This is a genomic window from Cryobacterium sp. TMT2-15-1, assembly GCF_004402345.1.
GTDB lineage: Bacteria > Actinomycetota > Actinomycetes > Actinomycetales > Microbacteriaceae > Cryobacterium > Cryobacterium sandaracinum.
Genome location: NZ_SOGD01000021.1, coordinates 1 through 44,561, shown reverse-complemented (window position 1 = coordinate 44,561; position 44,561 = coordinate 1). Strand labels below are relative to the sequence as shown.

The following is a 44,561-nucleotide window of genomic DNA, read 5'->3' as shown; positions in this document are numbered from 1 at the left end:
GCGGCACCGCACCGAAATATCAGCGGCAGAAGCAACCCTGGCCGCATCGACCCGACGGCCGAGGTCTTCGACCATGCCCAGCACCATCATCGCGTCCGCTTCACCCAAGAGCGAAAAAGACACCGAATCCAGCACGGCCGCGGCCACGTCACGCACCTGCTGCAGCTGCTGCACGAGCGAGAGCACCGCCTGCGGTGAGGCGGTGGGGTGGTACGGAGTGGGGGCCCCAGCCATGCCCTAATAGTATCTGTGTACTAATCTGCAGTCAAGAGATTCCGCACGAATGTAGAAAGTAATTCGGTCGGAGCGGTGCCGTGGTTAGCCCACCACGTGCATCCGTCGGTGCGCCCCGACCTCAGCCTGCAGCGGAAGCGTCCGGACGCTCTCGAAGCGGCGCAACTCCCCGTCGATCGGATCGGTGAAGGTCACCTCGCTCGCCAGGAGCTGCAGCGGGCGGGTGAAATCGTCGAGCGCGACATCCTGAACGACCGGATACACCGGGTCATCGATGATGGGGATCCCCAGGCCCAACATGTGCATCCGCAGCTGATGGGTCTTTCCGGTGCGCGGCGTCAGCCGATAGACGCCCGTGTGCTGCAGAACGGTTTCCAGCTCGATCAGCGACTCGGCATTGGCCGGGTCCTCGGTCACCTCGGCCTGCCAGTGGCCGCGCCTGCTCGTGAGGTGGTTGCGCACGGTGACGGGCAAATCCAGATCCTGCCGCAGCGGGGCCAGCGCCCGGTAGATCTTTTCGACCTCGCCACGTTGGAACATGGATTGATACTCCCCTCGCCAGCGCCGTTCCGTCGCCAGAACCACGAGGCCAGACGTCACCCGATCCAGTCGATGCAACGGCGAGAGCTCGGGAAGTCCCAACTCGGCGCGCAAGCGCACCACCACACTCTGTACAACGTGTCGGCCGCGCGGAATGGTCGAGAGAAAGGCCGGCTTGTCGATCACGACGAGTCGGGCATCCCGATGCACCACGTGGATGGTCCCGGGCACAACTGTCTCATCGGCGAGATCGCGATGAATCCAGACAAAGGTACGCGGGCCATAGGGGTCGCTGCCGACGACCGGCGCACCCGACTGATAGGCGAAGCGTTCCCCGGCCAGAAACCCGGCGACATCGACGAACTCGGCGAGTCGCTCGAGCAACCACGTACCCATGGTCGGCCACGGATGCGGCCCGGCCCGGTCCGCATCCGGCGTGCACACCCAGGCAGCGTCAAGCCCGTGGCGCTGTGGCAACGGGGAGGGCGGTGGCATTCACCGATCGTACGCCGCGGGGCAATCGCTCCACCAACTCGGAGCCACCCGCGGCGAGCCGAAGAGCATGACGGCGAAACCCTACAGGTAGTATGTGAACCGCACCCCAACCACTAGATGTGGTTCTTTCGCCCGACTCAGCGTCCCGCCCGATTGCCGTGGGTACCGACCCCAAGGAGATGGCAGCGCGTGCTGAAAATGGAAAACCCCGGCGCAGGAAACCTCACGACCGAGCATGCTCTGGGCGCGCTCATGGTGGCCAAACGGGACGGGCGCCTGCTCGCCTTCGACAACGCCCGCATCTACGCGGCACTGGCCAAGAGCTTCACCGAAGTCAACGGCGAGCTGACCCCGCTCACGCACCGAACCATCCGTGATCTGGTCGCCCGCGTCGACCGCGAGATCGCCTCGCGCTTCTCGGTCGACGTCAAGATCTACGAAGTGCAGAACATCGTGGAACACGCCCTGCTGGACAGCAAGGAATATGACACCGCCGAGGCCTACATCAACTACCGCATCCAACGGGACTTCGCCCGCAGCAAGGCCACCGACATCAACCACTCGATCATCAAACTGATCAGCAAAGACGAATCGGTCGTCAACGAAAACGCGAACAAGGACAGCGACGTCTTCAACACGCAGCGAGACCTGACCGCCGGCGCGGTGGGCAAGGCCATCGGCCTGAAGATGTTGCCCCCGCACGTCGCCAACGCCCACCAGAAGGGCGACCTGCACTTCCACGACCTCGACTACCACCCCTATGCGCCGATGACGAACTGCTGCCTGATCGACTTCACGACCATGCTGAGCCAGGGCTTCCGAATCGGCAACGCCGACGTCAACCCGCCCCGGTCGATCCAGACGGCGACGGCCCAGATCTCCCAGATCATCGCGAACGTCTCGTCGAGCCAGTACGGCGGATGCTCGGGGAACCGCATCGACGAAGTTCTCGCCCCCTACGCCGAGAAGAACCTCGAAAAGCACCTGGTCGACGCAGGCAAGTGGATCGCGGATGAGTCGCAGCACCGGTCCTACGCCGAGGAGAAGACCCTCAAAGACATCTACGACGCGATGCAGAGCCTCGAGTACGAGATCAACACCCTGTTCACCTCGAACGGGCAGACCCCCTTCACCTCCCTGGGCTTCGGCCTCGGCACCAGCTGGTTCGAGCGGGAAATCCAGAAGGCGATCCTACAGATCCGGATCGAGGGGCTCGGCAGTGAGAAGCGCACGGCGATTTTCCCGAAACTGATTTTCACCATCAAGCGCGGCCTCAACCTGGCACCGACCGACCCGAATTACGACATCAAGCAGCTTGCGCTGGAATGTTCCACCAAACGCATGTACCCCGACATCCTCAACTACGACAAGATCGTCGAACTCACCGGCAGCTTCAAGGTGCCGATGGGCTGCCGCTCGTTCCTGCAGGGCTGGACCGACGGGCAGGGCAACGACGTCTCCGAGGGTCGGATGAATCTCGGAGTCGTGACGCTCAACCTGCCCCGGATCGCCCTCGAGGCCGCCGGTGACAAGGACAAGTTCTGGAGCATTCTCGCCGAACGGGTAAGCACGGCGCGCGACGCCCTGCTCTTCAGAATCGACCGGTGCAAGGAAGCGACCCCGGAGAACGCCCCGATCCTCTACATCTACGGCGCCTTCGGCCAACACCTGAATGCCGGTCAGCCCGTCGACACCCTCTTCAAGAACAAGCGCGCCACCGTTTCCCTCGGCTACATCGGCCTCTACGAGGTGGCCGCGGCCTTTTACGGCGGTGACTGGGAGTCCAATCCCGAAGCGAAGGACTTCACCGTCGAGATCCTGCGCACGCTGCATGGGCGCACCCAGGAATGGAGCGCCGAGTACGGCTACCAGTTCAGCGTGTACTCGACGCCGAGCGAGAGCCTGACCGACCGGTTCTGCCGACTCGACACCGCGAAGTTCGGCGCCGTGGCAAACCTCACCGACAAGGACTACTACACCAACAGCTTCCACTACGACGTTCGCAAGAGCCCGACGCCGTTCGAAAAGCTGGACTTTGAGAAGGTCTACCCGGCGTACTCCTCCGGCGGGTTCATCCACTACTGCGAATACCCGATCCTGCAGCAGAACCCCAAGGCGCTCGAGGCGGTGTGGGACTACTCCTACGATCGCGTCGGCTATCTGGGCACCAACACTCCGATCGACCGGTGCTACGCCTGTGGCTTCTCGGGCGACTTCGACGCCACCGAGCGTGGATTCGAGTGCCCCGAGTGCCACAACGCCGACCCGATGACCTGCGATGTCGTCAAGCGCACCTGTGGCTACCTCGGCAACCCGCAGGCCCGCCCGATGGTGCACGGCCGGCACACCGAGATCACCTCCCGGGTCAAGCACATGCCGGGCGCCACCGGCATCCGTGGGGCGGATGCCGCGGCATCCGTCGCCGAGGATGCGTAACCCCCGGCCCGGCGAGTGGCTGTCGGAGAAACTGAGCCAGCGGTACGTCGGCGACTACAAGCCCTTCGTCTTCGTCGACGGCGAGGGGGTGCGGTGCAGCCTGTACCTGTCCGGTTGCCTGTTCGCCTGTGAGGGCTGTTTCAACGAGGCCACCTGGAGTTTCCGCTACGGGCAGCCGTACACCCCGGAACTCGAGGACCGGATCCTGGCCGACCTTGGCCAGGAGTACGTCCAGGGCCTCACCCTCCTCGGCGGGGAGCCGTTCCTCAACACCGGGGTGTGCCTGGCCCTCCTCGACCGCGTGCGCCGGGAGCTCGGCACGTCGAAGGATGTGTGGTGCTGGACCGGCTACACGTTCGAAGAACTGTTGCGGGAGAGTGCGGACAAGTTGGCCCTTCTCGGCACGATCGACGTTCTGGTCGACGGTCGGTTCGAACTCGCCCAGCGCGACCTCAAGCTGCAGTTCCGGGGTAGCAGCAACCAGCGGATCATCGACGTTCAGGAGTCCCTGGCCAGTGGACAGGTGACGCTGTGGGGCGGGCTCACGGACGCGACCGGCACCTTCGAACAGATCGAGAAACGGAAACTGATCTAGGTCAGAACAGCGGCCAGGGCACCGCGGGCATGTCGCCGCGCGGCGCGGGGAACCGCCCCTCAGTGCGCAACCGGTCGCAGCGTGCAGCGAGTGCGACGATCTCGGCGTCGCTGAGCAACCCGGCGAGGATGTCGCCGAGCTCGCCGGTCAGCTGCGCACTGACCCGGTCGATCCCATCCAGCTCGTCGGCGGTGAGTTCGTCGCCCAGCCAGCCCCAGAGCACGGTGCGCAACTTGTGGTCAACGTGAAAGGTGAGGCCGTGGTCGATGCCATGACGGTGCCCGTTCGGCATCGCGAGGATGTGGTCGCCCTTGCGATCGGCGTTGTTCACGACGATGTCGAACACGGCCATGCGTCGCATCGCGGCCGAGTCCTCATGGATGAGGGTCACCGCACGATTGTGCTCGTCCCGGCCGTCGAAGACGCGACGCCAGCCCGGGGTCGGCGCGGCTTCCCACGGGACGAGGTCGACGGCATCCTGATCGGGATCGGCATGCTGCCACAGCTGCACCATCCCCCGGCCCATCGGGCCACCCCGCAGCCAGGTCCGAGGCACGACGTTCCAGCCGAAGGCCTGTGAGACCAGGTAGGCCGAGGCCTCGCGGTTGGCAAGATTGCCGTCGGGAAAGTCCCACAACGGATTCTCACCGGCGATGGGCTTGTAGACCACCGTGAATCCACCGATGGTTCCGAGGAAGGTCGCGTTCGAGGCCGTCGTGATGCGTCCCGTGAGCTCGAGCTCACCGTTGAGCTCACCGTCGAGCTCACCGTCGAGGGCGGCATCGTGCATCAGGGGCTGCCGGGGAGGGTGCAGGTGTGTCCGTCGGCCTCGATGGGATCGCCGCAGAGCGGGCAGAGGGGGCGGCCGGCCCCCACCACCTCGCGGGTGCGCGTGGCGAAGGCCCGGGCGGTACCGACGGGCATCCGTACCAGAAGCATCTCCGCCGGCTCCTGCATGATCGCGTCGAGCAGATCCTCGTCGGGCACGTCGTCACTGCCCGGATCGACTTCCACGAGCGGGTAGGCCTCAAGCACGACCTGCACGGTCGACGGGTCCCAGCCCAGGCTCATCCCGCCGGTGCGGAATTCCTCCGCGACGGGCTGATCCAGCGGCTCGTTGTCGACGAGTTCGACGGGGGTGGTGCTCGGGATGCTGAACGGGTTGCCCTCATGGCTCATCAGCTGGTCGAGCATCTCGTCGATTTTCTCGGCGAGCAGCGCCGATTGTTGTTTCTCCAGGGCGATGCTCACGATCTGAGCTCCAGTGCGCACCTGCAGGTAGAACGTGCGAGAACCAGGCAGACCGACGGTGCCGATGACGACACGATCCGGCCAGGAAAACTCATGGACGATTGTGGACATGTCGGTATTTTAGGCGACCGTTGGGTGCGGCGCCTGACCGGCCCCGCCACCGACCGGCGCGTCGGCCAGAGGGGCGCTGGCGCCGAGCCAGGCGAGGTCGCCGGCATCCGTGTTGATGGCGTGCACGCTCGGCCGGCTGGTGCCGTAGCGCACGATCGAAACGGATGCCGGACCCACGTTGATGCGCTGGAAGAGGTCGAGGTGCATGCCGAGCGCATCGGCCAGAACGGACTTGATGATGTCGCCGTGGCTGACCGCCACCCACACCGCGCCCGGACCGTGCTCGGCCTCGAACGCCGCATCGTGACGACGGATGGCGGCGACCGACCGGGCCTGCATGGTCGCCATCGACTCTCCGCCGGGAAAGGTGACGGCCGACGGTTGAGACTGCACTGTCGACCAGAGCTTCTCCTTGGCGAGATCGCCGAGGGCCTGGCCCTGCCACTCACCGTAATCGCACTCGGTGATGCCCTCCTCCACCGGCGTCACGAGCGAGCCGGCCTGGTGGTCCAGGATGAACTGAGATGTCTGCCGGCAGCGCTCCAGAGGACTCGACACCACGCCGACCAGCGGCACCACGGCCAGGCGCTTGGCCGTCTGGGCGGCCTGATCCTGCCCGATCTGGTCGAGCCGAACGCCGGCAGCGCGGCCGGCCAGCATTCCGGTGGCATTTGCGGTGGTGCGACCGTGCCGCACGAGGATGACTGTGGCCATGGGTACAGCCTAGACAGGCGGGGTGGGAACGGCGCCCGGCCAGACGATCTGATGCCTCAGGCGGCCGGATGTCACGTCGCGTCCGTCAAGCTGACCGCCGACACCGTCCACGCGGTGCAGTCAGCTGGACTCTCCGTGACTCAGTCGGTCGGGTCGGTGATGAACCCCTCGTCGATCATCCAGGCATAGGCCACATCAGCGGGTTCCTTTCCGTCGACGTCGACCTGACGGTTCATGCCGCGCAGAACCTCGTCGGTGAGCTTGGGTGAAATCCGGGCGAAGATTTCTTCCAGGCCGGGGGTGGCCTCGATCGACTCGGTGAAGAAGACCGGCGCGACGTTGTACGCAGGGAAAAACGCGAGATCGTCGGTCAGAACTGTGAGGTCGAGCGCGTCGAGTCGGCCGTCGGTCGTGAAAACCTCGCCGAAGTTGCAGGCTCCGTCGTCGGTCGCGCTGTAGATCGCACCGGTGTCGTAGATTCCGATGTTGCCATCGGGCACCCCATCAGCGGCGCCACGTTCGAGTCCGTAGTGGGCGAGCATGGGGTTCATGCCGTCCGGGCGGGAGTTGAATTCGGATTCGACGCAGAAAGTGCGATCCTCGACCGGCAACGCGGCGAGTTCGGACATGGTCGTGATGCCGCCGAGCTCGGCGACCGCCTCACTGCGCACAGCCAGGGCGTAGGTGTTATTCATCGGGGCCGGTGCGCCCCAGGTGACGCCGTTCTGGATGTCGATGTCATACACGGCTTGCCACATTTTGTCTTGGTCGGCGATCGACTCATCCTGACCGAGGTAGGTCAGCCACGCGGTTCCGGTGTATTCCCAGAGCACGTCGGCCTGACCAGAAAGAATCAGCTCTCGGGTCGGCTGACTGCCGGGCAGATTACTGAGGTCTGTGACGTCGAATCCCGCGGCGGTCCCGGCGAGCACCGCGATCTTGCCGAGCAGAAGCTGCTCCGTGAAGTTCTTGGACGTGACCGTGAGGTCGACGCCCTCAGCACCCTCGAGCGGGGTGATCGACCCAGGTCCGACCGCGGGAACGTACGAGGTTGCCGGCTTCAGTCCGCAACCGCTCAGAACGACTGCGGACAGGGCGAGGAGACCGGCCGCCACCCCCCAGCGGCCGAGGGACGTGAGGCGGGTGCGAGAAGACGAGCGGTACATCTAGAGTCCCTTCGGGTGAGCGATGTGTTCCACAACGCGGCCTGCCCAGTCGATGAGCAGGGCGAGCAGAGCCACGAGCAGCGCTCCCGTGACGAGCACGGGGGCGAGGCTGAGATTGACGCCCGTAGTGATCAGGATGCCGAGTCCGCCGCCGTTGACGAACGTGGCCAGGGCCGCGGTGCCCACCAGCAGAACGAGAGCGGTGCGCACGCCCGACAGCATGACCGGAACGGCGAGCGGGAGCTCCACCCGAAACAATACGGCGGCGGAGCTCATGCCCATGCCTCGTCCGGCCTCGATGAGGCGGGCGTCGACCTGCTGCAGGCCCACCATGGTGTTGCGCAGCACCGGGAGCGCGGCGTAGAGCACGAGACTCAGCGTCGCGGCCCAGAAGCCGAAGCCGACCCAGAACGCGAGCAGCACGACGACGCCGATCGCGGGGGCCGCCTGACCGAAGTTGGCGATGGCGAGCACCGGTGCGGTCAGAAACCGCAAGGGCTTGCGGGTCAGGGCGATTCCCAAGGGAATCGCGATGACCAACACGATCACCGCGGCGAGCAGGGTGAGCTGGATGTGCTCCACCGTGTAGACCCAGAGCGCGCCGGGAGCGAGGGTGGTGAGCACGATCGGCGACAGGTCGGCCGTCAGCAGCCAGATCACGAGCGCCAGGAACGCGAGCAGGATGCCGACCAGCTGGTAGACCAGACCCCGCCAGGATCGCCACACCGTGCGAGCACGGCTGACCGGTACGCCGGCCGCAGTCGGGTCGCCCGGCGTTTCAACGGCGGAATCGCCGCCGGCAAGGCCCGCCTCTGTATGCGGGGTGCGGGTACTCACTGAACGGACCGTGCGTCAGCGCCGCTGGGATCGGTCTCGATCAGGTCTGCCTCGGCGGCCGACACCTGCGCCTGGAACAGGCCGGTGTTCAGCCCGACGGGGGCCTGGTCTGACTCAAGCACGGCCGCGGACTGTGACCGGGTGATGGCGTCCATCACGGTTTGAACGTCGATGACGCCCTTGAACATGTCGCGGCGGCCCGTGACGAGCACGGCCCCGGCGCTCGAGACGAGCATCGTGTCGAGCGCATCATTGAGCGTGGCCCGCTTGCCGACGACCGGAAGTTTCGGGTCGGGAACGTCGCTGATGACCTCCAGGCGGCCGAGCTGGCGCGCGGAGAGCCACTGAATGGGTCGGCGACGCTCATCGACGATGACCGCGTGGCCGTGGCCGGTCTCGACGACGCGGGCCAGCACATCCGCTGCCCGTTCACCGGGTTGGCCCACGACTGCGTCGCTGAGGCTGACCTCCGCCACCCGGGTCAGGGTGAGCTGTTTGAGGCCGGCGCCGGACCCGATGAAGTTTTCGACGAACTCGTTGGCCGGGTCGCCGAGGATGCGTTCCGGGGTGTCGTACTGCACGAGCTGGGCACCCTCGTTGAAGATGGCGATCCAGTCGCCGAGCTTGACGGCCTCGTCGAAGTCGTGGGTGACGCAGACGATGGTCTTCTGCAATTCTTCCTGGATGTTGAGCAGTTCGTCCTGCAGGCGCAGGCGGGTGATCGGGTCGACGGCGCCGAAGGGCTCGTCCATCAGGAGCACGGGCGGGTCGGCCGCGAGGGCGCGCGCCACGCCGACGCGTTGCTGCTGGCCGCCGGAGAGCTCCTTGGGGTATCGGTCGCGGTAGAGCGCCGGGTCGAGGGAAACAAGCTCGAGGAGCTCGTCGACGCGGGCCGCGATGCGGGCTTTGTCCCAGCCGAGCATCTTCGGCACGATGCCGATGTTGGTGGCGACCGTCATGTGCGGGAAGAGTCCCCCGGCCTGAATGACATAGCCGATACCTCGGCGCAGGGTGTCGCCGTTCATGTCGGTGACGTCGTCACCGTCGACGACGATGCGACCCTCGGTCGGTTCGATGAGCCGGTTGATCATCTTAAGGGTCGTGGTCTTGCCGCAGCCCGAGGGACCGACGAGCATCACGATCTTGCCGGCCGGGATCTCCATGGTGAGACCGTCGACGGCGGGGCGCGCCTGGCCGGGGAACCGCTTGGTGACGTGGTCCAACAGGATGCTTGCACCGGTGATGCCGGTGGGGGTGACGGATTCCTCGGTGCTGCTGGATTCAGCAGGGTTGGATGCAATGAACTCAGACACGGATACCTCGAGGTGTGGTCAGGCGGCCGAGGCCGACGAGAAGGAGATCAAGAATAAGAGCGAGCACGACAACGCCGATGACGCCCGTCAGTACCGACTCGAGGGAGTTGGCGCCGCCGAGGCGGGAGAGGCCGGAGAAGATGAATCCACCCAGGCCCGGGCCGAGGGAATATGCGGCGATCGCGGCGACACCCATGACCATCTGAGCGGAGACCCGAACGCCCGTGAGGATGATCGGCCAGGCGATCGGCAGTTCCACCTGAAGGAGCGTGCGAAACCGGCTCATGCCGATGCCGCGGGCGGATTCCACGATCGATGGAGCAATACCCGACAGGCCCACGACCGCGTTCCGCAAAATGGGCAGCGTGGCGAAGAACGCCACCACGACGACGGCCGGAAGGACACCGAAGCCGAGCGGCGCGATGAGCAGCCCGATGAAGGCAAACGACGGGATGGTCAGGCCGATGGCCGACACCGAGTTGGCGATCCCGGTGAGCGCGGAACTGCGGTAGACGAGCGAAGCCAGCACGACGGCGATGACTGTCGCCAGGATCAGGCACTGAACGACAAGGCTGAAATGCTGCCAACTGCTGAATAGGATCTGCTCATACTGATCCCCTAGAAAGTCCAACACATCAAAACCTCTTCGAGTCGAGAACACACCGATGCACCGCCACCGGCACGGGCGCAACGGGAGGCGCGGATGCCGAACTGGATGGGGACGCAGGCCGTAAGCCTGCGGTGAGGGTTGCTAATTATTCTCGCACGGCCACTCCCCCTATGGCCGCAGCGAGATATTACGGACCGGTGAGCGCCTGACTGGCCGACTGGATGCTCCTCTAGGGTGTGAACACCGTTTACGTCAGGATGCAGCTGAATGAATTTCGATCTCGCAGGCAAGACAGCCCTCGTCACCGGCGCCAGCTCGGGCATCGGCAGTCACTTCGCCCGAGCCTTCGCCGCGAAGGGGACGAGCCTCATTCTGGTGGCCCGCCGAACCGACGAATTGGAGGCTCTCGCATCCGAATTGCGCAAGCAGAACGGGGTCGACGTCCACGTCATTTCGCAGGACCTGAGCGTGCCCGGTGCGGCCGCCGCGGTCGAGCACCAACTCCTCGACCAGCAGATCACCGTCGATGTTCTCGTGAACAACGCCGGCTTCGGAACCAATGCGCGCCTGGTCGACGAAGACCGAGCCCGCCTTCACTCGGAGATCGCTCTGAACGTCAGCACGCTGGTCGACCTGACGGCTGCCTTCCTGCCGGGCATGGTGGCCCGAGACTCGGGCATCATCGTGAACATCGCCAGCACCTCGGCGTACCAGCCCGTGCCCGGGATGGCGGTCTACGCAGCCACGAAGGCGTTCGTCCTGTCGTTCACCGAGGCCGTCTGGGGCGAGACTCACAACACCGGAGTGCGGGTTTTCGCGGTGAGTCCGGGTTCCACCGACACTGAGTTTTTCGACGTCGCCGGTTCGCAGTCACCCGGCAAGCGAGTGCCGGCCTCGAATGTCGTCGACGTTACCCTGGCTGCCATCAGCGCCAGAAAATCGGTGCCGTCCGTGGTTGTCGGTGCGCGCAACAGAGTCACTGCGTCGCTCGTCACGTTCATCCCACGCAGAACGGTGATCACACTTGCCGGTTCGATCTTCCTTCCCCGGGGCTAGCCGATCGGTCTGTGGCTCCCGGAAGGTCAGATCTAGTGCCAGGTCGAGAGCGGATTCGGCCAGAGCACCATCGGCGTGCGGCCCGGTGTCGCCGCCTGGCTCGACCTGACCTCGAAGGAAGGGCACGTGCGCAACAAGCTCGATGGCGACGTGCTCCCGACGCGTCCGAGCCGACCGTCACGGTGCGTGCGCGCACCCAATTCGGCAACATCAGCATCCAGCGCGCGGTGAACTCGGCGCCGAGGAGGTTGTTGCAGCGCCATGCCCGGCCTCGCACCAATTCGACGGAGATTTTGGGTCAGACACCCGTTTTTGAGCCTCAACGCGCTGTTTAGAGCAAAATCTCCGTCGGATTCGTTCAGTACGAGGTGCTGCCGCGCCCCACACCAGGAGGTTGTTGTCCTGCCGCGCCCGAGCAGGCGGCCCGTGGCACCGTGTTCAACCAGTACGGCACATAGTCTTGGATCGGCGGTCCGTCCGAGGCTCGGCGTTCGTAGAGGACCGCCCTCTCGATACTCGTGCGCGAAACATGCGGGAATCTCTCGGCGAGACGATCGACCACCTCTGCGACGGCCCTGAGTGCGTCTTTTCTGCTCGCTTGCCCAGCCGTGTTCGGTTCAGCGCGTCAAATGGAGCACCGTTGCGGGAGGTCCTCTGGGGCGACGGGCCGCGAAATGAGGTAGCCCTGCACGGCGTCACAGCGCAAGTCACGCAGAAGCTGGAGTTGGTCCTGACGTTCGACGCCTTCGGCTGTGACCGAGAGCCCGATGGCATGAGCGGTGTCGATGATCCCGCCCACGAGCAGGGCGTCCGAGGGTGAGGAATCGATGTTGTCGACGAAGGATTTGTCGATCTTGACCGTGGTCAGAGGCAGGCTACGCAGCAGGGCAAGCGAAGAGAAGCCGGTGCCGTAGTCGTCCAGGGCGATGCTGATCCCCGCCTCCCGGAGCTGTTGGAGCTGTCCGATCGCCCGGGGCAGATCGGTGATCGCGGCGCCCTCGGTGATTTCAACCTCGATGAGGTGCGCCGGTATGCGATGCCGGTGGAGTGCCTCAACGAGCTCGGGAACGATGGTGCGGGCCGCCAGTTGGAGTGGAGACACATTCACTGCGACTCGGCGCGGGGTTCCCGCATCCAACCAGAGTCTGGCCTGGGCGCAGACCTCGTTGAGGACCCGTTGCCCGATGCGGTGGATGTCGCCGGACAACTCCATGATCGGAATGAATTCGGCGGGCGAGACGGGGCCAGAATCGGGTCGGTCCAGCGCAGCAGCGCCTCCACCGCCGAACGGTCGCCGCTGGCCAGGTCCATCTGCGGCTGGTAGTGCAAGTTGAAAGCGCGGGTCGCGAAGGCCTGCGGCAGGCGCCGCCGGATGAGCGCATTCCGAACGATGGGCGCGGCCTCGCCGTGCCCATCGAGACGGGCGACCTGGCGTTTTCCGGCCTGCTTGGCCTTGAGCATGGCCCCATCGGCGTGGCGGAGCAACGCGTCAAGCCAGCTCAGTTCCCGTTCTGCTCCGACATCACCGGCCATTGCGATGCCGACGGATGCCGAAACATGCAGCAGATGGCCGTCACAGACGAAAGGCACCGACGCGCCGAGTACGACCTGATCCGCGATGGCGAGAAGCTGCACGTCATCCACGTCGACCAACAACGCCGCAAACTCGTCGCCGCCGATGCGGGCGAGCACATCGGCGGGGCGAACGATGTCGCGCAGCCGGTCTGCGAAGCCGACCAGGATCTCATCTCCGGCCTGGTGACCGAAGGTGTCGTTGATCGCTTTGAAACCGTCAAGGTCGATGTAGAGAACCGCGATGCGGGTCATGTCCACGGTTCCCTCAATCGACGCGGCTCCGCTCTCCTCCAATTGCCGGCGGTTGGGCAGTCCGGTCAGGGAATCGTGGAGTGCGGCGTATCGAAATTCTGTCGACAACCGTTCGAAGATCTGAGACACCGACACGACCCGTGGCCCCTCGTCGGTCAGCACGAGCACGTCACGGTAACGGTTGCCCTCCAGCAGCTCCAGGATGCGCTGCGCCGCATTCGCCAGGCTCATCGCACCGGGCAGGGCGAAGGAATTTTCCGGCACCATCTGGATGGCCGTCGACCGGGCATGCAGGCCGCGACCGTAGCCCAACCGTCCGGTCAGAGTGAATTCCACCTGTTCCCGTGTCAACAGGAAGAAACTGCCGTCTTCCCGCACGACGAGGGAACGAAGTTGTCGGTTCGCACGGAAAACGCGGTCGATTTCGCTGACCGGCGTCGTGGCCGTCACCTGTTGGACGCTGGTAGCCAGGTCTGCCAGGCACACGACCCGCCCCACGCAATTGGGTGGGGCGTCAGGAATGGTGCTCATCCCAAATGATCACCCGACTGCTATCCGGGACCCGACGTAACCCGCCGGAGTTTGCCAGTTGTTCAGCCGCCCGCCGCTCATCATTGCGAGATGAACAGCGGGTCGTTACTTCAGCGGAATCACACTCACAGTTATGGCTGGGCTTCGGTTTTTGCCTGCTGACGAGCCTGAGTGTGCTGGATGACGAACACCATGACGAGGGTGATCGAGGACGTCACGCTGTAGAGAATGTTGTTCCACCAGGAAGGAAAGCCAACCAAGAAGCCCACCATCAGCCACAGCGCCGTGAGGAATGCGACAGCCGACCCCACCGTGGCGAGCGCGGTCGCATCACCCACCCGATGAAGAAGGCGGCTGCCCCACAGGTGCTGCCGCCGCGTTGGACCGCGGCTTTCGCCTCGCGGGTCACTTCTGACGCCGCCGCGGTGAGGTCGGCGACCAGGCGCGCGTCGCGACCTCGAGGCCGACGGCGACCCCGCATCCTGCTTTTCGTTCTGACCAGACATAGGCATCACAGTAACCGAAATGGCGTTCCGCGCAGTCGGGACTAGGGCAGCGGTCCGCGCCGCGACGATAACCCGGCGAAGAGGGCGTGCAACAGCGGGAGCGCGGACACGGCTACGAGCACCGTTCCGAGCACGACATCTTCGGCCCGCAGCAGAATGCCGCCGATCAGCAGAGCGGCGAAGAGGATTGCCGAGACGATCTGACGTGCGGTTCGCTCGATGGCGACCAAGCGACGCTCGATCCGGGGAGTCTGCACCGAGACGGTACCCTCGTCGAATCGCGTCGTGAGGTCGTCGAGCCGCTGGGGAAGCCGCGCGATGATGGCCGCAACCGACGCCACTTGCTTTGCGGCCGCCTGCACCACGTTCCCACCCTCGGCGCGGATCAGCTGGGCGGAATATGGCTCGACGGAATTCCAGATATTGAACGCAGGGTCGAGCGAACTGCACATTCCCGAGGTCAGCGACATCGCGCGCACGATGAGCAGAAAGTTTTCCGGAAGCTGAAACGGCAGCGAGCGAACCACATCACCGAACTCGATGGCGAAGGCGCGGAACTCGCGTGGGTCGACATCCTGCAACTCGGCGAAACCCATCCCACCGAAACGGGCGAACAGCTTCGTCATCGCGCGCTCGAGTTCGGCGGTGTCAGCGGACGGCAGGAGCACACCCACTTCGCGGATGCCGTCCACCATCCCCTTTCCGTCCCGTGACGCGGCGGCGATGAGCAGATTCACCAGGCCCCGACGTAAGACATCGGGCACGTCGCCCATCATCCCGAAGTCGATGAAGGTGAACTTCCAGGCCCGGCCGTGGTTCGTGTCGGGTACACCGGTGGCGAGCGGCGTGACGAAGATGTTCCCGGGGTGCGGGTCGGCGTGGAAATAGCCATTGACGAAGAGCTGGTCGAACATGACCGCCGCGAAGTCTTCGGCAACTTCCGACGGGTCGATTCCGGCTGCCCTCAGCCCGTCGACGTCGTTGATCTTGATCGCGGTCACGTCTTGGAGGGTCAATACGCGCCGGGTAGTGCGCTCCCACACCATTTCGGGAACGCTGACCCGGGGGTCGTCTGTGAAGTTCTGATCGAATCGTTCGGCGCTTGCCGCCTCGTGCAGGTAGTCGATCTCCTCAAGACTCGTGAACGCGAATTCCTCGACCAGGGCGGGCATGTCGACGCGATCCGAGACGAGACGCACGTGGCTGAGCCAGCGGGCGACACGTCGGAGAGCGCCGAGGTCGACATCGACGATCTCGCTGATGCCCGGCCGCTGAATCTTGACGACGACGTCGAGCAGGCCTGTCTCGGCGGCATCCAGTTCCGACAGCCGAGCGCGATGCACCTGACCGAGGGATGCTGCGGCCAGCGGCGTGGGATCGATGTAAGAGAACGCATGCTCGAGCGTCACACCCAGCTCGGCTTCGGCGACGGCTTGGATCGCCGGAAAAGGCACCGGCGGAACCTCGTCCTGCAGACCCTCGAGCTCTTTCGTGATCTCCGGAGGCAGCACGTCGAGGCGCGACGACATGAACTGGCCCACCTTGATCATGAGGCCACCCAGGTCGACCGCGAGCACGTGAAAGCGTTGCGCGATGTGCTGCAGGCGCGCCGATCTGCTTCGTGCTGCGACCCGCGCCAGCCCGACCCGCGGGAGAAGAACTTCGTACCACCACGTCTGCGCCAGATACAGGGCGGCGAACCGCAAAATCCGGCGGGAGCGGGCACGCAAGTTCCCGACGTCGGTCATCTGATCTCCGTGATGCCGACGTGCTGTGGGCACTCGGTCAGTCCTGGGCGAGGATGGCGTACAGCTTGCGACGCGCCTCATCCAGGATGGCGACAGCCTGCTTCACCTGCTCCGGGTTGCCAGAGCGCCCGACCTGCGCGGCGGCCTGAGCCAGGTCGATGCCGGCCTTGGGCAGCGCGGTCGCCCGCCCGGTGCCCCGGGCGTTTTGGGCCTCCCACGGGGCCGGCTGGTCGGCCGTGGCATCCGCTACCCCGCGGCCTTCGTCCGTGAGCGAGTAGGTCTTGCGACCGTTGGACTCCTCCGCGTTGATGAGGCCCTCGTCCGCAAGCAGCTGAAGCGTGGGGTACACCGAGCCGGGGCTCGGCTTCCAGGCGCCACTGCTGCGCTCCTCGATCTCATGAATGATCTGGTAGCCGTGCATCGGCTTCTCAGCGAGCAGCGCAAGTACCGCCGCACGCACGTCCCCGCGTGCCATTCTCGGACCGGCCTTGCGGTCGAACTGTCCGCGCAGCTGCTCCATGGCGTCCCACATCCCGCTGGGCCAGCCCTCACCAGCACCGCCCCGGCGTGCCCCGAACCCGTCACCCATAAATGAACCACTCATGATGTCCTCCTCAGCGCCGAAGCCATCAGGCTCGACGATAGTTAACGATATATCGTTCGAGACCTGACAGCGAAACCAGATTCAATCTTCTTTCCACCGTCTGGGAGGCGCCTGTGCCCACCCTGCCTCGCGGTAATGTTGACCCCAGTGCCGTCGCCCTGAACCGGGACGATGCCCCTGAATCCGAGGAGAACCAGATGTCCGTCGGCCTGCTCGCCGTTGTCGATGACGTACTTACCGCCGCTCTCAAAGCGAGCGCGAAGACCGCAGGCGTCGTGATCGACGATGCGGCCGTCACGCCTCAGTACGTTCAGGGGCTGTCACCGGCGCGCGAGCTTCCCATCGTGTGGCGGATCGCTCTCGGTAGCCTGTTCAACAAGTTCGTCATCATCATCCCGCTCGCACTCCTCCTCTCGGCCTTCGCGCCGTGGGTGTTGCCGTGGCTGCTGATCATCGGCGGCACCTATCTGTGTTTCGAGGGTGCGGAGAAAGTCACCGAGTGGTTCGGAGTTCATCACGGCACTGATGACCCTGAGATGAGGGATGAGCGAAAGCTCGTCTTCGGCGCTATTCGCACCGACCTCATCCTCAGCACGGAGATCATGCTCATCGCACTGGCGGGTCTCGATCCCGACTTTGGGATCTGGATGACGCTCGGCGCCTTGATCGTGATCGGTCTGGGGATGACGGTGCTCGTCTACGGCGCGGTCGCCCTGCTGGTCAAGATCGACGACATCGGGCTGACGCTGATGAAGCACCCGGTACGACGGGTCCGACGCACCGGCGCGCGCATTGTGCGATCGATGCCGGCCGTATTCCGAGTGATCAGCGTCATCGGCACGGTCGCCATGTTGTGGGTGGGAGGCCATCTGGTGATCGTGAACCTGAACGACACGATCTGGAGCGTTCCCTACGACTTTCTGCACGCCGTGACGCAGGCGGTCGAACCTGCGGGACCCATCATTGCCTGGGTCACCGACACTGCGATGTCGCTCGTTTTCGGGCTCATTCTCGGTCTGATCATTGCCGCGGCCCTGTTCGGGATCTCGCGCCTTCGCAAGAAGAGTCGGTCCCACCGCGTACCGGCCTGATTCCGTCGCCGGCTGGCAAGCCGCAAACAGCATGAAACGAGGATGTCCCGGTGCAGTTCTCCCTGTGGGTGGCCCTTGTCGGCGCGGGCACCCTGATCAGCTTCACGCCCGGTGCGGGGGCGATCAACACCATGAGCAACGCGCTCAACGCGGGCTTCCGCCGCTCCATCTGGGGAATCCTGGGCCAGCAGGCCGCGCTTCTCATCCACATCGTGATCGTGGCACTCGGTGTCGGTCTGCTCGTGGCCGGTTCTCCGATCGCCTTTAACGTCATTCGCTACGCGGGTGCCGCCTACCTCGTCTACCTGGGCATCCGTCAGTTTCTGGCCAAGCCGGAACTTGATGGCGAGCGCACCCGAGCCCTGAGCGCTGAGCCCCGTTGGTCGATGTTCCGACGCGGGCTGTGGGTGAACATACTCAACCCCAAAGCGGTCGTGTTCTTCCTCGCGTTCCTACCCCAGTTCATCCGAGTGGACAGACCGATGCCGACTCAGTATCTGATCGTCGCGGCCACCGTCGTTGCGATCGACATTCTGGTGATGTGGTTCTTCTTCGCCGGAACAGCGCGTTCATTCCAGCGATTCACCCGCGATGGTCGCGGCCAACGCGTGTTGAACCGCATTTTCGGCGTACTCTTCGTGGGCGTCGGCGTGCTGCTCGCCGTCATCCACTAAGAATCTGAGGATGCTTCTGCCTCCACCCGAGCTGCGAACTCCTCCATGCCTGTGGCGATGTTCTCCTGTCGCGAGTCGTCATCTTCGGGGTTGTCAGGGGCGTCATACGGCCAAGACATGTACACGTTAGGGTCGATCACGAGGAACGCGGCCAGCGAGCTGCTCGGGATCGCTTCATAATCGCGCACCTGCTCGTCTGACTGGTCCATGCCCATCCATGCGATGCCCGTGTTTTCTGGCAGGACAACCCACCCTTGACCGCGGAACACCTCGGCGAGGTCTGGTGGGACGCTGGCATGCACCTGAGCGAAACCGCGGGTGGTGAGGGCCGGTGCGAGAGTGTTGAGGAGTTCTCGGCACACCTGCGCGGATCCACCGGTGATCAGCAACTCGAAGACGGCGGTGCCGTGGTCGCTGACGATTGCATCGTCGATGTCATCGTCGGTGGAGTCTTCGTCGAGCTGATTCTCGTCGACGTAACTGTCCGGTTCGGTGACAAGAGCGCCGAGAAGCCGACCGTCATCAGTTTCGGCGACGAGGGCGAGAGCCATGGACGCGATTTGGAGTTCGATGGTGTCGTCGAAATAGATCTCAGGCGCGTCATCGACTTCGGCCTGCGGGTGTTCAGTGAACAACGCGACGAAAGCAGAACGATGCCTCTGAGTGAGGCGTCGGACTCGGAAGCTCAGTTTCTCGCTCATGCTTGAGCCTCTCGACGATGTTCTGCGTGATGTGACGCTCCGGTACCGGAACACTCGAATTTATCATGCGATGGGTGACCACGATTGTCGCCCGCTGTGCCTCGTGCAGGCGTTCATAGAAGGCCGGGAAGTCAGTTCTTAGTGACGCAATTTATCCCGGTTCGTCACACACTCTGGCAGAATTCGTCTGTTTTCTCAGGTTGCTTGCGCTGCCTCCGGGCGCCGAATCATGTTAAGTGCCATCCGGGAATGCCGCCGGTCAGCACGTCGCCGGTGTCACCAAGCAGGAGTTGCACAAGGTCGGCTCTGAGACCAAGAGTCAGGCGAAGGCCCTGTACCGGGAGACCCAGACGGAGCTCGCTGACCAGGCCGCATCCCAGCAGAAGCGGGTCGCGTCGGTCATCCGATCGCTCGCCGACGAGTTCGGCGCGATGGCCGGAACATCCGAAACGCAGGGAGTGGCCAGCGACCTTGCCCAACAGGCCGCGACGCGGGCTACCGGTATCGCGGACTGGCTGGACCAGCGCGATCCAGGATCCCTCCTCAGCGAGGTTAAGAATTATGCCCGGCGCAAGCCCGGAACCTTTATCGCCATCGCGGCGGTGGCGGGCGTCCTCGCCGGACGGCTGACGCGCGGAGTGATCGAGGAGCATAAGGACTCTGCCGAAGATTCCACTCCCGAGTCCACGGTCACCCCTGGTTACACCGCGACCAACCCCGATTTCACCGCTGGCTCCGACTACGGTTCCAACGCCGGGTTCCCCTCGACCACCCCCGGCCTCGGTGGGCTGCCCCGATGACTGACCTGCACACTCCCTCCGAACGCAAGGCCGCCGAGACCTCCCTGGGCGACCTGCTCGGTGAGGTCACCCGTGACGTGTCCACACTCGTGCGCCAGGAGGTTGCTCTGGCCAAGGCGGAAGTGCGCCAGTCTGCCACCCGCGCCGGCAAGGGAGCGGGACTGCTCGGGGGTGCGGGGTATGCCGGCGCCGCGCACCGTCGATTCTCTGAAGCACATTCCAGACGCACTCAAACGAAATGAGGAAAACCGATGAGCACCGATTTCACTTCCGGCACGAACACCGATCCGGACATTCTTCGCGCCGAGATCGAAAAGACCCGCCGCGAACTCGGCAGCGACGTCGACGCCTTGGCTGACAAGGTCACGCCCGACAAAATCATGCAACGTCAGACCGAGAAAGTGAAGGGAGCCGTGGGCTCTGTGAAAGACAAACTGATGGGTTCGGCATCCGACGCGGGCGATTCCCTTAATGGAGTGAGCGAAGACGCCTCCGGCCTCGCACACCAGGCCGCCCAGAAGGCGAGGGGAACCCCTTTGGCCATCGGCCTGATCGCCTTCGGTGTCGGCTGGCTGGCGTCGTCGCTGGTTCCGGCGAGCCCCACAGAGAAGCGAATCGCCGGAAATGTTGCTGAAGCAGCTGAGCCTCTCGTTCAGGAGGTGACCGACGCCGCAAAGCAGGTCGGCGAGAACCTCAAGCAGCCGCTCAGCAACGCAGCAGAGGCCGTGAAGGAAACGGCCACCGATGCGGCAGGCACCGTGCAGACCGAGACCACCGACGCTGCCGGCCAGGTGCGCGACGAAGCGAAGCACGCGGGGCAGACCTCGGCCTTATAGCGCCGGTAGATCCCGGCGGCCGGCGACGAGCTACGCGACCCGCTCACGCGGTGCAGCTCCTCGCCGGCCGTTGCCTGCCCTCTTCACTCTCCGGTCAGCAGACCGAGCGCAACGCACGGTTGGGCAAATGATGGGTTTCCGATGGGAAGTTTTTGGGATTAGTCATCGTCCCGGTATTGCGGTTTGCTCTCCGTGCCGCTTGGATGCTGGAGATGAATGGTTCTTATGTCCCGTCTCAGTGATGCGCCGGTTGTCGCGGTCCCCGTTCCCCGCGCCACAGGGGTCATGATCGCGGTGCTCCGCGTTGGTGTTGCACTGATGTGGATCCAGAATGTCGCCTGGAAGATTCCTCCGGACTTCGGCCGATCACAGGAGAACGGGCTGTACTTCTGGGCGAGCCAGGCGGTCGCCCATCCTGTTCTGCCGCCCTACTCCTCACTCGTCGAAGCCGTCATCCTGCCCAATATCGAGGTCTTCGGGTGGTTCACCCTCCTCGTCGAAGGCGGACTCGGGGCTTTTCTGCTCATCGGCCTTGCCACGCGTTTCTGGGCTGTCGTCGGCATCGGCCAGACCCTTGCAATCACGCTTTCAGTACTTTTCGCCCCGAACGAATGGCACTGGTCGTACTATCTCATGGCGCTTGCTCACCTCGCGATCTTCGCGACCGCAGCTGGGCGAAGCTATGGAATCGACGGTGTCCTTCGCCAGCAGTGGGTGCAATCCTCAGGGCGCGCAGCCCGACTGATGATGAGGCTGTCATGAGGCGATCACCAGCCGGCTCGAGCGCCTTCGACCGCGGTAGCGTTCTTCTCGGCCTGGCCTCACTTGTGTTTGCGGGCTTTGTGTTCGGCGCCCAGCTTCCGACCGAATTCGACTTCCTGCACATCGGGGCAACCGGTGCTGTCGTTCTACTTGTGAGTGGCGCACTCGCCATCGCCGGCGGTACCACGCGGCGCCCCGCGCTCTACACTGCCGCCGGTGTTCTGCTGACCGTCGCCGCGCTCGTCCAACTCGCAGGGCTCGCAGCGTCTTTCAGGCCGCTGGGCGGCGACGCCTCCACCATGGCGGTCACCGGTGGTCTCGGCATCGGGCTTCTCATGCTCGCCCGCGCTGTCCGTTCGCCCATTCGCACCCACGATTACGACGAAAGGTAAGCCTCAATGAACCTGAATTCACGCGTTCAGCCCGTGCTCGACGTTGCACGAACTCACGCCCACGCAGTGGATGCCGACGGGCGTTTTCCACATGAGGCCGTGGCGGCCCTGCGCGAGTCCGGTTTGCTCGGACTCACTCTGCCCACTGAGGTTGGTGGTCTTGGTGCGGGGCCACGCGAGCTCGTTGAGATCATCAGCCAGCTTGCGGGAGCGTGCGGGTCGACCTCCATGATCTATCTGATGCATGTGAGCGCTTCCATGCCCGTCGCAGCCGCACCACCAACGGGGATGCCCGCACTCCTCGAGGATCTCGCCAGCGGTCGCTCTCTTGCCTCCCTCGCTTTCTCTGAAGCGGGTTCCCGCTCACACTTCTGGACTCCGGTGTCGCGCGCGACCTCGACGTCAGACGGAATACATATTTCTGCGAAAAAGAGTTGGGTGACCTCCGCAGGCCACGCGGATGTCTACATCATCTCCACCGGGACTGCGGATGCCGACACCGTCGACCTATTCGCAGTCCCGGCAGATAGCCCGGGCGTCAGCGTCGACCGGCCGTGGAGCGGTATGGGATTGCGGGGGAACTCCTCGAGCCCGATGACCATCGACGTGGATTCTTCCGAGGGGTGCCGTCTCGGGACGGCCGGTAGCGGATTCGATCTCATGATGAGTTCTGTTCTGCCGTGGTTCAATCTCGGCAACTCGGCTGTGTCCATCGGGCTCAGCCGTGCGGCCGTCGACGCAGCGGTGAGGCATACGGTGGGAACCCGGCTGGAGCATCTCGACCACAGCCTGTCAGCGCTACCGACAATTCGGGCGCAGTTGGCGAAGATGTCAATCGATCTCGCGAATGCGAGCGCGTACCTTGATCGGGCCGCCGGTCGCGTGGCTGACCCGCAGGAGGATACTCCCCTATTCGTGCTCGGCAGCAAGGCATCCTCGAACGATGCCGCACTGCGAATTACGGATGCCGCGATGCGCGTCTGCGGCGGTGCGGCGTTCTCGGAGCACCTGCAAATAGATCGGTACTTTCGCGATGCCCGCGCGGGCCACGTGATGGCTCCGACATCCGATGTGCTCTATGAGTTCTACGGCAGGGCGATCACTGGCCGCCCACTTTTCGACGCCCCAAAAACCGCCGCGGCACCCCCCGCGCAAACTCGTGAGACGGCCTCTACGGGAGCTGCAGCATGAGTGCGCCCCTGATCATCGGCTCCGTTGCGTACTCTCCCAATGTCGTACCCATCTGGGAAGGGATGCGGGACTACTTCGCCGAGACCTCGACGCCGATCGACTTCATGTTGTTCTCCAACTATGCGAGTCTGGTGGATTCCCTCATCGCGGGAACGATCGATCTCGCTTGGAACACCAATCTGGCCTGGGTGCGCACCGTCGCCCAGACGGATGGAGCATGCCGTGCACTCGCATCCCGGGATACGGACCTCGTGTTCCAGACGGTGTTCGTCGCCCGAGCCGGCAGTGGTTTCACCGGGCTGGAGAGTCTTCGTGGACGTCGACTTGCCCTGGGGTCGCGCGATTCAGCGCAAGCCGCCATCCTTCCCGTGCATTTCTTGCGTGAGGCGGGGATCGGCGAGACGGATGTCGATCTCACTCGCATCAATAGCGATGTCGGGAAACACGGTGATACGGGCAGGAGCGAGCTCGACGCCCTTCGCGCGGTGCTCGAAGATCGGGCGGATGCTGCGGCGATCGGCATCAACACGTGGCAGGCGATCGGTCGCGGTGAGCTCCTCCCCGGCGCGTTCGAGTCCTTCTGGATCTCCCCCGAGTACAGCCACTGCACCTTCACCGCCATGCCGTCGCTGACGATCGACCGGTCGGACGAGTGGGTGGCAAACCTTTTCGCGATGGACTGGGAGAACCCCGAACATCAGCGAATCCTTGAGATGGAAGGCCTGCGGGCGTGGGTGTCGCCGAAACTTGACGGGTATGCCTCGCTCATCGCGGCCGTGCGGGAACAGAAAGTATCAGACCGATGGTGACCGCAAGCCCGCCGGTAGGCGCGGGCCTGCTCCTCGACCTGGTCGAGAACTTGAGCCGGGTGGCAACAGGTCGTACGGCTTCTGTCGACTTCGGGACATGCGATCGGGACGCCGCCCTGGGACTCATCGCAGCGTGGTGCCTTTCGACTGGGAATGAGATCGTCAGCATGGAGGGGTCGGCCATCACCGTGCTCCGCGGCCGCTCGCCTGACCTGCTCGCCGGCCTCGATCCCGGTCAGCTCCCAGGATCCCGGATCTGGGTGTACACCAACTTCGATTGCAATCTGGCTTGCGACTACTGCTGCGTTCGGTCGTCTCCGAAGGCAGCGCGGCGAGGAATCGGAATCGATCGAGTCCGGCAGATCGCGCACGAGGCTACAGCTGCCGAGGTCAAGGAGCTCATCCTGACCGGCGGAGAGCCGTTCTTGCTGAATGACCTCGATGATTTGGTCAATGCCTGCACGAACAAACTGCCCACGACGTTGCTCACCAACGGCATGCTTTTTCACGGCAGGCGGCGCGAGCGCCTGCGTCGGATGGACAGCTCCCAGCTCGTGCTGCAGATCAGTCTCGACTCTGCCACACCCGAGATACATGACAGCCACCGCGGCTCCGGGTCCTGGGCCAGGGCCGTCGCGGGCATCCGAATCGCACACGACGAGGGATTCCGAGTGAAGGTCGCAGCCACTTTGCCTTCCGACCAGATGCACGAACTCGAGCCGTTTCACGCCTTTCTCGATACTCTCGGTATCCTGCGGGACGACCAGGTAATCCGCGCACTCGCCCACCGCGGAGTCGCTGAGACCGGCATAGAACTGACCGTTGACTCGCTCATACCCGAGGTGACGATCACCGCCGACGGCGTTTACTGGCATCCCGTGGCCGCCGACCACGACGATCAATTCGTAACGAGAGACATCTTCCCGCTTGCCGATGCGATCGCTGAAGTGACCCGCCGATTCATGGAGCATCGCCGTTCCGCCAACGCAATCTCGGAATGGTTCCCCTGCGCGTGACCGTATCGGCTCGGCGAGCATCCGTGTGGTCTCGGTTCAAACGGGCGACCCCTTCGGGGTGACGACCACCTTGCCGAGCGCACGCCCCTCCCCCACGTAGGCGAGGGCCTGCGGCACCTCGTCGAGCGTGAAGGTGCGGTCGATTCGGATGCGCAGGTCGCCGGCGACACACAGTTCGGAGGCCGGCAGGAAGTGAGCCGGTCCCTGCCTGACGGCGAGGACACCCATCCGGCGCCCGGTCAGCCGGCCGAGCACCGCGCCGATCATCCCGACCCCGAGCAACGTCGGCACTGCACCGCCAACGCAGAAATAGCGGCCGCCCGGAGCTAGCGCCCGCCGGTAGGCGAAGACAGATCGGTGGGCCACGAGATCGAGCACGAGGTCGAACGGTTCGAGTCTCGTGAAGTCTGAGCGGCGATAATCGACCACGTCGTCTGCGCCGAGCTCGCGAAGGTAGTCGAGTTTGCCCGCATTGTCGACGCCGGTCACGTGCGCCCCGGCGAGGGCGGCGAGCTGGATCGCGAACGTTCCCGATCCGCCACCGGCGCCATTGACCAGGACCCGTTGGCCCGGTCGCACCCGAGCCGTGCCCTGAAGCGCAATCGCGCCTGCCTGCGGCAGGGTCGAGGCCTGAGCGAACGTCAATTCCTCCGGCTTGTGCGCCAGCATCCCGTCGGCAACCACCGCATACTCGGCGAAACCGCCCATCAGGGCAAGGTTGTCGCCGTACACCTCATCGCCGACGCGGAACCGGGTCACGCCGCCGCCGACCGCGGCAACCCGACCGGCAATATCGGAACCGAGGACCCGTCGCTTGGGGGCGCGAAGTCCCCCGATCCGGGCGTACAACGGTGACCCCAGCAATCCCTCCCAGTCCGAGAGATTGACGGATGTCGCGACCACCTCCACGAGCACCTGGTTCGCGCCAGGCGATGGAACCGTCAGGTCCTCGATCCGCAGCACGCCGGGCGGGCCGTACCGGTCGTAGACGACGGCCCTCACGCCGATCGGCCTCTGAACCTCACGCGCGGGGAGTTCGTCATGCACGCCAGTGTAGGCCCGGGTGCCCTCCTGTTTACGGGAGGACGTGCCCAGCAGTCGTGAAGAGGCGGTACCACTCCTCACGGCTGAGCGGAATTTCGGACCCTGCGGCAGATTCCACCACTCGCGCGGGCTTGGTCGTCCCCAGGACAACCTGAATGTTGGCCGGGTGCCTGGTGATCCAGGCGACCGCGATCCCCGTCGGCGTGACCCCGTGGGCGGCGGCGATGTCATCGAGGGCGTCATTGAGCGGGCCGTAATTCTCCCGGTCGCCCACGAACACGCCGTCGAAGCTGCCGCTCTGGAACGGCGACCAGGCCTGCAGGGTGATGTCGTTCAGTCTGCTGTACTCGAGGAGCCCGTTGTCCCGCACAACCGACTGCTCCAGCCCGGCCATGTTGGCTGCGACTCCCTGAGCGATCAGCGGCGCGTGGGTGATGCTCAGCTGCACCTGGTTGAAGGCCAGCGGCTGGTTGACCGAACGCTTGAGCAGTTCGATCACCCCGGGCGTCTGGTTGGAGACACCGAAGTTGCGCACCTTCCCCGCGGCGTGCAGCGCGTCGAACGCCGCAGCAACATCCTCGGGCTCAACCAGAGTGTCCGGACGGTGCAGCAGCAAAATGTCCAGGTAGTCGATATTCAGCGCCGCGAGAGACTCGTCGACCGAGCGGAGGATGTGCTTCTTGGAGAAATCGAAAAAGCCTTGACGGATGCCGACCTTTGACTGAATGATGACCGCCTCACGCTCTGCGTCCGTGAACGTGACCGCGTCACCGAACCGCTTTTCGCAGCCGTGCGCGCCACCGTAGATATCGGCGTGATCAAAGAAATTGATGCCGGCATCCCGAGCAGTGCCGACAAGAGCGCGAATCTCTCGATCGTCCATGTCCGAGATCCTCATCATGCCGAGGATGACATTGGATGCCTGCAGATTTGTCCGGGGAGGGTTGAATATCTTCATCAAACCATCCTGCCCCACTTCAAATTTCTCAAACGGCACTCATCTTGGGTTATCGCATAGTGCGTTGTGAACCGATCTTCTCGAAGCAGGCTTCCTCAGATAGATCGACGGCGTTTGCGGGCGAGGAGAAGTCCCGTCAGGAAGAGCAGAGTCGCAAGAATTATCGGTTGGCCAGAGTCGGCGCCCGTGACTGCGAGAGATCGACCAGCATCGACTGGCGGGCCGACTACCACGCCTGCTACCACGCCGACCTTCACTGTGACAGTGGCGGTGTCGCAATTGCCGTCAACGTCACAAACTTTGTAGGTGAAGGAGTCGGTGCCGGTGTAGCTGGAGTCGGGCGAATAGGTTACCTCTCCGGCATCAGGGTCAACATCGACGGTGCCGTGGCTGGGTCCGGCAACGATCGAGACCGAAGTCGGGTCAAGATCACCATCACGGTCAGTGTCATTGCCGAGGACATCGACGACTACTGGTTTGCCGGTAGTCGTGGTCACGTCGTTGTCTGCAGCAACTGGTGGCGTACTGGTTGCCGGAGGAGCCGTAACCCTGACTGTGACGATTGCGGTGTCGCAACGGTCTGTGGTGTCGCAGATCTCATACGTAAACGTATCGGTCCCTGTGTACAACGAGTCCGCGGTGTATCTGATCTCACCAGAAACAGGGTCGACCGAGACGGCACCGTGTGATGGCGCCACAGTCACCGACACGGTCGTGACATCGAGATTTCCGTCGTCGTCCGAATCGTTGTCCGCGACATCAAACACCAGGGTGACACCGGAGACGGCCGGCGAGCTGTCATCAACAGCCATCGGCGAAGACGGAACCACCGGTACCACCGGAACTGCCGTGACGTTGAAAGTCACCGTGGCGGTGTCACACACCGATCGCCCATCACAAATGCGGTACTCGAACGAGTCCGAGCCAACATACGACCCCGACGGCGTGTACGTGACAACACCCGTGGTCGCGTTGACCGACGTCGGGCCGTGAGCGGACGGCGTCGTCACCACGACGGAGGTGAGATCCAGGTCGCCATCAACATCCGTGTCATTCGCCGGAACATCAACCGTCCGGGCCACCCCAGAAGTCACCGCAAACGGCCCATCATCAACAGCCACCGGCGAAGACGGAACCACCGGTACCACCGGAACTGCCGTGACGTTGAAAGTCACCGTGGCGGTGTCACACACCGATCGCCCATCACAAATGCGGTACTCGAACGAGTCCGAGCCAACATACGACCCCGACGGCGTGTACGTGACAACACCCGTGGTCGCGTTGACCGACGTCGGGCCGTGAGCGGACGGCGTCGTCACCACGACGGAGGTGAGATCCAGGTCGCCATCAACATCCGTGTCATTCGCCGCAACATCAACCGTCCGGGCCACCCCAGAAGTCACCGCAAACGGCCCATCATCAACAGCCACCGGCGAAGACGGAACCACCGGGTTCGTGGCGGTGACGGACTTGGTATACGTGCCGAGATCGGAGTTGTAGTGGTATGAGGAGCCCGAATAGTCGTAAATGTTTGCATTGACGAGACCGGTACCTGGAGCTTTTACCAAGGCCGTGACCGTGACCACAATCGAGTTGCCGCCTGCCTTGCCCGTCCCTAGACAGGACCGATAGGACCCACTTGTCGTAACCGGGTCCCATGTGCACGCGTCAGCGTAGAAACCGGCGGTCGGCGGCCCGCCGGCACCTGTTTCTGGCTGCGTATAGGTGCCAATCACGGACAGGATTTCAAAAATGGTGCCGTCAAGCGAGGGCCCAGCGGACAGTTGCTCGTAACCCTGCGTGGCAGTCTTTCCCGTCAGCGAGTAGCTAACTGTCTGACCAACAACAACATTTGTCGGTCCCGTCACGGAGGTCACTGCATTGCGGTTTTGAGAGACGAGCTTCTCTACGTAAATCTCGCGTGTCGTCGGGGTGCTCACTGTCGTGACTCCCGGGGCCGCAGCCGAAATCGTGAAGCCACGTTTGGCGTTGTAGGCCGCCGCATTGCGTGTGATCTCGACCGTCCACCACAGCTTGGTGCACGAATTCGCAGCGATAGAGGGAACACTCTTTGTCGAAGTGCTGTCGAGATTGATGTAGGTATTGGCAGTCGTCCAATTCCATGCCACGTCAACACCGGTAACTGCCGTGCCGGTTACGTTGCATACCTCGGCACCAACCGAAAACTGGTTGGGCCCTGACGTGACACTGTTGCTGTCCAACCCGACGACGTTCCACTCGGTGGGGGTGATCGTTAGCGAGTTAGTGGCGGCAGAAGCAGGTGAAACGCACACAGCGAGAATAATGGCGCTCAGGGCAGTGATCGCACCAACACGAAATTTGACAGGAATCAAGACAGGGGCCTTTAGCTAGTCGGGTTTCTCGAAGGTGCAAGTTCCTCCGAGCAAGACCATGCCACCGCTAGGTGTCGGTGGCGAGATCTTGAAGATCCTGTCAATAGGGGTCCGGACTGTACATACCCCAGTTAGGGACTGTGCGGCTGCCGGATTGAGCCAAACACATCGCATCCTGCAGAATTGGACCATGACCCCGCTCCCCCGCAGCACCCCCGAAGCCGAGGGAATCTCCTCCACCGCCATTCTCGATTTCGTCGCCGCGGCGGAGCAACTGCTCGAGAGCCTGCACAGCCTGATGGTCGTTCGACACGGCCGCGTCATCGCTGAGGTCTGGTGGTATCCCTTCGCGGCGCAACATCCGCACCTCATGTTCTCGGTGAGCAAGAGCTTCACCTCGACCGCCGTCGGGCTGGCAATCCGTGAGGGACTGCTCACGCTCGACGGCCTCGTCGTCGACCTGCTCCCCGAGGACCTGCCCGCCCAGATCGACCCCCATCTGGGGGCGCTGAACGTGCGCCACCTGCTCACCATGACCACGGGGCATCCGACCGACACGGTGTCGCTCGCCGACGACTCGCACGGCGACAACTGGGCGCGCACCATCCTGGCCCAGCCCCTCGAGTTCGCGCCGGGCACCCACTACGTCTATAACAGTGGCGCGAGCTACCTGCTTTCGGCGATCCTGCAGCGGCTCACCGGAGAGCGCTTGCTCGACTACCTCACCCCTCGACTGTTCGAGCCGCTCGGCATCGTCGGCGCCACCTGGGAGAGCTGCCCGCGCGGAATCGATGCCGGCGGCTGGGGGCTCGCCCTCACGACCGAGCAGCTCGCGACCTTCGGCCAGCTGCTGCTGCAACGCGGCGAGTGGAACGGCACGCAACTCGTTCCGGTGGAGTGGATCGACGAGGCCACCTCGGCGCAGGTGGACACGTCGGGCACCGACCACGACTTCGACGGCCGCCAGGGCTACGGCTACCAGTTCTGGTTGAACCGGCCGACCGGCTACCGGGCCGAGGGTGCCTTCGGCCAGTTCTGCCTGGTGCTGCCAGAAACGGATGCCGTGATCGTGCTGACCTCGGCGCTCCCCACCGCGCAGCGCGCCCTCGACCTCGTCTGGGAACACCTGCTGCCCGCGTTCAGCGACCAGCCGCTCGCCGAAGTGTCGTCCGGTCTCGCCGAGACGCTGGCGTCCCTAACCCTGCCGACCGTCATCGGCGACGCCACGTCACCGACGGCGGCGCGGGTGGCCGGCATCCGCTTCGACTTCGACGATCCGGGGGTGACCGCGGCGACTCTCGAGCCGGGTCTGCTCACGATCATCCGTGGCGGTGTGAGCACGCCGCTGGCCTTCGGGTACGGCGAGTGGTTGGCGTCCGCGGATGCCCAGGTTCTGGCGAGCGGCGCGTGGGTCTCCCCCGGCACTCTGGTCGTGCGGGCGCACGACGTGGGCACGCCGTTCACGCGCACGTACACGCTCGAGTTTCGGGATGACGCGTTGACGCTTGACATTGACCAGAACGTTGCGTTCAGGGAACTGCCGCCCACTCACCTGGTCAGCCGCTAACACGGACGTGCCCCGCCCTCTGGCTTCTTCAGATCGGCTCCAGCCCAAGGCGCGACTTCAGTCACCAGAGCCGTTTCGACAGAAGTCAGTGATTCATCAGGTATCGCAGCCGATGCCGTCACCGTCGCGGTCGAGTTTGGGTGCGTAACCCGGTTCTCCCGCGTACAGCGGTGCCGCTCCCGCAGCGCGCACAGCGTCGCAGTTCGCGTAGGTGACCCCGACAGGTGCAGGTGCAGGTGCAGGAGCCGGAGCGGGTGCAGGAGCCGGAGCGGGTGCTGGAGCAGGAGCCGGTGCCGGTGCCGGAGCCGGTGCCGGCGGGGCAATAACAACCGGAGCTGGTGCCGGCGTGAACGAGGAGGTCAGTGCCATCTCACCACTGCAGGAGCCGAGGATGCTGGTCATAGCGTCGTGCTCAGCCTGAGTGACCCACAGACCATACGTTGCTTTGACGGACACCTGACGTGCGACGTAGCCACAGCGGATTGCTTTGTTCGACGGCAACCAGGTGGCGGTATCGCCATCGCCCTTTTGCGCGTTGGAGCGACCATCGACGGCGAGGAGATTCATGGGATCGTTCGCCAGAGAAACGCGCTGAGCCTGAGTGAGCTGCTGAGCGCCCGTCTGCCACGCATTCGAGAGAGCGACTACATGGTCGATCTGGACCAACGCTGACGTGTCCTGACCCCGAACGAAGGCGATTGGCGTGGCGGTGTACGGCGAGACGAAGTAACCGGTCATCACTCGACAGGTCCCCGACTTGGTCGTAGGGCTCAAGTCTCGAGCGAGGATGTCGTTACGGGTGTCACATCCGTTGCGGTCCACGTCGATCCAGGCGGAGCCGAACATGCCGGTGCGCTCGTAGCCGGTCTTCGCTGCCTTGCCTTTGACGGGGATGGTTGCGAGGAGCGCGAGCGCCGTGGTGTCGGTGGAGCTGGTGTCAGCGGTGACGACTGATGCGACCTCAATCGGAGCGGAGACGATCGAGGGGTCAACCGGTGCTTCTTCGGAGAATTCCGTTCCCGGTGATCTGGTCGGGGTAGGGGTTGGGCTTGGGGTTGCACTCGGTATCGCGCTAGCCGTGGGCTGCTCGGAAACAGCATTATCAACTGCGCCGGGCGCCGCAGCAGCGACCCCACCTGAGATGAAGAGGATCAGGCTGGCAGCCACCGCGATCGCAGTTGTCTTGCGGACTGATATGGATGCCCACGGTCGGCGACCAGAGGTCGCGTACACACCCGTCACGAGGGCAGCCATTCCCAGGATGACGAGAATTGCGGGGAATCCACCGAGGATGGCGTACATCAGAGCGAAGAAAGCGACCAACCCGCCGAGGATCCAGGTACTGAGGTTCGGCTTGGCCCCCTTCTTTTCGGCGGTCGACGGCCCGTCGATAAGGGTCTTGGCCGGCTCCGGTTTCTTCTTGCCAAGTTTCATCATCTGATCCCCCATTTCAAAGCGCTCGACGAGAGTGCAGACACGCCTATTTGAAACGTACTGGAGGCAGGGATTGGCCGATCAGCAGGCGAACACCCCAGAACGGGGAACCAGCAAGTTCCAGTTACACAACGCTCGGTATGAATCCCCGCAGATAGGCGCGAAGTGCTGGATCGCAGACGTAGACGTAAGTCCCCCGGATGCCACGGGTCAGAAGAACCGCATAGATGTTGGTAATGAACCGCAGAAGGTCGTCGTCGGTGTACTTCTTGCCGAGGACGTCGTTGTTCTCCTTGCCCTTCTTGTCGAAGTACGAGCCCCGATCGATGACCAGCTTGCTCACCCTGGCGTCGTAGCAAAGGTCCGGGCCGATGATCACGCCGGCGTAATTGAGGTCATACCCCTGCACGGTATGGATCGAGCCCACTTCGTCCACGGACTTCGGTGAGGCAATCCAGTCGGTCTGCGTGCTGTTCCAGCGCAACTGACAGTCGCCGACCTCAATGTCAAACGCGGTCTTGTCGGTCTTGGTCTTCCAGGCCCACGCGTAGCCGGCGAGCAAGCGTGAGAGGCCGACCTCGGCATCCCTGCGACGGATCTCCGCGCGCATCTCCACAAGGCTGTCGAACAGCCGAAAGTCGTAGCCCTCGAAAACCTCGGGAGCCACGGCTTGCGGCCTGCTGATCGCGGTCGTCGCGTCGAGAATGCGCCTGACGTAGCCGACATAGTCCGAACCCGCCTGCACTCGCATTTGCGACATCAGCGGATAGTGACGTTTCGTGAGGCGCGCTTCGAGAACGAGGCTGTTCAGCAGTTCTGCCGGCACATCGGCCGGGCGCACACTTTGCGCCGCGTCCAGCAGGAAAATCTGATGCTTGCTCTTCGCGGTGATCCAATCGAGCTGGGTCTTCGTCTTGTCGTCGCTCCCGAAGAGCTTCTGGGTGATGAGGCTGAAGTTCCTGTTTTGGACACCGGAGGGTTGATTGGCTCGTTGGTTCAGCCGGTGGGATTCGTCGACGATGAGCAGGTCGAAGTCTTCCTCGGCGAATCCGACCTCGAACGCGGTCATGACCATCTCCGGCCGAAGCCCCGGCGTCTTGCGGGACACCTTCTTGATCGACTCACGCAGCGACTGCTGCGGCACCACCAGGCCGATCCGGATGTCGGTGAGAAGCTCCCGATAGCCCGGCAAGAAGAATTCGGAGAACAGGGAGTCGCTGTCCACGTCAACGCCGGGCGTCAAGGCCGCAATGTCGGCGAGCAGCTTGAGCAGGTAGATGGCGACCACGGTTTTGCCAGTGCCCGGGTCACCCTGCACGACGATCGTGCTGTCAAGGCCGGCCTCCAGATCTTCGAAGAGCCCCTCGAGGATGCCGTCGACGGCGACGGCCTGGTCCTGCGAGAGCGCCTTGAACGGTGACAGCTTGAAGAGGTCGCTGTTTTCGATCTCCGGAATGCTCCGAGTGAAGACTCCGTCTCGCCGGAGTTCGTCGAACACCTCCCGGAAGGTCTCGCGGTACCGACCGCGGTCGTAGTAGTCCGCCTCGGTGATTCCGTCGTTGCGGTTCAGAACGCGATAGAAACCGTCACCGGCAAGCATCCGAATCAGGTAGGACTCCAGGTCAAGGCACACCGATTTGTTGAACGTGGCGTCAACGATGACCCGGACCGTGCTCAGGTGCTGCTTCTCGGACGATTCAAAGTGCCGGCGCATGCGCCCGGCCGCGTTGCGCGACTCCCCCACGTAGACGTCGTTGAGCCCGCCCCTGACCGCGGGCTTGCCGCCGGCTTTGGCATCGTCCAGAACGTACACGACCGGCCAGTTCGTGTTGCGGTGGTCGCGCGGCGCCCAGGCCCGGACCGCTTCTTTCGTGAAGTCGAGCCGCTCGATCTCAAAGTGCGTCATATTTGACGCTGCGCCCCCGGGCTTTGTCGACTGGATACTTCTCGCGGGTTTTGGCCAGCTTGTCGAGAACGATCTGGTTCGGATCGACTCCGAGGCGGTCGGCCAGCAGGATGCAATAGGTAAGCACGTCCGCCAGCTCATCGTGTACCCGGGCGGCGTCGGCATCCGCGTTCCACTGATAGCACTCGAGTAGTTCACCGGCTTCGATGGCGATGCTCTTCGCCAGGTTCTCGGGACTGTGGAACTGCGCCCAATCACGCTCGGCGACGAAGGCTGCGATTTCGTCGCGGACTGAAATTTCGTCCATGACGCAAACCTAGCAGTGTGCGTTCCTCCCGATTTTGTCGTCGGCCGCCAAGCCTGTCGGCGCAGCCATGCCGCTGGCGAACTGCATCCTGCTCACAAACGCATCTTGTGAGTTCGGGTCCCCAGCACATTGGGGCGGGTCCGGAAACCCCGGCGCGCCGGCACGGCGCGACCCGACCGCTACCCCTCGAACCCGAGCTCCGCGGATCCGCCAACCACATCCCGGCCCCCCAGCGGCTGCGTCGGCCGGGCGTTATGACTATGTGCGCCCTCGAGAATGCCGAGCTGCTCCGCCGACATCGAGATGGACGTGCTCATCACGACCCACTGCACATCCTCGGTGCACGGCGGCGTGGTCAGGCTTCCCGAGTACTCGTAGTTCTCCAGCGACCGCGGCAGCACGGCCGCGATATCCATTGTCACGTCCTCGTCGTCAGCCAGATGCGTGGCCGCGTCGATGAACGGCGCCAGGGCATCGGATGTCTGCCCCTCGGTTACGAGGATGCCCAGCACCAGTGGCTTGCCAGCCGCATCCGCGTGCACCAGGTGCAGCTCGGCCGCCGCCGGCTGGCCGTTCACGGTGTGCTCCGATGGCACGTGGGCGTGCATCTGCTGCAGACTGTACTCGTCGCCGGCGAAAGTCAGGGTCTCGCCCTCGCCGTCGGCCTCGAACTCCACCGCGTGCCCGGTGTCAAACACATCGGCCTCCGCGTCCTCCGCGCTCAGCTGGATGACCGAGCTCGGTGCGGGCACGGTCGCGGGCAGGTCGATCGGGGACTGGGCGGTGCCCACGCCGCAGGCCGCGAAGCCGGGATCCAGCTCCGCCCACGATGCCGGGCCGCTCGCGCCGTCGTACGACCAGTGCACCGGCTCCGCCACCGGTGGCTTGCTCGATTCCGTCGCGGGCTGGGCGCAGCCGACAAGGGTGATGGCGGCCACCGTGAGAGCTGAGGTGACGAGCCAGGGTCGTGCGGACATGGGAACTCCTAGAAAACGGCAGAGAAAAACGCCACACCGAACATGTGGCGTGACCACTCTCGTGACAGAGCCGCCTTCCCGAATTATCCTCTCGCTGCAGCCGGCCTACGCTCATCGCCGATCTCCTGCAGTGCGAAAGCACCACGCCTGAAATCCCCGCGCCCCTGCCGGACATCCCTCAGTATGAGAGTTGTGACCGACACCGATCGCGAGAAGCGGATGCGTAACCTCGTCGTGCTCGTCGTCGACCCTGTGCGCCGCTACCTGCACCGCCGCACCGACGCCGCGACGGCCGACGACGTGATCGGCGACACCCTGCTGGTGTGCTGGCGCCGCCTCGACGAGGTGCCCGACGACCCGCTCCCCTGGGCGATTGTCGTCGCTCGACAGTGCCTCAGCAACGCTCAACGCGCCGAGCGCCGGCGCATCCGTCTCGTCGGCCGCATCATTGCCGTCGACCCGCCGCCATCCGCTGCGGACGAGAACCCCGCAGCAGCCACCGTCGATGGTGCCGCCGAGGCGGCCCGCGTGACCACCGCCCTCGCCGGCCTGCGTCGAAACGAGGCCGAAATCCTGCGGCTGTGGGCGTGGGACGAGTTGACGAGCCCGCAGATTGCCGTCGTGCTCGGCATCAGCGCGAACGCAGCGGCGATCCGCCTGCACCGTGCGAAGGCGCGCCTCAAGCAGGAGTTACTGAAATCCGGCGACCCGACCGGACATGTACGGTACGACGAAGGGAGCGACGATGCACGACGATGACCGTGCGCTGCGCGATCAGCTGCGCGCCGCCGATCCGGCCCGCACGCTACCCCCTGCCTCGCCGACATGGCTCGACCACAGAATGGAGCAGATCATGACCGACCAATCCCGTGACACCACGACCGTCACCCCTACGGCGCCGCGACGCGCCTTCCGGCGGCGGATGCCGGTGGTCGGCGTCGCCGCCGGCCTCGCCATCGCCGCCGCAATCGTCGTGCCCCTCGTCGTCGGCGGCCCGGAACCCACCGTCGAGGCGCTCCAGCCTCCCCTGGGCGGAGGCCTCGCGAGCGGCAGCTGCCTCAGACTTGAGCCGGCGACCGTCGCGGCGCAGGAGCAGGCCTTCGCCGCGACGGTGCTGCAGATCCAGGGCGACACCGTTCTTCTAGAGGTCACGGAGCGCTTCGCTGGCGACGTCGCCGACCGTGTGGAGGTAACGCAGGTCGACGCGATCACCTCCGATTTCTCGGGCGTGCCCTTCGAGGTCGGCCAGAGCTACCTCGTCGGTGCAGTCGATGGAACGATCACCGGCTGCGGCGTCACCGGGGCCGACAGTGCCGAGCTCCGCGCGGTCTACGACGCGGCGTTCCCGGGCTGATCCACGCCTGCGAGAGCGGATGACGGGACCGGTTCGGAATCGTCCCATCTGGTTTCGGACCCCGCGGCGGTCAGTGCGACCGTTGTGTCGCGCCCCGGAAGAAAACGAGTTTGCCGGAGCGATCGTGGCTCACTGCTGCGGGATTATCTGCTGGGCGCAGTGCAGAAGGCAGGCAGGCAGGCGGGCAGGCAGGCATTCGACCCTCAGCTTCCAGTGTCACAAACTTCAGCTTGTGGAGCATTTGTCCGACGGCCTGTTGGACAAATGCGCGACGGTCTGCCTTCGGCACCGAGATCACGTACGCGCGTGTGTCCGCGACCGATTCGATTTTCGTGCTGATTAGATGAGGAAATGGTTGAGCATCACGCGCTGTCATCCGCGCCCAAACTGATTCCAGGCGATCGGGTCGCTATTCTGTCGCCTTCGTTCGCCGCTCCCGGATTCGCGCCAGCGGTCCACGAGCAGGCGATGCGCCGACTCATCACGGCAGCTGGACTTGTCCCCGTGGAGTATGCCACCACCCGCCGACTGGGCGCCACACCCGAGGATCGTGCTGCTGACATCAATGCGGCGTTTGGTGACCCCACGATCCGTGCGATCCTCTCGACCATTGGTGGCGATGATCAAATCACCGTAATCCCTCACCTTGATGCGAAACTTGCCGCAGCAAACCCCAAGATCTTCCTGGGCTACAGCGACAACACCCATATCCTGAACTGGCTCTGGTCACTCGGAATAGTCGGCTTCTACGGCGGGTCGACGCAGGTGCACCTCGGGCCCGGACCGCAGATCGACGACGTCCACCTCGCTTCGCTCAGGGCGGCACTGTTCACCGGCGGAGAACTGAACATTTTCGAGCCAGGAGAGTCGGAGGACTTCGGCCACGACTGGCTGTCCCCGCGGGCCCTGACCGAGTTCGGCGCAAGAGAACCCACAGAACCGTGGACCTGGGCCGGGCCGGAACGCGAGGTCAACGGTCGCACCTGGGGCGGTTGCATTGAAGTTGTCGACCAGATGGCGATGGCTGACCGTCTGCCGCCACTGGCAGATCTGGCAGGGACAATCCTGATCCTCGAGTCCAGCGAAGAATTACCACCAGCCGTGTGGGTGCAGCGATGGATACGCTCCCTCGGAGAGCGGGGCATCCTCAATGCAGTGGACGGTGTCATCGTTGCGCGACCTCCCGTCAGCAGCCCTGAGGTTCTCCCAACCGCGGAAGAGCGTGCGCGCCGTCGCGCCGCGCAACGTAATGCGGTTATCAGCGAGATCACGCGCTACAACCCGGAGGCCGTGATCTGCGTCGGTGTGCCCTTCGGTCACACCCGCCCACAGTGGATCCTGCCGTACGGCGGGCGAATTCGCCTCGACGGTCGCGCGCGGACGGTCACCGCGAACTACAGCTGACAGTTCCCTTGGTCCGAGGACAAGGACGGTGGCGCCCAGAGCTCGCTTAGCGCTACTTGCCGTGTGGCGGATTGGCGCTCTATAGATGGGTGAGTTGCGCCAGCAGATTCTCAGCCACACTGAAGATGCTGCCGACCGAGGAGAGAGTGACGATCCCAGCAACACCCCAGAACCAGTAGCGGTCACTACGACCCGCTTTCATCCGGTTAAACGCCAGCCACCACGCCGCCACCGTCGCCAAGGTGGTGGCGATTACGGTACCGAAGGCCATCCGTACGAAATCTGCTCCGTCTGGTGCATCCCAAGAGGTGGTCGCGAGCACAATACAGAGTGGAACGACGATCATCCCCACGAACCCGATGAGCACCGGAGACACAGCACGTCGTATCTGAGCACTTGTCGGAGTTGTCATGTGGTGAGTCTCGCAGGTCTCGCCCTTGTAGACGACGGAATCGCTCCAGCGATCCACAGGGGTTCGTTCTGCGCACAGAGCTTGCACGCGCAATACGCTCAACAACATGGATATGCGCCAACTCACCGATGAAGACCGGGAACTCATTGCGAAAGCGGAGGAGGCTATTGATGCCAACGCGGACGTTGAAGGTGGGGTGCACACAGTCGGAGCTGCTGTTCGGGATGCTGCGGGGCGTATCCACGTGGGAGTCAATGTCTATCACTTCACGGGTGGGCCCTGTGCTGAGCTCGTCGCGCTGGGAACGGCACGAACATCTGGGGCGCGCGAGCTAACGGCGATTGTGGCCGTGGGCGACAGCGGTCGCGGTGTGAAAGCCCCATGCGGCCGCGATCGCCAAGTCCTTGCCGATTACCACCCCAACATTCGGGTTATTGTCCCCACACCGATGGGGGTCCGAAATGTGTCAATCACCGACTTGCTGCCGTTGGGATTCGACTGGCTAGCCGAAGAGAAAGCGGCCGCTGAAGCGGCGACGGGTTTGATTGCGCGGTAGCTCGTCGAAAGGGGGATCCACCCCCGGTAGGCTCTCGATCACAACCATATGGGGGACAAGTTATGGATCTTGCTATCGCCCTTGGCGTGGCATTCGCTTTGGGCGCTGGAGTCATGTTTTGGTCTTTTCCCGTCGCGAAAGAAGTAAAAATAGCACCGCCACGGTTGCGGCGTCGTGGTTCACGACGAAGAGGCTCAGCACAGAGCCCGTGAGAGTCCGGCTTACAAACAGTCAGCACCCCGTTGCGGCGCAGTGCTCACAACCTCCCCCTGGCCTGGGCCCGTTCTCGACTCGACCGGAGAACGGGCCTTCCTTTGGCGGATCACAAGCCCAGGTCACAAAGGGCGAGACACTTGCTTAACGCAGTTACGGCTGTCAGCGACGGTTGAAAAGTAGGCCAAGAACGGCGGATATCCGTGTCCGAGAATACGGCCACCGGATGCTCCGCACGGCGGAGTTGGACTTCCACGTACACGTTCTTCCGCCAGAGACCACTGAGCAGATCGACTACCTCGACCTCCGCGACTGGCTCCGGGTCAGCGCGGCTGACCGTGCACTCTACGAATCCACTACGCCGACGCCAAGAGTGCAGTCATCCAGCAGATACTGACCCATGCACGCAACTGGCGAGCAGGACAGCCCACCAGCTGAACCGTCCCCACGGACCCACGTCCCGGCGACGGTTCCACCGATGCAACGGTCGCGGATCTGGTGCGGGGTGTTTTCGTGGCGGGCGGCGAGTAGCTTGTTGCTGTGGATGAGCTGTTGGCGGATCGTGTGACTGTGCCGGATACTGTCGGGCTCCCGTTCCATGTCGGCCGTGACTTAGCCGCCGAGTTTGGCGTCACTCTCGCTAACCCCGATCCTGATGGGCCGCCGATCGGTGGCCTCGCGTGGCCAGGGTTGTTCTACATCACGTCGCAGAACCCCCCTCCGCGCACTGAGCTTTACCTTTGACTCCGTCACAGTCGAGATCGTTGGCTATGGCGAGGCGGACCGCGATTCGCTTCGCCAGTACCTCAGAGCAAGTCCACCGTTTGACGCTCAGGGCGGACGTTCGCTAGATCTATTTGCCGGCTAGAAGAGCGAAATATCCCGGAATCTGCTGCGAAAGACCGGTGGATTTCATCGGGACCACTTCGATGTTCACCGGCCCGTCCGCGATCAACTGCCAGTCCGAATCCGAAAATGTGCGATGCCGTTCCTGGGCGCCGAAACGCCCGGGGCGGGGCAGGTTTTCCAGGGCGCTCTGCAACTGCCGGGGTATGCTTCGCGGCGTGGCGCCCAGCTGCTGCAGGTAGGCGAGGCTGTTTCCTTGGAAGTTGGTTTCGGCGAGTAACACCCGGCCGCTGCGCCCGATGACGGTTCGCAGGTTGGCAGCCAAGCTGGACTGCTTGTCGGGTTTCAGGACGTGAAAAACTCCGCGGACAAAAACGTTGGCAGGCCCTATCCGCTCCAACAGGTGCTCTCCCGCACCTACTTCCGCAGCATCCATGACCATGAAGTCGGCGTTCTGGACGCCTTCAGTTTCCGTCCTCGCCAACTCGACCGCGCCGGTTGAAACATCGATGCCGAGCACGCTTGGAAAAAGACCAGCAAGCCAGCGGGTGTAGGTGCCGTTGCCACACCCGACGTCAATCACCGGAAGAGCCGGATCAAAGTGGGCTACGACGGCGTCGGAGTACTGCGCATGCTCGGTCCGGGATCCGGAATCCCACAGCACGTCTCCAGAACGGCCGGTGGTGTGGATTCCGCGCCAGTACCCATCCCACGCGGCCGCCGGGTCTCTCGGCACCCGGGAAGTGAGGCGTACTACTGTTGGAACAAGCAGCATCTGTTCCCAAAGCTTTGACATGCCCTAACTCTACCGACGCTGCGCGAGACCCCGGAGCCGAGCCAGTACCTTCGCGGGCGGCAGCGGGTGACTGTAGTAATAGCCTTGCCCGTAAAGGCAACCCATGGCCTGCAACTGGATCGCCTGCTCGGCGGTTTCGATGCCTTCCACGATCGCTTTCAGTCCCGCAGAGGAAATCAGCTGAAGAATGGCAGCAATGAATTTCAGCTGCTGCGGGTCCGAGCCCATGTCCTGAATCAGGGATTGGTCGACCTTCACCGTGTCCGCGGGAAGCGACCGGAGATAGCTGATGGACGAATAGCCGGTACCGAAGTCGTCAATTTGCAGCCCCACGCCCATGTCCCGCAGCCCGCTGAAGACCTGTTCTTCCGCCGTTCCCCTGGACATCAACACGGTCTCGGTGATCTCCAAAACCAAACGCCGCGGAGGCACGTGATGCCGGTCCAGCGTATCCCTGATGTCCTCCAGCAGATCGCTGCGAAGCAGTTCGGCGGCGGAAAGATTGATGTGCAGACGGAAGTCCGTCAGGTCAGGTGCGGTTTCGCTCCAGCGTCTCATCTGGGCGACTCCTTCATGCAGCACCCACCGCCCCAGCTCTAGGATCAGGCCGGTTTCTTCCGCGATGCGGATGAAGCTGTCCGGCATAATAATTCCGCGCACGGGATGATGCCACCGAAGGAGGGCTTCGATGCCTATGACCCTGCCGGAGGCCAATTCGACCACCGGCTGGTACCGCAGTGCCAGTTCGCCGCCGGCAACAGCGCTACGCAGTTCGGCGGTTATGCGTGAGCGTTCCCGGACAGCATCGAGCATATCGGGGTGGAAGAGCTGGACGTTGTTGCGACCCTGCTCCTTCGCCTGATACATGGCGATGTCAGCATCGCGCAGCAGCGCCTCGGCCGGATACCCCGGCGTGCCGATGCAAACCCCGATGCTGGCCATTGCCCAGACCGTTTCGGTTCCGACACGCACACTGTCCTGCAGTTGCTCGGATGCCCGGTGTGCAATTTGCAGGATCTCTTCTTCCGTGGCCTCAGTGATGACGATGGCAAATTCATCCCCACCCAGACGGGCCACTGTATCGGCAGCCCTGACGGCGGACCGGAGACGCTTGGCAACCTCGACCAACACGGCGTCACCGGCACCATGGCCCAGAGTGTCATTTATGGCCTTGAAAGAATCCAGATCCAGCACCAGCACGGCCGGGGCTTTCCCGCTGTCCGCACTGGCCAGGATTGCCTCCTGGATCCGCTCGTTGAGCAGGGTCCTATTCGCAAGGCCTGTTAAGGCATCCGTCTTGGCCATCTGTTCCAGCTCAGCCTGCGCTCGCCCTAACATGGCCGTACGGTCGGCAACCCGCCGTTCCAGATCCGAATAAATATGGTCAAGTTCCTCCGCGAGCAGGTTGACACCCGTGATGACAGCATCGATGTCATCCCTACGATCCGAAGTTTTCATGCGTGTGTCCAGCTCACCGGCAGCCAACCGGACAATGCCCTCCACCAACTGCTGCAGGCGCGGGTCCTCAGCGGCCTTTCCCGAGCTCATGACGTCCAAAGGTGCAATCCACGACGGGAAGTCTGGCCCTTTGCAGACCCCGGCTGAAGAACTGGCAACTGCCCCGGGGTCGCCCTGAATCGATCTGTCACGTCCTGAATCCTGCGGTCACCAGCAACCTCGGATGTGGGCCCACTATCGATACTCCGCCAAGAGGAGTACCCACCCGAAGGCGCCTGCCAGCCCGACGGGCGGTCGGTAACCCTGCCGGTTGGCCGGAACGTGTCGGGAACCGCCACCGGCGGTTCCCCGCTCGAAGGAGAGACGCCCGGTGTGGCCCTCATCGCGGCAGGCAGCACTTCCCGGCGCTCACGCACGGGCACTAAGCCAGGCCAAGGCCTCGCTGCGCGATGTAAAAAATTGAGTCGGACAAGGCGGGACGTGCACACCGAGGAAGAAGTTCGCCAGGACCCGATCTACAGGCGATTCGCCTAACAGAGCAATGCGTGAGGCGCTGCAAGGAATGGACCAAACAGCCCTGGCCTCGCGGCTAACCGAACCGACTGCTGCCATATCGACGAGCATGGGATGCTCTTCCTGCTGGCAGACCTCGTTGACTTTCGCCATCGCGGCCCGAGCGTCCTCGACCTGAACGTGGACCCCGGGCAGCCAGCGCAGATGGAGAAGCCCGCCATCAGTCATTTCAATGCTGAGCTTTGCCTCGTTTGCAGCGACCGGATCCACCACCACGTGTCCTCCCCCGAGCACGCCGCCGAACCATTCAGCCGCTCCTCAAAGGTACTCGGGTTCATCGATTTCTCCCGTCACGAGGACGGTAAGTTGCAGGCCGAGAGCGGTTCTTGCCTCTGCAGGCACGGAGGATGCAATCAATTAGCGAGTATCCAAATGCCGGGTCCAATACCGATCAGGTATGCAGATTACCGATCTCACAGCGGCCCTGAACGTATTACGACTGAGCGACCTCTCACGGGACATCCGAAGCTCCTACACGGCAAAAAGCTGGGGCCTGTCTCCCGACGTAGCTGTGGGCGGAGTGGCCCCGGGCTGCTCCCCAAGGTTCGCTTTTGTTTATCGCGGATCGATTGTTGGTCACGACGCCAGATGCAGAATCGAAGGTTACGCCGGTCGACTTGACGAACGAGTATCCGAACGGTGACGTCGTGAGCTACGTTACGACCGCCTACCTCTGCCGCCTTGCCGAGGAACTGCCAGTCCTCGAAACGGAGGAGTCGACCGCTGTCGGCTGGTTCTTTCCCCTCCAGATCAACAGCTCGATCGGTTCGAATAGGTAGATCGAGTCATTGACGACATCGGGCCCAGCTTGAACGGGCTCGATTCAGCCCAAACGGTACCCTCTCACGCGATCACTGAGGAGACAGCAGCCTGGACATCACGTTTACCGCGCTCGACCTGGCAGCTGACCACGCTGCACTGATGCAGTTCATGATGTCTGACGAGTTCCCCTTCCACGTGAACGCCAGACCGTCCCGCACGGATCTCGAGCGAAAGACCTCCGAGGGAGCATGTGGCGGCCCCGTTCACGCGGGCTTCTGGGTCCAGTCGGAATCCGAAGGGCGCGTAGGCCTCGTGATCCTCGAAGACCTCCTCGACGACGCACACTTGTTCGACCTGCGGCTATCCGCGAACGCTCGGGGCCGCGGGTTGGGCGCGCCCATTCTGCAGGCCCTCACCGCCGATGTATTCAAGCGATGGCAATCGATTCGAGGGGCAGACCCGCGAAGACAACATCGCGATGCGTAAGACTTTGCGTCGCTCAGGGTCATCAAGGAAGCTCACTACCGCGAGGGCTGGCCCGTGACCGGCGCGCGCCCGTTGGCATCAGCCGCCTAAGCGATTCCTCGTCAAGATTGGGGATCGGGCGAGACCACAAACCGCGTTTGGGCAGATCTCACCGTCTGAGGGATAAACCGTCGTGGACATAGCGACGTTTCACCTGGTGACTGCTTGACTGAGTATTAGCGCTCCTGGGGGCCACCGATATTGACGTTGGGGGCCACCGGTCGATGTGGCCGGTATCGTGTTTGGGGGCCACCGAATATTGCTGTTGG

45 protein-coding genes and 3 pseudogenes are annotated in these 44,561 nt (G+C 63.7%); 21 read left to right on the top strand and 27 right to left on the bottom strand.

Annotation, left to right across the window (positions count from 1 at the left end; translation table 11 throughout):
• A partial coding sequence (locus E3O62_RS04760; protein WP_134397709.1) for a hypothetical protein occupies positions 1 to 234 on the bottom strand: 234 nt, incomplete at its 3' end.
• A gap of 84 nt (positions 235 to 318) precedes the next feature.
• Positions 319 to 1,158 (bottom strand): pseudouridine synthase, encoded by an 840-nt coding sequence (locus E3O62_RS04755; RefSeq protein WP_241973323.1) that lies wholly within the window; start codon positions 1,156 to 1,158, stop codon positions 319 to 321.
• A 309-nt stretch (positions 1,159 to 1,467) separates the two neighbouring features.
• Here E3O62_RS04755 and nrdD point away from each other — a divergent pair, with 309 nt between their 5' ends.
• Together nrdD and nrdG are read left to right on the top strand one after the other, a co-directional pair.
• Complete coding sequence (gene nrdD, locus E3O62_RS04750) at positions 1,468 to 3,705, top strand: anaerobic ribonucleoside-triphosphate reductase (RefSeq protein ID WP_134397715.1); 2,238 nt, start codon at positions 1,468 to 1,470, stop codon at positions 3,703 to 3,705.
• Positions 3,698 to 4,300 carry an anaerobic ribonucleoside-triphosphate reductase activating protein gene (gene nrdG, locus E3O62_RS04745; protein WP_134397707.1) on the top strand — a complete coding sequence of 201 codons (603 nt, stop codon included), beginning with the start codon at positions 3,698 to 3,700 and terminating at the stop codon, positions 4,298 to 4,300. Before nrdD ends, nrdG begins: the two co-directional genes overlap by 8 nt.
• 1 nt (position 4,301) lies before the next feature.
• On the opposite strand, the gene E3O62_RS04740 is transcribed toward nrdG, so the two are convergent.
• The 7 genes from E3O62_RS04740 to E3O62_RS04710 form a co-directional block, all read right to left on the bottom strand.
• Complete coding sequence (locus E3O62_RS04740; protein WP_134397706.1) at positions 4,302 to 5,090, bottom strand: SCO1664 family protein; 789 nt, start codon at positions 5,088 to 5,090, stop codon at positions 4,302 to 4,304.
• Entirely contained in the window at positions 5,090 to 5,662 is a 573-nt protein-coding gene (locus E3O62_RS04735; RefSeq protein ID WP_134393584.1) for a DUF3090 domain-containing protein, read from the bottom strand. The genes E3O62_RS04740 and E3O62_RS04735 overlap by 1 nt, the downstream gene beginning before the upstream one ends.
• Positions 5,663 to 5,671: 9 nt before the next feature.
• Positions 5,672 to 6,376 carry a histidine phosphatase family protein gene (locus E3O62_RS04730; RefSeq protein ID WP_134393585.1) on the bottom strand — a complete coding sequence of 235 codons (705 nt, stop codon included), beginning with the start codon at positions 6,374 to 6,376 and terminating at the stop codon, positions 5,672 to 5,674.
• A gap of 140 nt (positions 6,377 to 6,516) precedes the next feature.
• A complete protein-coding gene (locus tag E3O62_RS04725; protein ID WP_134393586.1) occupies positions 6,517 to 7,542 on the bottom strand; it encodes a glycine betaine ABC transporter substrate-binding protein in 1,026 nt (341 codons plus the stop codon).
• Positions 7,543 to 8,268 (bottom strand): ABC transporter permease, encoded by a 726-nt coding sequence (locus E3O62_RS04720; protein ID WP_134397714.1) that lies wholly within the window; start codon positions 8,266 to 8,268, stop codon positions 7,543 to 7,545.
• A 107-nt stretch (positions 8,269 to 8,375) separates the two neighbouring features.
• Positions 8,376 to 9,623, bottom strand: a complete 1,248-nt coding sequence (locus tag E3O62_RS04715) for an ATP-binding cassette domain-containing protein (RefSeq protein WP_134393626.1) — start codon at positions 9,621 to 9,623, stop codon at positions 8,376 to 8,378.
• 61 nt (positions 9,624 to 9,684) lie between these two features.
• Positions 9,685 to 10,326, bottom strand: coding sequence for an ABC transporter permease (locus tag E3O62_RS04710; RefSeq protein ID WP_104101578.1), 642 nt, complete (start codon positions 10,324 to 10,326; stop codon positions 9,685 to 9,687).
• A 243-nt stretch (positions 10,327 to 10,569) separates the two neighbouring features.
• Here E3O62_RS04710 and E3O62_RS04705 point away from each other — a divergent pair, with 243 nt between their 5' ends.
• Complete coding sequence (locus E3O62_RS04705; protein ID WP_134397705.1) at positions 10,570 to 11,358, top strand: SDR family oxidoreductase; 789 nt, start codon at positions 10,570 to 10,572, stop codon at positions 11,356 to 11,358.
• Positions 11,359 to 11,716: 358 nt separating this feature from the next.
• Here E3O62_RS04705 and E3O62_RS17510 read toward each other — a convergent pair.
• From E3O62_RS17510 to E3O62_RS04675, 6 genes and pseudogenes are all read right to left on the bottom strand, one after another.
• Positions 11,717 to 11,923, bottom strand: a pseudogene (locus E3O62_RS17510) (three-helix bundle dimerization domain-containing protein); the annotation flags it as partial.
• A gap of 60 nt (positions 11,924 to 11,983) precedes the next feature.
• Complete coding sequence (locus tag E3O62_RS04695; protein WP_134397704.1) at positions 11,984 to 12,571, bottom strand: EAL domain-containing protein; 588 nt, start codon at positions 12,569 to 12,571, stop codon at positions 11,984 to 11,986.
• Positions 12,463 to 13,716: a GGDEF domain-containing protein gene (locus E3O62_RS04690; RefSeq protein ID WP_134397703.1), complete on the bottom strand. Its 1,254-nt coding sequence runs from the start codon at positions 13,714 to 13,716 to the stop codon at positions 12,463 to 12,465. The genes E3O62_RS04695 and E3O62_RS04690 overlap by 109 nt, the downstream gene beginning before the upstream one ends.
• Before the next feature lie 131 nt (positions 13,717 to 13,847).
• Entirely contained in the window at positions 13,848 to 14,054 is a 207-nt protein-coding gene (locus tag E3O62_RS16510) for a low affinity iron permease family protein (protein WP_166786416.1), read from the bottom strand.
• A 209-nt stretch (positions 14,055 to 14,263) separates the two neighbouring features.
• Positions 14,264 to 15,970, bottom strand: a complete 1,707-nt coding sequence (locus E3O62_RS04680) for an AarF/ABC1/UbiB kinase family protein (RefSeq protein ID WP_134397701.1) — start codon at positions 15,968 to 15,970, stop codon at positions 14,264 to 14,266.
• A gap of 37 nt (positions 15,971 to 16,007) precedes the next feature.
• Positions 16,008 to 16,574: a PadR family transcriptional regulator gene (locus E3O62_RS04675; protein ID WP_134393591.1), complete on the bottom strand. Its 567-nt coding sequence runs from the start codon at positions 16,572 to 16,574 to the stop codon at positions 16,008 to 16,010.
• Between the two features lie 197 nt (positions 16,575 to 16,771).
• Between E3O62_RS04675 and E3O62_RS04670 the strand changes: the two genes are divergently transcribed.
• Positions 16,772 to 17,665: a DUF808 domain-containing protein gene (locus tag E3O62_RS04670; RefSeq protein WP_134397713.1), complete on the top strand. Its 894-nt coding sequence runs from the start codon at positions 16,772 to 16,774 to the stop codon at positions 17,663 to 17,665.
• Between the two features lie 50 nt (positions 17,666 to 17,715).
• Positions 17,716 to 18,339 carry a LysE family transporter gene (locus E3O62_RS04665; protein ID WP_134397700.1) on the top strand — a complete coding sequence of 208 codons (624 nt, stop codon included), beginning with the start codon at positions 17,716 to 17,718 and terminating at the stop codon, positions 18,337 to 18,339.
• Here the strand turns inward: E3O62_RS04665 and E3O62_RS04660 are convergent.
• A complete protein-coding gene (locus E3O62_RS04660; protein WP_134397699.1) occupies positions 18,336 to 18,974 on the bottom strand; it encodes a hypothetical protein in 639 nt (212 codons plus the stop codon). The genes E3O62_RS04665 and E3O62_RS04660 overlap by 4 nt on opposite strands.
• Before the next feature lie 302 nt (positions 18,975 to 19,276).
• Here E3O62_RS04660 and E3O62_RS04655 point away from each other — a divergent pair, with 302 nt between their 5' ends.
• The 9 genes and pseudogenes from E3O62_RS04655 to E3O62_RS04620 all read left to right on the top strand — a co-directional run bounded on the left by E3O62_RS04655 (position 19,277) and on the right by E3O62_RS04620 (position 24,846).
• Complete coding sequence (locus E3O62_RS04655) at positions 19,277 to 19,840, top strand: hypothetical protein (RefSeq protein ID WP_134397698.1); 564 nt, start codon at positions 19,277 to 19,279, stop codon at positions 19,838 to 19,840.
• Positions 19,837 to 20,028, top strand: a pseudogene (locus tag E3O62_RS04650) (phage holin family protein); the annotation flags it as partial. The gene E3O62_RS04655 and the pseudogene E3O62_RS04650, both read left to right, overlap by 4 nt.
• 63 nt (positions 20,029 to 20,091) lie before the next feature.
• The gene (locus tag E3O62_RS04645; RefSeq protein WP_134397696.1) at positions 20,092 to 20,676 is read left to right on the top strand and encodes a DUF3618 domain-containing protein; all 585 of its coding nucleotides are present in this window, start codon (positions 20,092 to 20,094) and stop codon (positions 20,674 to 20,676) included.
• A gap of 285 nt (positions 20,677 to 20,961) precedes the next feature.
• Complete coding sequence (locus E3O62_RS04640) at positions 20,962 to 21,438, top strand: DoxX family protein (protein ID WP_198410594.1); 477 nt, start codon at positions 20,962 to 20,964, stop codon at positions 21,436 to 21,438.
• Positions 21,435 to 21,830 (top strand): hypothetical protein, encoded by a 396-nt coding sequence (locus E3O62_RS04635; protein WP_134397695.1) that lies wholly within the window; start codon positions 21,435 to 21,437, stop codon positions 21,828 to 21,830. Before E3O62_RS04640 ends, E3O62_RS04635 begins: the two co-directional genes overlap by 4 nt.
• Before the next feature lie 6 nt (positions 21,831 to 21,836).
• A pseudogene (locus E3O62_RS17505) lies at positions 21,837 to 22,424 on the top strand (acyl-CoA dehydrogenase family protein); the annotation flags it as partial.
• Positions 22,425 to 23,021, top strand: a complete 597-nt coding sequence (locus E3O62_RS17045) for an acyl-CoA dehydrogenase family protein (protein ID WP_241973321.1) — start codon at positions 22,425 to 22,427, stop codon at positions 23,019 to 23,021. It begins immediately after the preceding pseudogene.
• Positions 23,018 to 23,830, top strand: a complete 813-nt coding sequence (locus tag E3O62_RS04625; protein WP_134393601.1) for a phosphate/phosphite/phosphonate ABC transporter substrate-binding protein — start codon at positions 23,018 to 23,020, stop codon at positions 23,828 to 23,830. The genes E3O62_RS17045 and E3O62_RS04625 overlap by 4 nt, the downstream gene beginning before the upstream one ends.
• Positions 23,824 to 24,846 carry a radical SAM protein gene (locus E3O62_RS04620; protein WP_134393602.1) on the top strand — a complete coding sequence of 341 codons (1,023 nt, stop codon included), beginning with the start codon at positions 23,824 to 23,826 and terminating at the stop codon, positions 24,844 to 24,846. Before E3O62_RS04625 ends, E3O62_RS04620 begins: the two co-directional genes overlap by 7 nt.
• 36 nt (positions 24,847 to 24,882) lie before the next feature.
• Here E3O62_RS04620 and E3O62_RS04615 read toward each other — a convergent pair whose 3' ends face one another.
• The 3 genes from E3O62_RS04615 to E3O62_RS04605 all read right to left on the bottom strand — a co-directional run bounded on the left by E3O62_RS04615 (position 24,883) and on the right by E3O62_RS04605 (position 29,202).
• Positions 24,883 to 25,893 carry an NAD(P)-dependent alcohol dehydrogenase gene (locus E3O62_RS04615; protein WP_241973320.1) on the bottom strand — a complete coding sequence of 337 codons (1,011 nt, stop codon included), beginning with the start codon at positions 25,891 to 25,893 and terminating at the stop codon, positions 24,883 to 24,885.
• A gap of 28 nt (positions 25,894 to 25,921) precedes the next feature.
• A complete protein-coding gene (locus E3O62_RS04610) occupies positions 25,922 to 26,848 on the bottom strand; it encodes an aldo/keto reductase family oxidoreductase (protein WP_134397694.1) in 927 nt (308 codons plus the stop codon).
• Positions 26,849 to 26,943: 95 nt separating this feature from the next.
• Complete coding sequence (locus E3O62_RS04605) at positions 26,944 to 29,202, bottom strand: tandem-95 repeat protein (RefSeq protein ID WP_134397693.1); 2,259 nt, start codon at positions 29,200 to 29,202, stop codon at positions 26,944 to 26,946.
• Positions 29,203 to 29,392: 190 nt separating this feature from the next.
• Between E3O62_RS04605 and E3O62_RS04600 the strand changes: the two genes are divergently transcribed.
• Positions 29,393 to 30,769: a serine hydrolase gene (locus E3O62_RS04600; RefSeq protein ID WP_134397692.1), complete on the top strand. Its 1,377-nt coding sequence runs from the start codon at positions 29,393 to 29,395 to the stop codon at positions 30,767 to 30,769.
• A gap of 96 nt (positions 30,770 to 30,865) precedes the next feature.
• On the opposite strand, the gene E3O62_RS04595 is transcribed toward E3O62_RS04600, so the two are convergent.
• From E3O62_RS04595 to E3O62_RS04580, 4 genes are all read right to left on the bottom strand, one after another.
• The gene (locus tag E3O62_RS04595) at positions 30,866 to 32,206 is read right to left on the bottom strand and encodes a DUF1524 domain-containing protein (protein WP_241973319.1); all 1,341 of its coding nucleotides are present in this window, start codon (positions 32,204 to 32,206) and stop codon (positions 30,866 to 30,868) included.
• A 121-nt stretch (positions 32,207 to 32,327) separates the two neighbouring features.
• The gene (locus E3O62_RS04590; RefSeq protein ID WP_134397691.1) at positions 32,328 to 34,109 is read right to left on the bottom strand and encodes a DUF2075 domain-containing protein; all 1,782 of its coding nucleotides are present in this window, start codon (positions 34,107 to 34,109) and stop codon (positions 32,328 to 32,330) included.
• The gene (locus E3O62_RS04585; RefSeq protein ID WP_134393607.1) at positions 34,096 to 34,416 is read right to left on the bottom strand and encodes a nucleotide pyrophosphohydrolase; all 321 of its coding nucleotides are present in this window, start codon (positions 34,414 to 34,416) and stop codon (positions 34,096 to 34,098) included. The genes E3O62_RS04590 and E3O62_RS04585 overlap by 14 nt, the downstream gene beginning before the upstream one ends.
• A gap of 179 nt (positions 34,417 to 34,595) precedes the next feature.
• Positions 34,596 to 35,393 (bottom strand): carbonic anhydrase, encoded by a 798-nt coding sequence (locus tag E3O62_RS04580; RefSeq protein ID WP_134397690.1) that lies wholly within the window; start codon positions 35,391 to 35,393, stop codon positions 34,596 to 34,598.
• A gap of 192 nt (positions 35,394 to 35,585) precedes the next feature.
• Between E3O62_RS04580 and E3O62_RS04575 the strand changes: the two genes are divergently transcribed.
• The 3 genes from E3O62_RS04575 (at position 35,586) to E3O62_RS04565 (ending at position 38,151) form a co-directional block, all read left to right on the top strand.
• A complete protein-coding gene (locus E3O62_RS04575; RefSeq protein ID WP_134393609.1) occupies positions 35,586 to 36,152 on the top strand; it encodes an RNA polymerase sigma factor in 567 nt (188 codons plus the stop codon).
• Positions 36,139 to 36,747 (top strand): hypothetical protein, encoded by a 609-nt coding sequence (locus E3O62_RS04570; protein ID WP_134397689.1) that lies wholly within the window; start codon positions 36,139 to 36,141, stop codon positions 36,745 to 36,747. Before E3O62_RS04575 ends, E3O62_RS04570 begins: the two co-directional genes overlap by 14 nt.
• A 351-nt stretch (positions 36,748 to 37,098) precedes the next feature.
• Entirely contained in the window at positions 37,099 to 38,151 is a 1,053-nt protein-coding gene (locus E3O62_RS04565) for a S66 peptidase family protein (RefSeq protein WP_134397688.1), read from the top strand.
• Between the two features lie 79 nt (positions 38,152 to 38,230).
• Here E3O62_RS04565 and E3O62_RS04560 read toward each other — a convergent pair whose 3' ends face one another.
• The gene (locus tag E3O62_RS04560; RefSeq protein WP_134397687.1) at positions 38,231 to 38,563 is read right to left on the bottom strand and encodes a hypothetical protein; all 333 of its coding nucleotides are present in this window, start codon (positions 38,561 to 38,563) and stop codon (positions 38,231 to 38,233) included.
• A gap of 106 nt (positions 38,564 to 38,669) precedes the next feature.
• Between E3O62_RS04560 and E3O62_RS04555 the strand changes: the two genes are divergently transcribed.
• Positions 38,670 to 39,119 carry a cytidine deaminase gene (locus E3O62_RS04555; protein WP_166784615.1) on the top strand — a complete coding sequence of 150 codons (450 nt, stop codon included), beginning with the start codon at positions 38,670 to 38,672 and terminating at the stop codon, positions 39,117 to 39,119.
• A 385-nt stretch (positions 39,120 to 39,504) separates the two neighbouring features.
• The gene (locus E3O62_RS17500; protein ID WP_370448884.1) at positions 39,505 to 39,729 is read left to right on the top strand and encodes a GrpB family protein; all 225 of its coding nucleotides are present in this window, start codon (positions 39,505 to 39,507) and stop codon (positions 39,727 to 39,729) included.
• A 456-nt stretch (positions 39,730 to 40,185) separates the two neighbouring features.
• Here E3O62_RS17500 and E3O62_RS04545 read toward each other — a convergent pair whose 3' ends face one another.
• The 3 genes from E3O62_RS04545 to E3O62_RS04535 all read right to left on the bottom strand — a co-directional run bounded on the left by E3O62_RS04545 (position 40,186) and on the right by E3O62_RS04535 (position 43,215).
• Positions 40,186 to 40,974 carry a class I SAM-dependent methyltransferase gene (locus E3O62_RS04545; protein ID WP_134397686.1) on the bottom strand — a complete coding sequence of 263 codons (789 nt, stop codon included), beginning with the start codon at positions 40,972 to 40,974 and terminating at the stop codon, positions 40,186 to 40,188.
• Positions 40,975 to 40,983: 9 nt separating this feature from the next.
• Positions 40,984 to 42,522, bottom strand: a complete 1,539-nt coding sequence (locus E3O62_RS04540) for a bifunctional diguanylate cyclase/phosphodiesterase (protein WP_134397710.1) — start codon at positions 42,520 to 42,522, stop codon at positions 40,984 to 40,986.
• A gap of 318 nt (positions 42,523 to 42,840) precedes the next feature.
• Positions 42,841 to 43,215, bottom strand: a complete 375-nt coding sequence (locus E3O62_RS04535; protein WP_370448388.1) for an STAS/SEC14 domain-containing protein — start codon at positions 43,213 to 43,215, stop codon at positions 42,841 to 42,843.
• 437 nt (positions 43,216 to 43,652) lie between these two features.
• Here E3O62_RS04535 and E3O62_RS17305 point away from each other — a divergent pair, with 437 nt between their 5' ends.
• Positions 43,653 to 43,784, top strand: a complete 132-nt coding sequence (locus E3O62_RS17305; protein WP_255573724.1) for a hypothetical protein — start codon at positions 43,653 to 43,655, stop codon at positions 43,782 to 43,784.
• The last annotated feature ends 777 nt before the right edge of the window (positions 43,785 to 44,561 follow it).

What these genes read in the sequence shown, in the direction of transcription:
- nrdD (WP_134397715.1), top strand. Translation starts at nt 1,468, where the DNA reads ATGGAAAACCCCGGCGCAGGAAACCTCACGACCGAGCATGCTCTGGGC.
- nrdG (WP_134397707.1), top strand. Translation starts at nt 3,698, where the DNA reads ATGCGTAACCCCCGGCCCGGCGAGTGGCTGTCGGAGAAACTGAGCCAG.
- E3O62_RS04740 (WP_134397706.1), bottom strand. Translation starts at nt 5,090, where the DNA reads ATGCACGATGCCGCCCTCGACGGTGAGCTCGACGGTGAGCTCAACGGT.
- E3O62_RS04735 (WP_134393584.1), bottom strand. Translation starts at nt 5,662, where the DNA reads ATGTCCACAATCGTCCATGAGTTTTCCTGGCCGGATCGTGTCGTCATC.
- E3O62_RS04730 (WP_134393585.1), bottom strand. Translation starts at nt 6,376, where the DNA reads ATGGCCACAGTCATCCTCGTGCGGCACGGTCGCACCACCGCAAATGCC.
- E3O62_RS04725 (WP_134393586.1), bottom strand. Translation starts at nt 7,542, where the DNA reads ATGTACCGCTCGTCTTCTCGCACCCGCCTCACGTCCCTCGGCCGCTGG.
- E3O62_RS04705 (WP_134397705.1), top strand. Translation starts at nt 10,570, where the DNA reads ATGAATTTCGATCTCGCAGGCAAGACAGCCCTCGTCACCGGCGCCAGC.
- E3O62_RS04695 (WP_134397704.1), bottom strand. Translation starts at nt 12,571, where the DNA reads ATGGAGTTGTCCGGCGACATCCACCGCATCGGGCAACGGGTCCTCAAC.
- E3O62_RS04690 (WP_134397703.1), bottom strand. Translation starts at nt 13,716, where the DNA reads ATGAGCACCATTCCTGACGCCCCACCCAATTGCGTGGGGCGGGTCGTG.
- E3O62_RS04680 (WP_134397701.1), bottom strand. Translation starts at nt 15,970, where the DNA reads ATGACCGACGTCGGGAACTTGCGTGCCCGCTCCCGCCGGATTTTGCGG.
- E3O62_RS04675 (WP_134393591.1), bottom strand. Translation starts at nt 16,574, where the DNA reads ATGAGTGGTTCATTTATGGGTGACGGGTTCGGGGCACGCCGGGGCGGT.
- E3O62_RS04670 (WP_134397713.1), top strand. Translation starts at nt 16,772, where the DNA reads ATGTCCGTCGGCCTGCTCGCCGTTGTCGATGACGTACTTACCGCCGCT.
- E3O62_RS04645 (WP_134397696.1), top strand. Translation starts at nt 20,092, where the DNA reads ATGAGCACCGATTTCACTTCCGGCACGAACACCGATCCGGACATTCTT.
- E3O62_RS04640 (WP_198410594.1), top strand. Translation starts at nt 20,962, where the DNA reads ATGATCGCGGTGCTCCGCGTTGGTGTTGCACTGATGTGGATCCAGAAT.
- E3O62_RS04635 (WP_134397695.1), top strand. Translation starts at nt 21,435, where the DNA reads ATGAGGCGATCACCAGCCGGCTCGAGCGCCTTCGACCGCGGTAGCGTT.
- E3O62_RS17045 (WP_241973321.1), top strand. Translation starts at nt 22,425, where the DNA reads ATGACCATCGACGTGGATTCTTCCGAGGGGTGCCGTCTCGGGACGGCC.
- E3O62_RS04625 (WP_134393601.1), top strand. Translation starts at nt 23,018, where the DNA reads ATGAGTGCGCCCCTGATCATCGGCTCCGTTGCGTACTCTCCCAATGTC.
- E3O62_RS04620 (WP_134393602.1), top strand. Translation starts at nt 23,824, where the DNA reads ATGGTGACCGCAAGCCCGCCGGTAGGCGCGGGCCTGCTCCTCGACCTG.
- E3O62_RS04610 (WP_134397694.1), bottom strand. Translation starts at nt 26,848, where the DNA reads ATGAAGATATTCAACCCTCCCCGGACAAATCTGCAGGCATCCAATGTC.
- E3O62_RS04600 (WP_134397692.1), top strand. Translation starts at nt 29,393, where the DNA reads ATGACCCCGCTCCCCCGCAGCACCCCCGAAGCCGAGGGAATCTCCTCC.
- E3O62_RS04595 (WP_241973319.1), bottom strand. Translation starts at nt 32,206, where the DNA reads ATGATGAAACTTGGCAAGAAGAAACCGGAGCCGGCCAAGACCCTTATC.
- E3O62_RS04590 (WP_134397691.1), bottom strand. Translation starts at nt 34,109, where the DNA reads ATGACGCACTTTGAGATCGAGCGGCTCGACTTCACGAAAGAAGCGGTC.
- E3O62_RS04585 (WP_134393607.1), bottom strand. Translation starts at nt 34,416, where the DNA reads ATGGACGAAATTTCAGTCCGCGACGAAATCGCAGCCTTCGTCGCCGAG.
- E3O62_RS04580 (WP_134397690.1), bottom strand. Translation starts at nt 35,393, where the DNA reads ATGTCCGCACGACCCTGGCTCGTCACCTCAGCTCTCACGGTGGCCGCC.
- E3O62_RS04570 (WP_134397689.1), top strand. Translation starts at nt 36,139, where the DNA reads ATGCACGACGATGACCGTGCGCTGCGCGATCAGCTGCGCGCCGCCGAT.
- E3O62_RS04565 (WP_134397688.1), top strand. Translation starts at nt 37,099, where the DNA reads ATGGTTGAGCATCACGCGCTGTCATCCGCGCCCAAACTGATTCCAGGC.
- E3O62_RS04560 (WP_134397687.1), bottom strand. Translation starts at nt 38,563, where the DNA reads ATGACAACTCCGACAAGTGCTCAGATACGACGTGCTGTGTCTCCGGTG.
- E3O62_RS04555 (WP_166784615.1), top strand. Translation starts at nt 38,670, where the DNA reads ATGGATATGCGCCAACTCACCGATGAAGACCGGGAACTCATTGCGAAA.
- E3O62_RS04545 (WP_134397686.1), bottom strand. Translation starts at nt 40,974, where the DNA reads ATGTCAAAGCTTTGGGAACAGATGCTGCTTGTTCCAACAGTAGTACGC.
- E3O62_RS04540 (WP_134397710.1), bottom strand. Translation starts at nt 42,522, where the DNA reads ATGAGCTCGGGAAAGGCCGCTGAGGACCCGCGCCTGCAGCAGTTGGTG.